The 55,749-nt window shown below is 69.6% G+C and carries 58 protein-coding genes (1 of these 58 only partly in view); 8 read left to right on the top strand and 50 right to left on the bottom strand.

The window, feature by feature from the left end; translation table 11 throughout:
- Nucleotides 1–172 precede the first annotated feature (172 nt).
- From NHL51_RS11595 to rpe, 15 genes are all read right to left on the bottom strand, one after another.
- Nucleotides 173–784 carry a hypothetical protein gene (locus NHL51_RS11595; RefSeq protein WP_434143948.1) on the bottom strand — a complete coding sequence of 204 codons (612 nt, stop codon included), beginning with the start codon at nt 782–784 and terminating at the stop codon, nt 173–175.
- A gap of 201 nt (nt 785–985) precedes the next feature.
- Nucleotides 986–1,276 (bottom strand): DUF4287 domain-containing protein, encoded by a 291-nt coding sequence (locus NHL51_RS11600; RefSeq protein ID WP_434143949.1) that lies wholly within the window; start codon nt 1,274–1,276, stop codon nt 986–988.
- A 161-nt stretch (nt 1,277–1,437) separates the two neighbouring features.
- Nucleotides 1,438–2,910: a pyruvate kinase gene (gene pyk, locus NHL51_RS11605; protein WP_434143950.1), complete on the bottom strand. Its 1,473-nt coding sequence runs from the start codon at nt 2,908–2,910 to the stop codon at nt 1,438–1,440.
- A 28-nt stretch (nt 2,911–2,938) separates the two neighbouring features.
- Nucleotides 2,939–3,925, bottom strand: a complete 987-nt coding sequence (gene lgt, locus NHL51_RS11610) for a prolipoprotein diacylglyceryl transferase (protein ID WP_434143952.1) — start codon at nt 3,923–3,925, stop codon at nt 2,939–2,941.
- Nucleotides 3,926–4,012: 87 nt separating this feature from the next.
- Entirely contained in the window at nt 4,013–4,801 is a 789-nt protein-coding gene (trpA, locus tag NHL51_RS11615) for a tryptophan synthase subunit alpha (protein WP_434143954.1), read from the bottom strand.
- A gap of 2 nt (nt 4,802–4,803) precedes the next feature.
- A complete protein-coding gene (trpB, locus tag NHL51_RS11620) occupies nt 4,804–6,024 on the bottom strand; it encodes a tryptophan synthase subunit beta (RefSeq protein WP_434143956.1) in 1,221 nt (406 codons plus the stop codon).
- A gap of 19 nt (nt 6,025–6,043) precedes the next feature.
- Nucleotides 6,044–6,814 carry an indole-3-glycerol phosphate synthase TrpC gene (gene trpC, locus NHL51_RS11625; protein WP_434143957.1) on the bottom strand — a complete coding sequence of 257 codons (771 nt, stop codon included), beginning with the start codon at nt 6,812–6,814 and terminating at the stop codon, nt 6,044–6,046.
- A gap of 1 nt (nt 6,815) precedes the next feature.
- Nucleotides 6,816–7,049: a DUF6704 family protein gene (locus NHL51_RS11630; RefSeq protein ID WP_434143958.1), complete on the bottom strand. Its 234-nt coding sequence runs from the start codon at nt 7,047–7,049 to the stop codon at nt 6,816–6,818.
- 199 nt (nt 7,050–7,248) lie between these two features.
- Nucleotides 7,249–7,842, bottom strand: a complete 594-nt coding sequence (locus NHL51_RS11635; RefSeq protein ID WP_434144110.1) for a Trp biosynthesis-associated membrane protein — start codon at nt 7,840–7,842, stop codon at nt 7,249–7,251.
- A 1-nt stretch (nt 7,843) separates the two neighbouring features.
- On the bottom strand, nt 7,844–9,388 hold the full coding sequence (locus tag NHL51_RS11640; protein WP_434143960.1) for an anthranilate synthase component I: 1,545 nt from the start codon (nt 9,386–9,388) through the stop codon (nt 7,844–7,846).
- A gap of 59 nt (nt 9,389–9,447) precedes the next feature.
- Nucleotides 9,448–9,825 (bottom strand): phosphoribosyl-AMP cyclohydrolase, encoded by a 378-nt coding sequence (hisI, locus tag NHL51_RS11645; RefSeq protein WP_434143962.1) that lies wholly within the window; start codon nt 9,823–9,825, stop codon nt 9,448–9,450.
- The gene (hisF, locus tag NHL51_RS11650; RefSeq protein ID WP_434143964.1) at nt 9,822–10,604 is read right to left on the bottom strand and encodes an imidazole glycerol phosphate synthase subunit HisF; all 783 of its coding nucleotides are present in this window, start codon (nt 10,602–10,604) and stop codon (nt 9,822–9,824) included. Before hisF ends, hisI begins: the two co-directional genes overlap by 4 nt.
- 31 nt (nt 10,605–10,635) lie before the next feature.
- Nucleotides 10,636–11,478 (bottom strand): ATP phosphoribosyltransferase, encoded by an 843-nt coding sequence (gene hisG, locus NHL51_RS11655; RefSeq protein ID WP_434143966.1) that lies wholly within the window; start codon nt 11,476–11,478, stop codon nt 10,636–10,638.
- A 20-nt stretch (nt 11,479–11,498) separates the two neighbouring features.
- Nucleotides 11,499–11,762, bottom strand: coding sequence for a phosphoribosyl-ATP diphosphatase (locus NHL51_RS11660; protein WP_434143968.1), 264 nt, complete (start codon nt 11,760–11,762; stop codon nt 11,499–11,501).
- Between the two features lie 59 nt (nt 11,763–11,821).
- The gene (gene rpe, locus NHL51_RS11665; protein WP_434143970.1) at nt 11,822–12,484 is read right to left on the bottom strand and encodes a ribulose-phosphate 3-epimerase; all 663 of its coding nucleotides are present in this window, start codon (nt 12,482–12,484) and stop codon (nt 11,822–11,824) included.
- 101 nt (nt 12,485–12,585) lie between these two features.
- Here rpe and NHL51_RS11670 point away from each other — a divergent pair, with 101 nt between their 5' ends.
- Nucleotides 12,586–14,067, top strand: a complete 1,482-nt coding sequence (locus NHL51_RS11670) for a hypothetical protein (protein WP_434143971.1) — start codon at nt 12,586–12,588, stop codon at nt 14,065–14,067.
- Here NHL51_RS11670 and NHL51_RS11675 read toward each other — a convergent pair.
- The 3 genes from NHL51_RS11675 to NHL51_RS11685 are packed head-to-tail and all read right to left on the bottom strand — an operon-like array spanning nt 14,054 to nt 17,576.
- Nucleotides 14,054–15,106 carry a lysostaphin resistance A-like protein gene (locus NHL51_RS11675; protein ID WP_434143973.1) on the bottom strand — a complete coding sequence of 351 codons (1,053 nt, stop codon included), beginning with the start codon at nt 15,104–15,106 and terminating at the stop codon, nt 14,054–14,056. The two genes, NHL51_RS11670 and NHL51_RS11675, sit on opposite strands and share 14 nt — an antisense overlap.
- Nucleotides 15,103–16,629, bottom strand: coding sequence for an RsmB/NOP family class I SAM-dependent RNA methyltransferase (locus tag NHL51_RS11680; RefSeq protein ID WP_434143975.1), 1,527 nt, complete (start codon nt 16,627–16,629; stop codon nt 15,103–15,105). The genes NHL51_RS11675 and NHL51_RS11680 overlap by 4 nt, the downstream gene beginning before the upstream one ends.
- A complete protein-coding gene (locus NHL51_RS11685; protein ID WP_434143977.1) occupies nt 16,626–17,576 on the bottom strand; it encodes a methionyl-tRNA formyltransferase in 951 nt (316 codons plus the stop codon). The genes NHL51_RS11680 and NHL51_RS11685 overlap by 4 nt, the downstream gene beginning before the upstream one ends.
- A gap of 210 nt (nt 17,577–17,786) precedes the next feature.
- Between NHL51_RS11685 and trpB (NHL51_RS11690) the strand changes: the two genes are divergently transcribed.
- Nucleotides 17,787–18,995, top strand: a complete 1,209-nt coding sequence (gene trpB / locus NHL51_RS11690; RefSeq protein WP_434143979.1) for a tryptophan synthase subunit beta — start codon at nt 17,787–17,789, stop codon at nt 18,993–18,995.
- A gap of 284 nt (nt 18,996–19,279) precedes the next feature.
- Here trpB (NHL51_RS11690) and NHL51_RS11695 read toward each other — a convergent pair whose 3' ends face one another.
- The 13 genes from NHL51_RS11695 to NHL51_RS11755 form a co-directional block, all read right to left on the bottom strand.
- Nucleotides 19,280–21,490: a hypothetical protein gene (locus NHL51_RS11695; RefSeq protein WP_434143981.1), complete on the bottom strand. Its 2,211-nt coding sequence runs from the start codon at nt 21,488–21,490 to the stop codon at nt 19,280–19,282.
- Nucleotides 21,491–21,511: 21 nt separating this feature from the next.
- Entirely contained in the window at nt 21,512–22,705 is a 1,194-nt protein-coding gene (gene metK, locus NHL51_RS11700) for a methionine adenosyltransferase (RefSeq protein WP_434143983.1), read from the bottom strand.
- Nucleotides 22,706–22,805: 100 nt separating this feature from the next.
- The gene (gene rpoZ, locus NHL51_RS11705; RefSeq protein ID WP_434143985.1) at nt 22,806–23,060 is read right to left on the bottom strand and encodes a DNA-directed RNA polymerase subunit omega; all 255 of its coding nucleotides are present in this window, start codon (nt 23,058–23,060) and stop codon (nt 22,806–22,808) included.
- Nucleotides 23,061–23,165: 105 nt separating this feature from the next.
- Nucleotides 23,166–24,041 carry a ComEA family DNA-binding protein gene (locus NHL51_RS11710; protein WP_434143987.1) on the bottom strand — a complete coding sequence of 292 codons (876 nt, stop codon included), beginning with the start codon at nt 24,039–24,041 and terminating at the stop codon, nt 23,166–23,168.
- Nucleotides 24,038–24,592: a hypothetical protein gene (locus tag NHL51_RS11715; RefSeq protein WP_434143989.1), complete on the bottom strand. Its 555-nt coding sequence runs from the start codon at nt 24,590–24,592 to the stop codon at nt 24,038–24,040. Before NHL51_RS11715 ends, NHL51_RS11710 begins: the two co-directional genes overlap by 4 nt.
- Nucleotides 24,589–25,401 carry a 4Fe-4S single cluster domain-containing protein gene (locus NHL51_RS11720; RefSeq protein ID WP_434143991.1) on the bottom strand — a complete coding sequence of 271 codons (813 nt, stop codon included), beginning with the start codon at nt 25,399–25,401 and terminating at the stop codon, nt 24,589–24,591. The genes NHL51_RS11715 and NHL51_RS11720 overlap by 4 nt, the downstream gene beginning before the upstream one ends.
- Nucleotides 25,398–25,625, bottom strand: coding sequence for a DUF2997 domain-containing protein (locus NHL51_RS11725; RefSeq protein WP_434143993.1), 228 nt, complete (start codon nt 25,623–25,625; stop codon nt 25,398–25,400). The genes NHL51_RS11720 and NHL51_RS11725 overlap by 4 nt, the downstream gene beginning before the upstream one ends.
- A 42-nt stretch (nt 25,626–25,667) precedes the next feature.
- A complete protein-coding gene (locus tag NHL51_RS11730; protein ID WP_434143995.1) occupies nt 25,668–27,302 on the bottom strand; it encodes an AAA family ATPase in 1,635 nt (544 codons plus the stop codon).
- The gene (locus NHL51_RS11735; protein ID WP_434143997.1) at nt 27,299–28,144 is read right to left on the bottom strand and encodes a hypothetical protein; all 846 of its coding nucleotides are present in this window, start codon (nt 28,142–28,144) and stop codon (nt 27,299–27,301) included. The genes NHL51_RS11730 and NHL51_RS11735 overlap by 4 nt, the downstream gene beginning before the upstream one ends.
- Nucleotides 28,141–28,965, bottom strand: coding sequence for a hypothetical protein (locus tag NHL51_RS11740; protein ID WP_434143998.1), 825 nt, complete (start codon nt 28,963–28,965; stop codon nt 28,141–28,143). The genes NHL51_RS11735 and NHL51_RS11740 overlap by 4 nt, the downstream gene beginning before the upstream one ends.
- A complete protein-coding gene (locus NHL51_RS11745; protein WP_434143999.1) occupies nt 28,962–29,801 on the bottom strand; it encodes a hypothetical protein in 840 nt (279 codons plus the stop codon). The genes NHL51_RS11740 and NHL51_RS11745 overlap by 4 nt, the downstream gene beginning before the upstream one ends.
- Entirely contained in the window at nt 29,798–30,685 is an 888-nt protein-coding gene (locus tag NHL51_RS11750; RefSeq protein WP_434144001.1) for a hypothetical protein, read from the bottom strand. Before NHL51_RS11750 ends, NHL51_RS11745 begins: the two co-directional genes overlap by 4 nt.
- Nucleotides 30,685–31,326, bottom strand: coding sequence for a hypothetical protein (locus NHL51_RS11755; protein WP_434144003.1), 642 nt, complete (start codon nt 31,324–31,326; stop codon nt 30,685–30,687). The genes NHL51_RS11750 and NHL51_RS11755 overlap by 1 nt, the downstream gene beginning before the upstream one ends.
- A gap of 86 nt (nt 31,327–31,412) precedes the next feature.
- On the opposite strand from NHL51_RS11755, the gene NHL51_RS11760 reads away from it, so the two are divergent.
- Nucleotides 31,413–32,303 (top strand): acyl-CoA thioesterase, encoded by an 891-nt coding sequence (locus tag NHL51_RS11760; RefSeq protein WP_434144004.1) that lies wholly within the window; start codon nt 31,413–31,415, stop codon nt 32,301–32,303.
- Nucleotides 32,304–32,367: 64 nt separating this feature from the next.
- Here NHL51_RS11760 and NHL51_RS11765 read toward each other — a convergent pair whose 3' ends face one another.
- From NHL51_RS11765 to NHL51_RS11780, 4 genes are all read right to left on the bottom strand, one after another.
- Nucleotides 32,368–32,835, bottom strand: coding sequence for an acyl-CoA thioesterase (locus NHL51_RS11765; protein WP_434144006.1), 468 nt, complete (start codon nt 32,833–32,835; stop codon nt 32,368–32,370).
- Nucleotides 32,836–32,933: 98 nt separating this feature from the next.
- On the bottom strand, nt 32,934–34,613 hold the full coding sequence (gene ettA / locus NHL51_RS11770) for an energy-dependent translational throttle protein EttA (protein ID WP_434144008.1): 1,680 nt from the start codon (nt 34,611–34,613) through the stop codon (nt 32,934–32,936).
- A gap of 58 nt (nt 34,614–34,671) precedes the next feature.
- Nucleotides 34,672–35,160 (bottom strand): DUF6993 domain-containing protein, encoded by a 489-nt coding sequence (locus NHL51_RS11775; RefSeq protein ID WP_434144009.1) that lies wholly within the window; start codon nt 35,158–35,160, stop codon nt 34,672–34,674.
- Between the two features lie 350 nt (nt 35,161–35,510).
- On the bottom strand, nt 35,511–36,617 hold the full coding sequence (locus NHL51_RS11780) for a GTP pyrophosphokinase (protein WP_434144011.1): 1,107 nt from the start codon (nt 36,615–36,617) through the stop codon (nt 35,511–35,513).
- A gap of 626 nt (nt 36,618–37,243) precedes the next feature.
- Here NHL51_RS11780 and ssb point away from each other — a divergent pair.
- Nucleotides 37,244–37,813, top strand: a complete 570-nt coding sequence (gene ssb / locus NHL51_RS11785; protein ID WP_434144012.1) for a single-stranded DNA-binding protein — start codon at nt 37,244–37,246, stop codon at nt 37,811–37,813.
- 22 nt (nt 37,814–37,835) lie between these two features.
- Here the strand turns inward: ssb and msrA are convergent, their stop codons facing one another.
- From msrA to NHL51_RS11815, 6 genes are all read right to left on the bottom strand, one after another.
- Nucleotides 37,836–38,357 (bottom strand): peptide-methionine (S)-S-oxide reductase MsrA, encoded by a 522-nt coding sequence (msrA, locus tag NHL51_RS11790; RefSeq protein WP_434144014.1) that lies wholly within the window; start codon nt 38,355–38,357, stop codon nt 37,836–37,838.
- Nucleotides 38,354–39,211: an ammonia-dependent NAD(+) synthetase gene (nadE, locus tag NHL51_RS11795; RefSeq protein WP_434144015.1), complete on the bottom strand. Its 858-nt coding sequence runs from the start codon at nt 39,209–39,211 to the stop codon at nt 38,354–38,356. Before nadE ends, msrA begins: the two co-directional genes overlap by 4 nt.
- Nucleotides 39,212–39,257: 46 nt before the next feature.
- On the bottom strand, nt 39,258–42,767 hold the full coding sequence (dnaE, locus tag NHL51_RS11800) for a DNA polymerase III subunit alpha (protein ID WP_434144112.1): 3,510 nt from the start codon (nt 42,765–42,767) through the stop codon (nt 39,258–39,260).
- A 147-nt stretch (nt 42,768–42,914) separates the two neighbouring features.
- Nucleotides 42,915–43,526 (bottom strand): hypothetical protein, encoded by a 612-nt coding sequence (locus NHL51_RS11805; RefSeq protein WP_434144017.1) that lies wholly within the window; start codon nt 43,524–43,526, stop codon nt 42,915–42,917.
- Between the two features lie 5 nt (nt 43,527–43,531).
- Nucleotides 43,532–44,164 (bottom strand): hypothetical protein, encoded by a 633-nt coding sequence (locus NHL51_RS11810; protein WP_434144019.1) that lies wholly within the window; start codon nt 44,162–44,164, stop codon nt 43,532–43,534.
- A 44-nt stretch (nt 44,165–44,208) separates the two neighbouring features.
- On the bottom strand, nt 44,209–44,571 hold the full coding sequence (locus tag NHL51_RS11815) for a hypothetical protein (RefSeq protein ID WP_434144020.1): 363 nt from the start codon (nt 44,569–44,571) through the stop codon (nt 44,209–44,211).
- On the opposite strand from NHL51_RS11815, the gene NHL51_RS11820 reads away from it, so the two are divergent.
- A complete protein-coding gene (locus NHL51_RS11820) occupies nt 44,570–45,088 on the top strand; it encodes a hypothetical protein (RefSeq protein WP_434144021.1) in 519 nt (172 codons plus the stop codon). The two genes, NHL51_RS11815 and NHL51_RS11820, sit on opposite strands and share 2 nt — an antisense overlap.
- A 467-nt stretch (nt 45,089–45,555) precedes the next feature.
- Here the strand turns inward: NHL51_RS11820 and NHL51_RS11825 are convergent, their stop codons facing one another.
- Nucleotides 45,556–45,819: a hypothetical protein gene (locus NHL51_RS11825; RefSeq protein WP_434144023.1), complete on the bottom strand. Its 264-nt coding sequence runs from the start codon at nt 45,817–45,819 to the stop codon at nt 45,556–45,558.
- Nucleotides 45,820–46,504: 685 nt separating this feature from the next.
- Here NHL51_RS11825 and NHL51_RS11830 point away from each other — a divergent pair.
- Nucleotides 46,505–48,052 (top strand): glycosyltransferase family 2 protein, encoded by a 1,548-nt coding sequence (locus NHL51_RS11830; protein ID WP_434144024.1) that lies wholly within the window; start codon nt 46,505–46,507, stop codon nt 48,050–48,052.
- 45 nt (nt 48,053–48,097) lie between these two features.
- On the opposite strand, the gene NHL51_RS11835 is transcribed toward NHL51_RS11830, so the two are convergent.
- Nucleotides 48,098–48,925 carry a hypothetical protein gene (locus NHL51_RS11835; protein WP_434144025.1) on the bottom strand — a complete coding sequence of 276 codons (828 nt, stop codon included), beginning with the start codon at nt 48,923–48,925 and terminating at the stop codon, nt 48,098–48,100.
- 52 nt (nt 48,926–48,977) lie between these two features.
- Nucleotides 48,978–49,778, bottom strand: a complete 801-nt coding sequence (locus NHL51_RS11840) for a DUF4190 domain-containing protein (protein ID WP_434144027.1) — start codon at nt 49,776–49,778, stop codon at nt 48,978–48,980.
- Between the two features lie 567 nt (nt 49,779–50,345).
- Here NHL51_RS11840 and NHL51_RS11845 point away from each other — a divergent pair.
- On the top strand, nt 50,346–51,224 hold the full coding sequence (locus NHL51_RS11845; protein WP_434144029.1) for a DUF2690 domain-containing protein: 879 nt from the start codon (nt 50,346–50,348) through the stop codon (nt 51,222–51,224).
- Nucleotides 51,215–52,045, top strand: coding sequence for a hypothetical protein (locus tag NHL51_RS11850; protein WP_434144031.1), 831 nt, complete (start codon nt 51,215–51,217; stop codon nt 52,043–52,045). Before NHL51_RS11845 ends, NHL51_RS11850 begins: the two co-directional genes overlap by 10 nt.
- An 18-nt stretch (nt 52,046–52,063) precedes the next feature.
- Here NHL51_RS11850 and NHL51_RS11855 read toward each other — a convergent pair whose 3' ends face one another.
- From NHL51_RS11855 to NHL51_RS11880, 6 genes are all read right to left on the bottom strand, one after another.
- Nucleotides 52,064–52,981, bottom strand: a complete 918-nt coding sequence (locus NHL51_RS11855; protein WP_434144033.1) for an RluA family pseudouridine synthase — start codon at nt 52,979–52,981, stop codon at nt 52,064–52,066.
- Nucleotides 52,968–53,552, bottom strand: coding sequence for a signal peptidase II (gene lspA / locus NHL51_RS11860; protein WP_434144035.1), 585 nt, complete (start codon nt 53,550–53,552; stop codon nt 52,968–52,970). Before lspA ends, NHL51_RS11855 begins: the two co-directional genes overlap by 14 nt.
- Nucleotides 53,553–53,599: 47 nt before the next feature.
- Nucleotides 53,600–54,265, bottom strand: coding sequence for a DivIVA domain-containing protein (locus NHL51_RS11865; RefSeq protein ID WP_434144037.1), 666 nt, complete (start codon nt 54,263–54,265; stop codon nt 53,600–53,602).
- Nucleotides 54,266–54,351: 86 nt separating this feature from the next.
- Nucleotides 54,352–54,648 (bottom strand): YggT family protein, encoded by a 297-nt coding sequence (locus NHL51_RS11870; protein WP_434144039.1) that lies wholly within the window; start codon nt 54,646–54,648, stop codon nt 54,352–54,354.
- 3 nt (nt 54,649–54,651) lie between these two features.
- Complete coding sequence (locus NHL51_RS11875; protein WP_434144041.1) at nt 54,652–55,164, bottom strand: cell division protein SepF; 513 nt, start codon at nt 55,162–55,164, stop codon at nt 54,652–54,654.
- A 30-nt stretch (nt 55,165–55,194) separates the two neighbouring features.
- Nucleotides 55,195–55,749, bottom strand: the 3' portion of a protein-coding gene (locus tag NHL51_RS11880; protein ID WP_434144113.1) for a YggS family pyridoxal phosphate-dependent enzyme. It continues 99 nt past the right edge of the window; the window shows 555 of its 654 coding nt (coding positions 100–654); its start codon lies beyond the right edge, outside the window — the gene reads right to left on this strand; it ends in the stop codon at nt 55,195–55,197.

Raw genomic sequence — 55,749 nt, forward strand, 5'->3', positions numbered from 1 at the left:
CGTTGGCGCCCCCACGCGACTCCAACCGCCTCCGCGGCACTCGAAGCGGAACTCTCACCGCGAGACGCGCCCTACGGCGCGAGATGACGGCATGCGTACCGCACGCAAGGGCGTGTCTCGTGCACTCGGGGCGTCTCGTGCCGACGCGGCTTCGGAGATGACTCCGAAACGCTCAGTTCTGGGGCTCGAGGAAAGTTCTCAACTCGGTCGCGTCGCCGTCGGCGCGCACCCAGCTCGAGAAATAGAACGTTCCGGCCGGGCCCGTGAGCAAGGTCACTTCGGCCGCCGCCGCGCAGGCGCCCCGGGGGTTGGTCGTGACGTTCTCGGCCAGGCGAACGCGCACGCTCGCCGGCTGCCCCGCGACACGAGAACCATCCTCGATTCCCACCTGGCTCCAGGCGCCCGAGCACTCGAGCTCCACGTACTCGAACGTCCCACCGACAGTGCAGCCGTCGTCGGTCACCGTCGCACGCAGATCGTACTCCGCGCCGTGCGGTTCGATCACATGGCCGCGATAGTCGCGCACCCCGGAGGGGCCGGCCATCCGCAAGTCGCGGCGCACCGACCCGTCTGCGCAGCTGGAGGTCTCCGAGGCCGACGATGCCCCGGCGCTCTGATCGCCCGACGCCTCGGGTTCGGCCGTCTGCGAAGGCCGCCGGTCCGATTCGGCATCCGAATTCTTGGATCCGCCGACATCGACGGAGAGCTGCGCCGAGCACCCCGTTACCGCGAGCACGCCGAACACAGCCGCTGCCGCCCAGGCGCGAAGCAGCCTGGTTCTCAATGCACCATCGTGCTTCAACACCGACATCACAGCCTCCGCATCGATGCCTCACAGGAGAGGCTTCCCCGCACAGGCTACCGGAGAAGCGAGCAACGGAGCGCGCAGCTCATCGATGGCGCGCACGACCGAGCAGCAGTCGCACTGAGCACCGCTCGCGCTACAGCGCCCGGAGCCATTCCGTCCGCCCTGCCCCGTCGGCCGTCACTGCGGCCGAGTCGCCTTGCCGTCGAGCCAGAGCGTATCGGACTCGTCACGATGGGACCCCGTGCTGCCGACGTGCTTGCCGTCGATCTGCGGCCCCTTCTTGATGACGTGGACGAGTGCCATGCCGTGCCCCCGCCCGAGCCCGTACTCCTCTTTCAACCAGTCGAGGATGACCCCCGCCTTGACGTCGGGCGCATCGTATCCGCGGCTCTGGGCGATGTCGATGAATTCGCGGGGCACGAGGCCGGTCTTGTCCTCGATGGTGTCGAGGTACGCCTGGAATGACATCTGCGGGCTCCTTCGGTCGAGTGATCTCGGCGAACCTGTTCAGAGTACCGGCCAGGGCGATGGCATCGGAAGCCTCAGCACAGCACGAGAGGCGCCCTCCAGACCAGTATTGGAGGGCGCCTCTCGTGAACGCCGCAGGCGCGAGGCGGGGTGAACCCGTTCTACTCGGCGGCCGCGGCCTCGATGACGTGCTTGCGGGGCTGCGCGTCGGGCAGCTCGCCCGTCGTCTCCCCCATTCGGTGGATGCGCAGCGTGTTCGTCGAACCGGTGACCCCGGGAGGGGAACCGGCGATGATGAGCACCTTGTCGCCGAGCTCGGCGAGGCCGTGCGAGAGCAGCACCTCGTCGACCTGGTCGAACATCTCATCGGTCGATCCGACGCGGTCGACCTCGTAGCTGTTGGCGCCCCAGGTGAGCTCCATCTTGCGTCGGATGGCGTAACTGGGGGTGAACCCGATGATCGGGATGGGCTTGCGCAGACGCGACATGCGGCGCACGGTGTCGCCGGACTCGGTGAACACGCAGATGAACTTCGCGCCGATGAAGTCCGCGACCTCGGAGGCCGCAAGTGTCAGCGCGCCGCCCTGCGTACGGGGAGCCGTGCCGATGGGGTCGATGCGGTCGAGCGCGTGATCCTCGGTGGCTTCGATGATGCGCGCCATGGTGGCGACGGCCTCGACGGGGTACGCGCCGACGCTCGTCTCGCCCGAGAGCATCACGGCATCCGCACCGTCGAGCACGGCGTTGGCGCAGTCGGAGGCCTCGGCGCGCGTCGGGCGCGGGTTCTCGATCATCGATTCGAAGACCTGGGTCGCCACGATGACCGGCTTGGCGTTGCGTCGCGCGAGCGCGATCGCCTCGGTCTGCACGAGCGGCACGCGCTCGAGGGGCAGCTCGACGCCCAGATCGCCGCGGGCGACCATGATGCCGTCGAATGCGGCGACGATCTCCTCGAGGTTGTCCACTGCCTGCGGCTTCTCGATCTTGGCGATGACGGGGAGGCGCTTGCCCTCCTCCTCCATGATCTCGTGCACCCGGGTGATGTCCGCCGCGTCGCGCACGAACGAGAGCGCGATGTAGTCGGCCCCCAGCTGCAGCGCCCACCGCAGGTCGGCCTCGTCCTTGTCCGACAGCGCAGGCACGTTCACGGCGACGCCGGGCAGGTTGATGCCCTTGTTGTTCGAGATCGCGCCGGGCACCTCGACGACCGTGTAGACGGTGTCGTCGGTCACTCGGGTGGCGCGCAGCGCGACCTTGCCGTCGTCGATGAGCAGCGGGTCGCCGGGGTTCACGTCGCCGGGAAGCCCCTTGTGGGTGGTGCCGCCGATAGTGCGGTCGCCGACGATGTCGCGCGTCGTGATCGCGAACTCGTCGCCCTCGGCGAGTTCGTACGGCCCGTTCTCGAAGGTGGCGAGGCGGATCTTCGGGCCCTGCAGGTCGGCGAGCACCGCGATGGGGCGCGAGACCTCGGCCTCGGCGCGGCGGATATTGCGGTAGATGCCCTCGTGCACGTTGTACGTGCCGTGCGACATGTTGAGACGGGCGACGTTCACGCCCGCCCGGATCAGGTCGAGGGTGTGGTCATAGCTCGATACGGCCGGTCCCCATGTTGCAACGATCTTCGCGTGACGCAATTGTTCTCCTCGAAGTGCGATGTGTCGATTATTTGGTGGTGGGTTCGGCAGGGGCAGCCGCCAGGTCTTCGACATCGTCATCGGCCGCTGCCGCCGGGGTCGAGTCGCCACGATCGATGACGTGGAAGAACTCGTCGGGGTTCGCGGTATCCGCGAGCACCGAGTCGGCGGGGTTGCGGCGCCCGGGCAGGTAGACGCTGGTCTCGAGCCCGGGATGGCGATGACGCTGTACGAAGATGATGATGAGGCCCAGAAGCACCGCGAGCAGTGCGGTCAGCACGTTGGTGCGGAGGCCGAGAATGATGAGGCTCGGGTCGACGCGCAGCGATTCGGTGAATGCGCGGCCGAGACCGTACCAGATGAGGTAGCAGCCGAAGAACATGCCCCAGCGCGGGCGCCAGCGGCGCTCGATGGCGAGCAGCACGATGATGCCGAGCACGTTCCACAGCGATTCGTAGATGAACGTCGGGTGGAAGAGCGTGTCCGCGGGCAGGCCGACGGGGAAAGCGGAGTTCGAGGGTTCGATCTCGAGGCCCCACGGCAGAGTGGTCGGGCCGCCGAAGAGTTCGTGGTTGAACCAGTTGCCGAACCGGCCGATCGACTGCGCGAGCAGCAGGCCCGGCACGAGGGCGTCGGCGAACGAGCCGAACCGGATGCCGGTGATGCGGGAGGCGATGAGTACGCCGATGCCGCCGCCGAGCAGCGCACCGAAGATGGCGATGCCGCCGTTCCAGAACGCGAAGATCTCGAGCGGGTTCTTCCCGGCGCCGAAGTAGTCGCTCCAGTGCGAGAGCACATGGTAGAGGCGCGCGCCGATGATACCGAGCACGAGGGCCCAGACGATGAAGTCGAGCGTCGCGCCGCGCTCACCGCCGCGACGGCCGAGACGGCTCGCCGTCCAGAAGCCCGCAAGCACGATGCCGAGCAGAATGCAGAGCGCATAGAGGTAGATGCGCAGTGGACCGAGTTCGATGAACTGGATCTCGGGGCTCGGAATACTCGACGGGAGGATCATTCACTCATCTTTCACCGGCGGCCGCTCCGCCGGAACCTGTTGTGCGTACCGCTCGACGCGGTGGACGGGACAATTCTAGCTTGCGCGCTACCGTGCGGTTCCTGAGGCGATGGTGCGCACCGCTTCCGCCAGGCGCTCCACACCGCCGTCCAGCAGCGCGCGCACGAAGACGGTGCCGACGATGGCTCCGTCCGCGTACTCGAGCGCCGACGAGACCTGCTCGGGGGTCGAGAGGCCGATACCGACGCAGGCGACCGACGATCCCTGTTCGCGCAGACGCGCCGTGAGCCCGCGCGCGGCCGCATCGAGCTCGGCGCGCTCGCCCGTGATGCCCATCGTGGAGACGGTGTAGACGAAGCCGGTCGATGCGCCGACGACGAGGCGGAGGCGCTCGTCGCTCGAACTCGGGGCTGCGAGGAAGACGCGATCGAGGCCGAAGCGCTCGCTCGTCTCGATCCAGTCGGCGGCGATGTCGGGCGTGATGTCGGGCGTGATGAGCCCCGCGCCGCCGGCCTCGGCGAGGTCGCGGGCGAAGCGCTCGACGCCGTACTGCATCACCGGGTTCCAATACGTCATGACGAGCACCGGCACGTCGACCGCCTCGCGCACTCGGCGCACGGCCTCGAATACGTCGCGCACGCGGAAGCCCCGGGCGAGCGCGGTCTCGGTCGCCTTCTGGATGACGACGCCGTCCATCACCGGGTCGGAGTACGGGAGGCCGAGCTCGATCACGTCGACGCCGTTTTGCGCCATCGCGATCGCCGCATCGACGCTCGTATCGAGATCGGGGAAACCGACCGGCAAGTAGCCGATCAGCGCGCCCTTGCGATGCCGCTGGGCCGCACGAATGGCGGTTTCGACTTGCGAGGCAGTCACGTTCAACCCTCGATTCCCGAGTGCTCGTCGAGCAGGCCGAAGTAGCGGCCCGCCGTCGCCATATCCTTATCGCCGCGGCCCGACAGGCTCACCGCGATCACGCCTTCGGCGCCGAGCTCGCGGCCGATGCGCAGCGCGCCTGCGAGGGCGTGGGCCGACTCGATCGCCGGAATGATGCCCTCGGTGCGGCTGAGCAGACGCAGCGCCTGCATCGCTTCGTCATCGGTCGCCGGGATGTACTCGGCGCGTCCGATGTCGGCGAGCCACGAGTGCTCGGGGCCGACCCCCGGGTAGTCGAGGCCGGCGGAGATCGAGTGCGATTCGATCGTCTGGCCGTCCTCGTCCTGCAGCACATAGGTCTTCGACCCGTGCAGCACGCCGGGGCGGCCGCGCTCGATCGAGGCGGCATGTCGCTCGGTGTCGACGCCGTCGCCGGCCGCTTCGACGCCGTACAGCTTCACATCGGCGTCGTCGAGGAAGGCGTCGAACATGCCGATCGCGTTCGAGCCGCCGCCGACGCAGGCGACGACCGCATCGGGCAGGCGCCCGGCCTTCTCGAGCAGCTGGGCGCGCGCCTCTTCCGAGATGATCTTCTGGAAGTCGCGCACCATCGCGGGGAACGGATGCGGGCCGGCAGCGGTGCCGAAGATGTAGTTCGTGGTCTCGACGCTCGCCACCCAGTCGCGGTAGGCCTCGTTGATCGCGTCCTTCAACGTGCGCGACCCCGTCTTCACGGGCACCACCTCAGCGCCGAGCAGGCGCATGCGTGCGACGTTGAGCGCCTGGCGTTCGGTGTCGACCTCGCCCATGTAGATGGTGCACTCCAGGCCGAACAGCGCGGCCGCGGTCGCCGTCGCGACGCCGTGCTGACCGGCTCCGGTCTCGGCGATGACGCGCTGCTTGCCGAGGCGGCGGGTCAAGAGCGCCTGGCCGAGCACGTTGTTGATCTTGTGCGAGCCGGTGTGGTTGAGGTCTTCGCGCTTCAGGAAGATGCGCGCCCCGCCGGCGTGCTCCGCGAACCTCGGAGCCTCGGTGATGGGCGACGGCCGGCCGGCGTAATCGCGCAGCAGGTCGAGCAGCTCGGCTTGGAACGCCGGGTCGGCTTTCGCCTCGTCGTAGGCCTCGGTGAGCTCGTCGATGGCGGCGATGAGCGATTCGGGCATGTACCGGCCGCCGTAGTCGCCGAAGAACGGACCGTGCTGATCGCGGAGTTTCGCTGTCATCTCACACCTGCTCGGGGTTTCAGACGCTCAGATACGAGGCGAGCGTCGCAATGGGGTCATTGGTGACGAGGGCTTCGCCCACGAGCACCGCGTCGGCGCCTGCCTCGCGATAGCGCTCGACATCGGAGACATCGAGCACCGCCGACTCGGCGACGCGGATGACCCCGGCGGGAATCTGGTCGGCGACGCGGCCGAACAGTTCCCGGTCGAGCTCGAACGTCTGCAGATTGCGGGCGTTGACGCCGACGAGCTCGGCGCCGAGGTCGACCGCCCGGGCGACCTCGGTGTCGGAATGCGCCTCGACGAGCGGCGTCATGCCGAGTTCGCGGATCATCGTGTACAACTGCGCGAGGCGATCCTGCGGCAGCGCAGCGACGATGAGCAGCACGAGGTCGGCTCCTGCCGCCCGCGCCTCGAGCACCTGGTACTCGTCGCCGATGAAGTCCTTGCGCAGCACCGGGATGCTGACGGCCTTGCGCACGGCCTCGAGGTCGGCGATCGACCCCTTGAACCGGCGCTGCTCGGTGAGCACGCTGACCACGCTGGCGCCGCCGGCCTCGTACTGCGAGGCGAGGGCCTGCGGTTCGGCGATCTCGGCGAGGTCGCCGCGCGACGGGCTCGCCCGTTTCACCTCGGCGATCACCTTGATGTGATCGGCGGGCGACAGGGCCGCCAGCGCGTCGAGCGCGGGGGTCTTCGCGAGCGCGTCGGCCTCGACCTGCGCGTACGGCCGAAGCTCCCTGCGGGCCTGCGCGTCTTCCAGCGACCCTGCGAGCAGTTCGTCTAACACTCTAGTCGTGCGATTTGGGGGTGAAACGGGGGCCGTTCACGCCGAAACCGGCCTTGGCGAGGATGAAGCCGAGCAATGCGCCGACCAGCACCACACCGGCGCAGACCCACACCATGGCTGCCATGTGCAGGAAGAAGAAGACGGTGCCGGCTGCGATGCCGATCAGCATCACTACAACTGCGGTCCATGCCGCGGGTGAATCGCCGTGACCGGGCTCTTCGTGCTGGGTACTCATGAATCTCCTCTGAACAGATTTGAATGCTTCGATCCTACCTGAAATCGTCGGCCGGGTTGTCATCCGCCGGGCCCGGGTCGTCCGACGGGTTCGGCCCGTCCGAATCCGTCGGGTCACCGCCCGGCCGGGCGCACCGAAGAAACGCACCGCGTTTCGCGCCCACGCCGCGGCTCGCGCCTCGCGAGCCGTTCAGGATGACTCACGCCGACGGGTTCGGCCCGTCCGAATCCGTCGGGTCACCGCCTTCGGACAGCGCGTCCCAGTCCGAGATGCGGTCGGGCGCCCCGCCCGAGCGCTTCGGCGCCTCGGCGCCGTCGTACTTGCGCCCCGCCGCCGCCCAGCGCCCCGAGGTGATGAGGACGACGAGGCCGAGCACGACCGCCGCGGCGCCCGCTGCGGCGCTCAGATAGCCCCAGAAGGCGACTTCGAGCGCCGAGACGGCCGCGGTGCTCCGGTCGCCGCTGATGCCGGTCAGCTCGGTGATGCGGCCCGAGAGAGCCGCGAGCGGGTTCGCGAGCACGCCGATGGTGAGCGCGGTCGCTCCGGCCCCGAGCAGCGCGACGAGGGCGCCGAGGATGCGCCGGAACACGGGCCCCGCGATCGTGAGGGCGAGGGCGGCCGCGATCAGGGCGATGAAGATCGGGGTGAGGGCCGCGTTCACCTCGTGGCCGGTGACGGTCTCGGTCGCGGACGCGCCGTCGAGCGCGAACGACACCCACGTCTGCGAGCCGGCCAGGAGCCCCGCGGCCCCGACGACCGCGGTACCGAGGAGCACGAGCGGCTTCATGCGCATCTCAGGCACCGCCCAGTTCGTGCAGAGTATTGGCGATGGCGACGGCCCGGAGCGGAGCGGCCGCCTTGCTCTGGCACTCCGCGTCCTCGGTCTCGGGCACGGAGTCGGCGACGATTCCCGCACCGGCCTGGATCATCGCGACGCCGTCCTTGATGGTCGCGGTGCGGATCGCGATCGCGAGATCGGCTGCGCCGCCGAGACCGAAGTAACCGACGACTCCCCCGTACACGCCGCGCTGCACGGGCTCGAGATCGCCGATGATCTGCAGGGCGCGCGGTTTCGGGGCGCCCGAGAGGGTGCCTGCCGGGAAGGTGGCTCGGAAGACGTCGACCGGGTTGCATTCGCCCCGTACCCGGCCCTCGACCGACGACACGATGTGCATGATGTGGCTGAAGCGCTCGACCGTCATGAACTCGGTCACCTCGACCGAGTTCGGTTCGCATACCCGCAGCAGGTCGTTGCGGGCGAGGTCGACGAGCATGAGGTGCTCGGCCCGCTCCTTCTCGTCGGCCAGCAGGTCGCGCTCGTGCTGCTGGTCGGCGTCGACGGTGGCGCCGCGGGGGCGGGAGCCGGCGATCGGGTGTGTCATCACGTGACCCGACTCCTGCACCGTGACGAGCGCCTCCGGGCTCGACCCGACGACCGCGAAGGGCGCGCCCGAGGCGTCCTCGAGCTGCAGCAGGTAGAGGTAGGGGCTCGGGTTGAGGTGCCGCAGCACCCGGTAGACGTCGAGGGGGTCGGCCTCGCAGGGCTGGTCGAAGCGCTGCGACGGCACGACCTGGAAGATGTCGCCGTCGACGATGTGGCGCTTGGCGATCTCGACGGCGGCCATGAACTCCGGGGTCGAGGTGAGGCGCGCGGCGTCGGGCATGGCGGTGCGGTCCAGGGATCCGAGCGGCGACGGCACGGGGGCCGCGAGCGCGGCCTCGAGCACATCCAGGCGCGCCTGGGCGTCGGCCCACTGCGCGTCGGCCGGTTCGCTGTCTGCCCGGTCGCAGAGCACGTTCGCGAGCAGCACGACCGAGCCCTCGCGGTGGTCGATCACGACGAGCTCGGAGACGAAGCCGAGACCCTGCGTCGGGAGCCCCGGGCCCTCGGCGGGCCCGCCCTCGAGGCGCTCGAACTGATGCACGGTCTCCCACCCGAGGTAGCCGACGAAGCCGCTCGCGAGCGGCGGCAGGCCCTCGACCTGCGGCGACCGCCACCGCTCGTAGACCGCGCGCAGCGCCTCGACCGGGGCGAGCGATGCGACGCCTCCGGGCAGCAGGCGCTCCTCGTCGAGAGCATCCGAGACGGCTTTCCAGTGCGCACGGCCGTCGCGCTCGCCGAGCACGCCGAAGCTGCCGGCTCCGACGAAGCTGAAGCGGGTCCAGACGCCGCCCTGCTCCGCCGATTCGAGCAGGAAGGTACCGGGACGGGACGCGGCGACCTTGCGGTAGATGCTCACCGGAGTATCCGCATCGGCGAAGATCTCGCGGCAGACGGGAACGACCGGGTGGGCGGCGCGCGCGGCTTCGAAGTCGCTGCGTGAGGTAGTGAGGGTCACTCCTCCAGCCTATCGCGGCGGCTCAGGGCCGCCGCCGCGGTCGGACGTCCGCGCTGCGGTCAGGCGTCGGCCGCGTCGTCCTGCGCCGGGTCGCCGATGAGGGCCGCGATCTCCCTGCCGGTGAAGCAGGTGCGGGTGCCGGTGTGGCAGGCGGCGCCGAGCTGGATCACGCGCACGAGCAGCGTGTCGCCGTCGCAGTCCATCGAGACGCCGCGCACGTACTGCCGGTGCCCGGAGGTGTCGCCTTTGCGCCAGTACTGCTGCCGCGACCGCGACCAGAAGGTCACGCGCCCGGTGGTGAGCGTGCGGCGCACCGATTCGCGGTTCATCCAGGCGAGCATCAGCACCTCGCCCGAATCGTCGTCCTGGATGATCGCGGGCAGCAGGCCGTCGGCGTTGAAGACGAGGCCGGCGGGCACGGGGTCGACGGCGCTCATGCGCGCTCCCCCGCGGTCAGCCGCACCTCGTGCCCGGACTCGTGGAGGGCGCGCTTCACTTCGCCGATCGTGAGCTTGCCGTAGTGGAACACGGAGGCCGCGAGCACCGCGTCGGCGCCGGCGTCGACGGCGGGCGCGAAGTGCTCCAGCTCCCCGGCGCCGCCCGACGCGATCACGGGAACGTGCGAGAGCGCGCGCACGTCGCGCGTGAGCTCCAGGTCGAAGCCGTCCTGGGTGCCGTCGGCGTCCATCGAGTTCACGAGCAGTTCGCCGACGCCGCGGTCGACCGCTTCGCGGCACCATGCGAGCGCGTCGAGGTCGGTCTCCTGCTTACCGCCGTGCGTGGTGACGACGAAGCCCGAGGGCATACGATCGCTGCGCTTCACGTCGAGCGAGAGCACGAGCACCTGCGCGCCGAAGCGGTCGGCGATCTCGCCGATCACGTCCGGGCGCGCGATCGCACCGCTGTTGATGCCGACCTTGTCGGCGCCGACCTCGAGCAGTCTCGCCACATCGTCGACCTCGCGCACTCCGCCGCCGACGGTGAGCGGGATGAACACCTGCTCGGCGGTGCGGCGCACGACGTCGTAGGTCGTCGAGCGGCCGTCGACCGTGGCGGTGACGTCGAGGAAGGTGAGCTCGTCAGCCCCCTGCTCGGCGTACTTCGCGGCGAGTTCGACGGGGTCGCCCGCATCCTGCAGGTTCAAGAAGTTGACGCCTTTGACGACGCGGCCGCCCGCGACGTCGAGGCACGGGATCACGCGGACCGCGACGCTCATGCTGCTCTCCTGCTCATCGGGTGCTCGGCCGCTACAGGCGCGCCGCGTGGATCGGCGTCACGAGGATGGCCCGTGCGCCGAGGTCGTAGAGCTCGTCCATGATGGTGTTCGCCTCGTCGGCGCTCACCATGACGCGCACGGCCACCCATTCCTCGTCCTTCAGCGGCGAGACGGTGGGAGATTCGATTCCCGTCGCGACCGCGGTGGCGGCCTCGAGGCGCGCGACGGGGAGGTCGTAGTCCATGATCACGTACTTGCGGGCGACGAGCACGCCGCGCAGGCGGCGCAGCAGGCGCTCGATGCCAGCATGCTCGTTCGGGCCGCCGATGAGCACGGCGGTCGATTCGAGGATCACGGGGCCGAAGATCTCGAGGCCCGCGGCCTTCAGCGTGGCGCCGGTGGACACGACGTCGGCGACCGCGTCGGCGACGCCGAGCTGCACCGCCGACTCCACGGCGCCGTCGAGCTTGACGAGCACCGACTCGACACCGCGGGCGCGCAGGAAGTCGTCGACGAGCTTGGGGTAGCTGGTCGCGATGCGCAGGCCGGCGAGCTGCGAGATGTCGGTGATGCCGTCGCCCGCGGGCGAGGCGAAGCGGAAGGTGGAATCGGCGAACGCGAGCTGTTCGATCTCGGTCGCATCCGAACCCGAGTCGAGCAGCAGGTCGCGGCCCGTGATGCCGACGTCGAGTGCGCCCGAACCGACATAGGTCGCGATGTCGCGCGGGCGCAGGTAGAAGAACTCGACGTCGTTGCGAGTGTCGGCGTGCACGAGCTTGCGGCTATCGCGTCGACCGGAGTACCCGGCCTCCGTGAGCATCTCGGCGGCGACTTCCGACAGGGATCCCTTGTTGGGGACTGCGATACGCAGCATGCGCGATGTTTCCTTACGGTTCAGAGGTAGCGATAGACGTCTTCGAGCTTCAGGCCCTTGGCGAGCATGAGCACCTGCAGGTGGTAGAGCAGCTGGCTGATCTCTTCGGCGCAGGCGTCGTCGCCCTCGTGCTCCGCGGCCATCCAGACCTCGGCCGCCTCCTCGACGATCTTCTTCCCGATCGCATGCACGCCGGCGTCGAGGCGCGCGACCGTGTCGCTGCCCTCCGGGCGAGTCTCCGCCTTGCGGCTGAGTTCCGAGAAGAGATCATCGAAAGTTTTCACCCGTCCAGCCTACCGGGTTCTCCCGGCGTCGCCCCGCGTGCGCGGAACAGGTCGCGGGTTCAATGCGCGTGGGCAGCGGCGGCGAGACGGAGCTCGGCGATCCGGTCCTCGGGCACTCCGCCGTAGACGGCGGATCCGGCGACGAAGGTGTCGGCTCCCGCCTCCGCGGCGATCGCGATCGTATCCTTCGAGATGCCGCCGTCGACCTGCAGCCACACATCGAGGCCGAGCCGCTCGCGCGCCTCGGCGAAGCGGCGCAGCTTCGGCATCATGTCGTGCATGAACGACTGCCCGCCGAAGCCGGGCTCGACGGTCATGACGAGCACCTGATCGAACTCGGGCAGCAGCTCGAGGTAGGGTTCGGGGTCGGTGCCGGGCTTGAGCGCGATGCCGGCGCGCGCTCCGATATCGCGCAGGCGGCGCGCGAGCTTCACCGGCTCCTCGGCCGCCTCGGCATGGAAGGTCACCGAGTAGGCTCCGAGCTCGGCGTACCCGGGCGCCCAGCGGTCGGCGTCGGAGATCATGAGGTGCACGTCGAGCGGCACGGGCGACACGGCCTGGATGCGTTCGACGATCGGCGGGCCCATCGTGAGATTCGGCACGAAGTGGTTGTCCATCACATCGACGTGCACGAGGTCGGCGGTGCTGATCGCCTCGAGTTCGGCCTGCAGGTTCACGAAGTCGGCGGAGAGGATGCTCGGGTTGATGCGCTGTGCGGTCACGATGCCAGCCTATTCGATGCGGACGCCGCGCCGCCGGACCGGGCGGAATCGCGACGGCCCGATGCGCCACGACCCGCCGCACGGCTCGTATAGTGTCTGCCATGGATGCGCAACGCGACCGACCGGATCAGTCGGCACCGCCGGCCGGTCTGCAGCCTCCCGCCGGGATGCGGCCGCCGCAGGGGCTGCCGGCGCCGGAAGGGCTGGATGCACCAGCGGGCCTCCAGGCGCCCGCCGGGATGCCGGCCCCGGTGGGCATGCAGCCGCCCACGGGCCTCCGGGCGCCGACGGACGCGGCGCCCGCCGACCGATCCGCCGCGCCCGCGGCGCCCGAGATCCCGATCCCCGCGGCCGTCGCGGCGCCCGCCGCTGCTCCCGTGCCCGCCGCAGCCGCGCCCGCGCCCGCCGCGGTGCCGTCTGCATCTGCGCCGCCACCCCGCTCGGCGCCTCGCAGCACCCCGGCGCCGGCCGCTCCTGCGCAGCCCGTCTCGGCACCGTCGCCGACCCGCCCGCGGACCGCGGCGCCCGCACAGACCAGGATCCCGGCGTCGAGCGGAGGCGGAAGCCGGGGCGGCGCGGGCGGCCGGGCCCGCCGGGCCATCTCGTTCATCGGCGGAGGCGTCGGCATCCTCGCGATCGTGCTGATCGGCATCGTCTTCATCGGCCCGAAGTTCTCGGCCCCGCCGGGAAGCCCCGGATCCTCCGAAGCCGCCGAGGCCGAGCAGACCGTCGAGCAGTTCCTGACGGCGCTCGCCGACGGGGATGCCGAGACGGCGCGGAGCCTTTCGGGCGGCGATCTCTCCGACCCGCTGCTGACCGATCAGGTGCTCGACGCGTCGAATGGGCTCGCCCCGCTCGGCGGCATCGAGATCGACTCCGAAGCGACGTACCGGGGCGAGTACGACGAGACGATCGTGAGCGCCGCGTTCGACATCGGCGACCGCACCGTCGAGCGCGAGTTCGAGGTGTGGCAGTACGGCGAGGACTGGGAGATCTCGAACGCGATGTTCACCTTCTCCCTGTCGCAGTTCTCGGGGCTCGAACCGATGGTGAACGGCGTGTCCGTGACCGACGACTCGTTCAGCCTGTTCCCGGGGGCGTACGAGGTCGAGCTCGGCAATACGGCCTTCGAGACGTCGGGCGGCAGCGATCCGCTCGTCATCGCCGACGAAGCAGACGACATGGCCTTCTACGACCTCGAACCCGCGCTGACCGATCGGTCCGTGACGATCTTCCGCATGCTCGTCACGGAGTCGCTCACGCAGTGCGTCGCGCGGACCTCGCTGACGACGCCCTGCGGCATGGATGTCGACGGCACCTTCGACGGCGGCGAGGTCGCGATCGACGGTACCGTGCAGCGGTCGCTGACCTCCGAGACCGATGCGGCGATCGCCGCGCTCGAACCGCGCTTCGACTTCGACCGGCCGACCGTCGTCGTCGCATACGACTTCATTCCGGTGAAGATCGTCGTGGAGGTCGAGCTGGACGGCGAACGGAGTACCGGCGAGGTGGGGTACGGCGCCGACCCGCTGACCCCGACGGTCGACTTCTCGTCCGCGCGGCCGACGGTCAGCTGGGAGTGACCGGGCCGGGCGGCGCCCACTTCGGCTTCGCCGGAGCCAGCTGCGGCTCCCGCGAGAACTGTCCGGTGACGAGCAGCGCCGAGACGACGACTGCGAGCAGGATCCAGCCGGGCACCCCGAGGGGGTTCACGAACAGCATGTCGGGCGGCGTGTCGGTCGCCGCCATGCCGATGACCAGCAGCCCGCCCGCGGCGTTGAACGAGGCGTGGGCGATCGCCGACGGCCAGATCGAGGCGGTGCGCAGCCGCAACCAGCCGAAGAACACGCCCCAAGCCGTGCAGCCCGCGATCATGAGCACGACACCCACCCAGTCGGTGCGGTTGAAGTTGTAGCCAAGCAGGATCACCGGCGCATGCCAGAGGCCCCAGATGGCGCCCGACACGAGCAGGGCGGGCCAGGCGCCGAGCGGTCGGAGGGCCGGCAGCAGCCAGCCGCGCCAGCCGATCTCCTCGCCGAGCGCGGGAATCATGTTGAGCACGCCGCCGAGCAGGATGACGCCGATCTGCACGGCGACGAGCATGCCGATGGGCGGCATCGCCGCCCGCGCCGCGGCAGTGGCCGCAGGGTCGAGGCCGAGGCCATCGATCTGCGCGTCGACGGCCTGCCGGAAGCCGGAGAAGCCCGACAGGTCGAGCTGCAGCCAGCCGAACATCGCAGAGATGCCGAGGCAGGCCGCGACGAGCAGCACCGGCACGAAGTTCATCACGACCGAGAACCAGACGACGCGCTTCGCCGGGCGCAGCGGCCAGATGCCGAGCAGGCGCATGCGCTCGCGTCCGGGCCGCTTCATGAGGAAGACCACGACGAGAGCGGCGAGCGTCGGCGTGAACATCATCGCGCCGGCGAGCACTCCGAAGAGCGTCGCATAGGCCGAGGGCTCGAAGTCGACGAACCAGAGCGGCAGGGCGACGAGCCAGGCGAGCGCATAGGCGACCGCCACGAATACGGCGACCGCGGGCCACGGCACTTCATCGAACCGGTCGGGCCGCGCTCCCGCGGAGTGCATCTCGGGTGACTGCTCGCGCAGGTCGTCGGTCATGCGGAATCGGCCTCCTGCCGTTCGATGAGCGCGATGAACATGGCATCGGTGTCGTGCCGGTGCGGCCACAACTGCGCGCTGAGCGCATCGCCGGCGAGGTCGACGCCGTAACGGGTGATCGAGTCCACGGCCCGCTTCGCGTCGAGCTCGACGAGCCCGGGATGGGTGCGCAGCAGGCGGTCGACCACGACGCGGGTCTCGGCGAGGTGGGGCGAGCAGGTGACGTAGGCGAGCGTGCCGCCGACCGCGAGATGGGCGACCGCGGCCTCGAGCAGCTCCTCCTGCAGCGCCGTCAGCTCGGGCAGATCGGACGGCTGCTTGCGCCAGCGGGCCTCGGGCCGACGGCGCAGTGCGCCGAGCCCCGAGCACGGCGCGTCGACCAGGATGCGGTCGAACATCGCGCGCTGCGGGCCGCGGTCACCGAACGCCCCGGGGCCGCGGCCGTCGAACGCGACGACCTCGACCGCATCCGCCACCGGCTCGACGGAGCGCCGCACGAGAGTGGCGCGATGCTGCGACACCTCGTTCGCGCGCAGCGTCGCGCCGCCCCGCAGCGCCTCGGCGCCGAGCACGGCCGATTTGCCGCCCGGCCCCGCGCACAGATCGAGCCAGCGTTCCCCCGGCCGCACCGGGCGCAGCCGGGTCAGCGCGAGGGCCGCGAGCTGCGACCCCTGATCCTGCACGCGCACGAACCCCTCGGGGGCGCCGATGGCCTCGATGGCTCGGCCGGGGTCGCCGCCGGCGAGCTCGAGGCCCATCGGCGACGGCCCTTCGGCGGTGACCTCGAAGCCCGCCTCCCGCCCGCGTTCCTCGGCCGTGAGCGGCACGACGCCGACGCCCGGCAGCATCGCGAGCTGCACCGACGGGGCGGCGTTGTCGGCCGCGAGCAGCTCCTCGAGCTCGTGCTCGCGCCCCTCCGATCGGAGCGCTGCGCGCAGCGCCCGCACGATCCATGCGGGGTGCGAGGTGCGGGCGCTCAGCGCGCCGTCCGCGGTGTCGGCGGCGTCGTCGATACGCTCGTCCCACTGCTCGTTGGTGCTGCGGCCCACGGTGCGCAGCACGCCGTTCACGAAGCCGGCCGCGTTCTCGTTCGCGACGCGGCGCTGCAGCTCGACGCTCTCGTTCACGGCCGCGTGCGATGCGGTGCGCATGCCGAGCAGCTGGTGCACTCCGAGGCGCAGCACGTTGCGCGTGCGCGCATCGATCTCGTCGATCGGGCGGTCTGCCGCGAGCTCGATGATGCGGTCGTAGCGGCCGCGGCCGCGCAGCGCCCCGGCGGCGAGCTCGGTCGCGAGGGCCGCATCGCGGCCGTCGAGCCGGGCCTCGCGGATGCGCGACGGCAGCGCGAGGTTCGCGTAGGCGTCCCGCTCCTCGACGTCGCGCAGCACGTCGTAGGCGACGAGGCGCGCGGGCGAGATCGCCACCCGCGACGCATGGCGCCGCGGCGCCGAGCCCCGCTCCGGACGATGCGACCGGCCCGACCGGTTGCCCGGCCCCCGCCGCTCCCCTCGGTTCTCGCTCATGACAGCACCGCCTCTCCACTGCGGCCGCGCAACCAGGCGGCCCCGTCCATCGCCGGCTTCCCCGCCGGCTGCACCCGCACCAGTTCGAGGTCGCCGCCGTCGAGCCGCAGCACGGCCCGCCCCGCGACGAGGCGCACCGTGCCCGCGCTCGGCGATCCCTGGCGAGCATCGCCCCCGGTCGCCGCAGCAGCGTCGGCGGCCGCACCGAATCTGCGCAGCTCGTGCAGCTTGAGCGGCTGCCCGTCGAACATCGCGAACGCCCCCGGCTCGGGGGTCATGCCCGCCCAGTGCGCCAGCACCTCGGTCGCATCGCGCGCGAGATCGAGCCTGCCGTCGTCGCGGCTCAGCTTGTGCGCGGTGCTCGCCCCGCCCGTCTGCTCCTCGCCCGCACCCGGGTCGGCCTCGAGCGCCGAGATCGCCGCGAGCACCGCGTCGGTGCCGTACTCCGACAGCGCCGTGAGCGCCTCTCCCGCGGAGGTGCCCTCCGCGAACGTCAGCGCGTCGCGCGTGACGACGGCGCCCGCGTCGAGCGCCTCGACCAACCGGAACACCGTGACGCCGAGGCGCTGCTCCCCCGCCGCGAGCGCCCGCTGCACCGGCGCGGCTCCCCGCCAGCGCGGCAGCTCCGAGAAGTGCAGATTGACCCAACCGTGCAGCGGTAGCGACAGCAGCGGCTCGCGCACGAGCCCGCCGTACGCGACGATGACTCCCAGTTCTGCGTCGAGGCCGCGCACCCAGTCGGTGGCGGCGTCATCGAGCCGGTTCGCCTTCAGCACCGGCAGACCGAGCTGCTCTGCCGCCACGGCGACCGGCGACGGCGTCAGCACTCGCTTGCGGCCGAACGGCGCGTCCTCGCGCGTGATGACGCCGACGAGCTCGTGCGTCTTCGCGAGGGCGTGCAGACTCGGGACCGCGAATTCCGGAGTTCCGGCGAAGACGATGCGCATGGCCCCCATTCTTGCAGTTGCCGATGCCCGGTCGCGAGGGCGCGAGCCCGTGTCGCCGGCGATCCTGATATGATTCCCGGCATGCATATCGTGAATCAGTGGTGGCTCGTCTGAGGGCGAGCTGTCACGTATGCATGAACACGACACCGCCTGCCGCAGGCGGTTTTTTTGTCCTCCTCGGTGGGCGCAATGAAGCAAAGGATCTCCACCATGAGCGAATCTCACAACTCCATCTACCGCGCCGATGCGGGCGGCTACTTCGGCGAGTTCGGCGGAGCCGTGCTGCCGCCGTTCCTCGTCGGCCCCATGGCCGAGGTCGCCGAGGCGTACGAGGCGGCGAAGCAGGATCCGGCGTTCACCGACGAGCTGCAGTCGTTGCTGTCGAAGTACGTCGGCCGCCCGTCGCTGCTCTACTTCGCGGAGAATCTGACCGAGAAGCTCGGCGGCGCGAAGGTCTATCTGAAGCGCGAGGACCTCAACCACACGGGCGCGCATAAGATCAACCACTGCCTCGGCGAGGCACTGCTCGCCAAGCGCATGGGCAAGAAGAAGGTCATCGCCGAGACCGGCGCCGGTCAGCACGGCGTCGCCCTCGCGACCGCGGCGGCGCTCGTGGGCCTCGAATGCGAGATCCACATGGGCGCGATCGACGTCGAGAAGCAGCACCCGAACGTCGTGCGCATGGAGCTGCTCGGCGCGAAGGTCGTCGCCGTCGAGGAGGGCGGCCGGTCGCTGAAGGAGGCCGTCGACTCGGCCTTCGGCGTGTACGCCGCGAACCCCGAGGAGTATCTGTTCGCGATCGGTTCCGTCGTCGGCCCGCACCCCTTCCCCTCGATGGTGCGCGACTTCCAGTCGGTCGTGGGCCGCGAAGCGCGCGCCCAGATCCTCGAGGCCGAGGGGCGCCTGCCCGACGCGCTCGTGGCGTGCGTCGGCGGCGGTTCGAACGCGATGGGGCTCTTCGACGCGTTCCTCGAGGACGAGTCGGTGCGCGTGATCGGCGTGGAGCCCGCCGGCGAGGGCCTCGACACCGAGCGCCACGCCGCGACCATGACGCTCGGCGTCATCGGCGATATCCACGGCATGCACACGAAGGTGCTGCTCGACGAGGCGGGCGATCCGGCCCCCGTGCACTCGATCGGCTCGGGCATCGACTACCCCGGCGTCGGGCCGCAGCACGCGCACCTCGAGCAGATCGGCCGCGGCGAGTATGTGACCGTGACCGACGCCGAGGCGCTCGACGCGTTCCAGCTGCTCACCCGCACCGAGGGCATCATCCCCGCGCTCGAGTCGTCGCATGCGCTCGCCCACGTCGTGAAGCTCGCACCCGAGCTCGGCCCCGATCAGATCATCATCGCGAACCTGTCGGGCCGCGGCGACAAGGACGTCGACTTCGTAGCGGAGCGGCTGAAGAACGCGTAGCGTTCTGAACCCGCTCCGCAGGCGCCACAGCGCCTGCCCACGGAGCGCAGCGCGGGGCGGGAGCGGCTGAAGAACGCGGTGCGTTCAGCGGGCTGCTCCGCGTGCGCCACAGCGCACGTCCACTGCAGTGTGCCGTGAGCTCGTTCGGAGATGCGAGTTCGTTCGGACGATTCGAGGCGTTTTCGTCCGAACGACCGCTCTGATCCGAACGAGCTCACGCACTGCGCGCGTTGCACGCGCTCACACGCGGTTCGAGCGAACAGGCCGCCGGCGATGACGACGCCCTACCCGTCGAAGACGCCGCGGTCGTCGAAGCGCAGCCGCAGCGCCTCGGGACGGGCGCGGCCGGTCGGCTTGCCGCGCGCCGACGATCCGGCGGCGTCGGCGACGAGCGCGCCTCGGAGCCTGCGCGCGACTTCGGCGCCGCGAGCGTAGTCGAAGCGCACGATCGCGCGCACCAGACCGCGCGGCACGTTCGCACTGCCGCCGGGCGGCACGGGCGCGGGCCCGACGTGGTCGACGCCCGCGAGCCCCTCGAGCTGTGCGAGCGCGCGCTCGACCTCGTTCGGGCCGCCGCTCACGCTGGCGACCCGCACCGCCGGCGGATACCGCAGCGCGGTCCGGTCGCGCAGCTCCTGCTGCAGCCACTGCTCGGTGCGGCCCGTGACGAACGCCTGCACGACCGGGCCGCCGCCCGCCGCCATCAGACAGCGCCCCTCGGGGGCGGTGAGGGCGGCGGCGTTCTCCCACCATCTCAGGCAGTCCTCCCCCGCGCGCAGGCTCTCGAGACCGAGCAGGCGCTCGGCGTCGAGCAGCACGACGGCCCGGTATCCGCCGGCGGCGAGCGGCTCCGCGCCACGGGTGGCGACCACGAGCGCGGGGCGCGCGTCGACGCTCTCGCGCGGGTGCTCGCCGTCGCTCAGCAGCACGCGCACGCCCGGGAACTGCTGCTCGAACTGCTCGACGGTGCGGCCGGCGCCCATGCCGCGCTCCTGGAACGCGCGGCCGTCGCAGGTGGCGCAGTGCCACTGGTTCGCGAACTCGCCGCACCAGCGGCACGATGCGCGCCCGACGACGCGGAAGCCGATCGGCCCGGTGCAGGAGTTGCAGCGGGCGAGATCGCCGCAGTCGACACACACCGCGATGGGCGCATACCCCGGTGTCGCCACCTGCGCGAGCACCGGCCCGCGCTTGAGCCCCTCGCGAATGGTGCGCGCCGCGATCTCGGGCACGCGCCCGGCGAAAGCGTCGGGAGTCATGGAGGCGTCGGCGTGGATGATGCGGGCGCGCTTCGGCGGATTCTGCTGCGCCCGCACGTAGCCGATCTCGACGAGGCGCTGCACCTCGGCGCTGCGCGCGTGCGAGGCGAAGAGCAGCCCGGTGGATTCGGACCCGCGTGCACCCTCTGCATGCGCTGCATTCTCTACATGCTCTGCGCTCTCAGAGGCCTCCGCGCTGCGCGCAACCTCTACCGGGAGCGAGGCGCGCACGAGCGCAGCATCCCGCGCGTGCACGTACGGCGTCAGCAGTTCTGCGAGCAGCGGGTCGCCGTCGTCCCAGACGATGATCGCGCCGAGGCGGTGGGCTGGCGCGTAGACGGCTGAGCGGTTGCCGAGGATGATGCGCGGCTCGGCGTCGAGCGCGCGCAGGAAGCCGGCGTAGCGCTCGGCGTTCGACTGCCGGGAGTCGACGCGCACGAACTCGGTATGCCCGAGGGCCTGCAGTGCGTCGCGCAGCTGATCGAGGTCGCGGTAATCGGGGGCGACGAGGATCGCGCTGCGGCCGCGGCCGTGCACCTCGACGGCGACGCGCGCGAGCTGCGCCGCCCAGCCGCCCACCCATTCGCCGGTCGGCAGGCGTTCGGGGCCGTGCGACGCCGTGTGCGCGAGCCTGCCGCCGGTAAGCAGCTCGTCGACGAGCGCGGACTCCCCGGCAGCCGGCTCGGGAGCGGAATCTCCTGCGGCAGCCGTCGCAGACACCGGAGCCTCAGCAGTAATAGCGGTACCGGAGGCGGTACTGGATGCGGTACCGGCGTCAGGCTCGGCGGCGGGAGCGCCGTCCGGCTCGGCTTCGGTTTGGCCGACCGCAGCGGCCGCGGCGAGGTGCTTCTTCTCGACGCGCACCTGCCGGGTCGGGATGGCGAGGCGGAGGATGTCGCCGGCCGACCCGCCGGCACGGTCGGCGACGGCGCGCGCGAGCCGCCATACCTCGGGGGCCAGCACGGGCACCGGGCCGACGATGTCGGCGATCGGCGAGAGCGACCCCGAGAACTCGCTGCGCTCGGCGAAGCCGATGACGTAGCCGAAGTTCTTGCGCTGCTGCGACCGGAACGGCACGCGCACGCGCTGCCCGACGCGCAGCTCTTCGGCGAGCTCGGGCGGCACGGCGTAGTCGAAGAGGTGGTCGAGCTGCGGCAGCGCCGAATCGAGCAGCACTCGCGCGACCGGGCGGCCGTTCGCAGCCTCCGCCCGGTCGAAGGCGCTCGCCGGGCTCATCGTTTGCCCTGTCTGGAGCGCCTAGAGCCCCGCTGCGGCGCGCAGCTCGGCGACCCGCGGGGTCGCCTCCCAGGTGAAGTCGGCGAGCTCGCGGCCGAAGTGACCGTATGCGCTCGTCTGGGCGTAGACCGGGCGCAGCAGGTCGAGATCGCGGATGATCGCGAGCGGACGCAGGTCGAAGACCTCGCGCACGGCGGCCTCGATGCGCTCGAGCGGCACGGTCTCGGTGCCGAAGGTCTCGACGTAGAGGCCGACGGGCGCCGCGACGCCGATGGCGTACGCCACCTGCAGCTCGGCGCGCTTCGCAAGCCCAGCGGCGACGACGTGCTTCGCGACCCAGCGCATGGCGTAGGCGGCCGAACGGTCGACCTTCGACGGGTCTTTGCCGCTGAACGCACCGCCGCCGTGCCGGCTCGCGCCGCCGTAGGTGTCGATGATGATCTTGCGGCCGGTGAGGCCCGCATCGCCCATCGGCCCGCCGACGACGAAGGGGCCCGCGGGGTTGATGAAGAGCTCGGCGTTCGTGCTGTCGAGCTCGACGCGGCCGAGCACGGGGCGGATCACCTCGCGCTCGATGGCGTCGCGCAGCGCCGGCTGCGAGATGTCGGCCGAGTGCTGGGTCGAGACGACGACGGCCTCGATCGATGCGGCGCGGTCGCCGTCGTAGCCGATGGTGACCTGGGTCTTGCCGTCGGGGCGCAGTTCGGGCAGCACGCCGCTCTTGCGCACCTCGGTGAGGCGCTCGGCGAGGCGGTGCGACAGCCAGCTCGGCAGCGGGTGCAGCTCGGGGGTCTCATCGGTGGCGTAGCCGAACATGATGCCCTGATCGCCGGCGCCCTGGCGGTCGAGGTCGTCGATGCCCGCAGCGCCGGAGCGCTCTTCGAGCGACGAGTCGACGCCGCCCGCGATGTCGGGCGACTGCTGGCCGATCGAGACCGAGACGCCGCACGATGAGGCGTCGAAGCCCATGTCGGAGTTGACGTAGCCGATGTCGCGGATGACGCCGCGCACGATCTGCGGGATCTCGACGTAGCCGCTCGTGCGCACCTCGCCGGCGACATGCACCAGGCCGGTCGTCACGAGCGTTTCGACGGCCACGCGCGCACCCGGATCCTGCTCGAGCATGGCGTCGAGGATCGAGTCGGAGATGCGGTCGCAGATCTTGTCGGGATGCCCCTCGGTGACGGACTCGGAGGTGAACTGGCGCAGTGTCACGGTACTCCCTGCTGGATTCGGTGGTTGGTGCATAAAACGTCGGTGGCGTCGGACCCTCATCAGGGTATCCGACGCCACCGACAACGCTGACGGCGCGCGGTTATTCGGCGCGCTTCGTCATCGTGAGCTTGCCCTCGACGATCTCGTGCAGGGCGATCGACAGCGGCTTGTCGTCGACGGACGAGTCAACGAGCGGTCCGACGTTGTCGAAGAGGTTGCCGTCGTGCAGATCGGTGTAGTAGTCGTTGATCTGACGGGCGCGCTGCGACGCGAAGGTCACGAGAGCGTACTTCGAATCCACCTTCTCGAGCAGGTCGTCGATGGGCGGGTCGATGATGCCGTTCACATTGGCCATGAAAACTCTCCTCCGGTTGACCTGGCTATTCTAGCCGACCCGGGTGTGTCTGGGTAATCGTCGCCGCCATGCGTGCTCGGAGGAGACCCTGCGGGTGCGCCCGGCTCAGTAGTCGACCCGGCGGCCGAACGAGCGCGGCCCGCGGGGCGGCGGAGCGCAGCTGAGGCCGGGGCGCAGGCGCACGAGCTCGTGCGGCTGCAGCTCGAGACGGGCTGCGAAGTCTTCGAGGGAGGTGTAGCGGCCGTCGCGGCGCAGCCGCACGGCGCGCTGCGCCCGGCTGCGGGTGAGGCCCGGCAGCTTCGCGAACTGCGCGGCCGTGGCTTCATTGACGTCGATGGGCTCCCCGGCGTCGGTACGGGGGTTCCCGGCGTCGGTACGGGGGTTCCCGGCCAGCAGTCCCTCGGTCGAGGCGCCGGCGCGTTCGGCGAGGCGCTGCGGCTCCGATTCGGCGGCGACCTTCGGGGGTGCTGCGGCGGGCGCCGCGGCCGTCGTCCGCGAGCGCGGTCGTTCGGCTTCGGCGTCTTCGCGCTTCCGCTTCGCGGTCTGCGCAGCGGCCGTGCGCCGTTTCGCCGCACGGTTCTGCCTCTGCCGGGATGCTGCGGCATCGGTCGTCGCGGTTCTCGAGGAGCTCGGCGCGCTCGCGGAGGAGTTCGCGGCGCGCGACGCGCGACGCTCCCACATGAGGCGCAACCATGCGGGATTCACCCAGAGCGCTGCGAGCATGCCGGCGAGATACACGACGAGCACCGCGACGGGGCCGAACTGCCCCCAGATCGGCAGGTGGGCGAGGATCGCGAGCGCTCCGGCGGCGACGCCGAGCACGCCCCAGGAGAAGCGTCTGGCGACGATGCCGATGATGAGGAACCCGAGCCATGCCGTCGCCGAGTTCGGGACGGCGGTGCAGAGGATCCAGGAGCTCATCCCGAGCAGCCAGCCGTAGCCGGGCACCATGCCGTCGCGGGTCCGAGCCTTCGCGCTCATTCGGCGCCTCCGCGCACTTCGAGCACCATGGTCAGCGACCGATCCTCCTGCCGCGTCTCCGAGAGCAGCGAGAAGCCCGCGGCGCCCGCCCGCTGCCGGATGCGCTCGGCGACCGTCTGCTGCACCCGCAACGCGTACGCCGCATCGAGCGAAGCGATCAGTTCGCCGGCCTCGGCCTCGTTCGCGCCGGTGACGTGCGCCTCCCAGATGCCGTCGGCGCCGCGCTGCATCTCGAGCCGGCGCTCGCCGAGGGTCGCCGAGACCTCGTCGTCGGCGACGGCGAGGTCGGCCGCTCCGAGATCCGCGAGCGCGGCCGCGAGGAGGGTCGCATCCTTCATGCGCGTGCGCACCTGCACCGGCACCGGCACCGGCGCGGCTGCCCGCTCGTCGCCGCCCCGGGCGCCGTGTTCGGCAGCGCTCGCGTCGACCGGCTCGTGCTCGTCGGCGCGGCGGGCGTCGCGCGCCTGCACGGCGGCTCCGAGCGCGCCGACTCCGCCGACGGCCCCCGCGATCGCGAGGGCTCCGGGTATCAGCAGCAGTGTCACGCTCATGCGGCGCGCTCCTCTCGGGTCGATCGGCCGGGGCGCGCGGGGGCCGGCCGGCCGGGCAGCGGGCGATCGGCGCGGCGACCGAGGCCGTGCAGCAGCGCCTCGAGCGCTGCGGCGTCGGCCCAGCCGTTGACCGAGACGAGGCCGTCGGCGTCGATGCGCACCTCGAGCCGGTCGGTGCCGCTGCCCGTGCGGGCGATGGCCCGCACGTCGTCGGCGTAGCGTGCGCCGAGGGCGCGGATGCTCTGGTTCGTGGAGCCGATCCAGGGCCGCTCGGCGTCGGGATGGTCGCGCAGGAACGGCCCGTCGCAGAGCAGATCGGTCTCGCCGAGCAGGCGGGCGATGTCATCGCGCCCGCGCCCCCAGTCGAGCAGCTGCTCGTAGCGGTAGCCGCTGAAGCTCATGACGCCGAGGCCCGCCTCGCGGAAGGCGCGGGCGACGACGGAGAGCGGTGCGGCCTGGTCGAAGGGCTCGCCGCCGAGCAGCGTGATGCCGGTGCTGCCTGCGGCGAGCGCCTCGGCGACCCAGCGAGCGGCGAGCGCTTCGGGGTCGGAGGTCTGCGCGCCCGCGGCCGCCCACAGCTGCGGGTTGAAGCATCCCGGGCAGCGCACGGAGCAGCCCTGCACCCAGAGGGCCGCCCGGCGTCCGGGCCCTTCGGCTTCGGTGGCGGGCAGGAAGCGCGACCAGCGCAGGCGTGCGGCGTCGACGGGCTCGGGGCGCGAGCGGCCGAGCGCGCTCTGCTCGGGGGTGCCGAGCGACGCCGCGACGACGCCGCGCGCGGCGGGGGCACCGGTCGCGGAAGCGCCGGTCATCGCTCCGCCCCGCTCCACTGCTGCGCCGACGTGCGACTCCCCTGGTGCTGCGCTGCGGTGTAGTCGGCGGTGAACGCCGATTCGGCGGTCTCGGCGTCGAGCAGGTCTTCGAGCCGCGCGATGTAGTCGAGGCAGGCGCTCCCGGTGATGCCGACGGTCTCGGCTTCGACGCCGCCGTCGGGCCGCAGCGTGATGATGAGCTGCTGCTGGGTTCGGTTCGCCATGCGCCCGTGCCTTTCTTCTCGTGGGCCCGCGGTGCGGGCGGTTCAGTAGTCGACCGTGCGGCCGCCGCGGCGGCCGGCGATGCGTTCTCCCGCGGCGTCGACTGCGGCGGCGACCGCCGTCGAGGCGTCGAGGTGCTCGCTTCCGGTGGCGCCGACGGCGCGCTTCTCGGCCCAGTCGCGCAGGCGCGCGATCTCTTCGGCCTGGGTCACCGAGAGCGGCACCATGGTGGCGATGGCGTGCAGCAGCCCGTCGAGTTCGACGGGGCGGCCGCTGCCGAAGCCGTCGTAGAGCGCTGCGGCGACGGCTTGCTCGATCTCGGCGCCAGAGAGCTCGTCGCTCTCGGCGACGAGGCGGGCGATCGCGCTGTCGGTTTCGGCGATCGCGGCGAGGCCGTTGGCGGGCGAAGCGTGCGAGCGCAGCTGGATGCGCCAGATCGCATCGCGTTCGGTCGCGGTCGGCAGGTCGACGAAGAAGATCTCGTCGAAGCGGCCCTTGCGCAGGAACTCGGGAGGGAGCGACGCGATCGTGTTCGCGGTCGCGACGACGAACACCGGCTTCTGCTTCTCCTGCAGCCAGGTCAGGAAGGTGCCGAAGACGCGGGCGGAGGTGCCGGAGTCGCCCTGGCCGGTCACGTTCGAGAAGCCCTTCTCGATCTCATCGACCCAGAGCACGCTCGGCGCGACGGCCTCGGCGACGGCGATGGCATTGCGCAGGTTCTGCTCGCTCGAGCCGACGAGTCCCGAGAAGACGCGGCCGATGTCGAGGCGGAGCAGCGGCAGGCCCCACGAGGCGGCCGTGGCCTTCGCGGTGAGGGACTTGCCGCAGCCGGGCACGCCGGTGATGAGCACGCCCTTCGGCGCCGGCAGCCCGTAGGCCCGGGCCCCGTCGAGCCACGATCCCTCGCGGCGCGACAGCCAGCGCTTCAGGTTGTCGAGGCCGCCCACGTCGTCGAGGTCGATGCCGGCGTCGACGAAGTCGAGCAGGCCCGAGCGTCGCACGACCTGGCTCTTCTCGTCGAGGATGACCTTCACGTCGTCGGGGCCGAGGGCGCCGTCGTTCACCATCGCCCGGGCGAAGGCGTTCTCGGCCTCCGCCATCGAGAGCCCGAGGGCGGCGTTCACGAGCTGCTCGCGCACGCCGTCGTCGGCGCTGCCCGTGTCGATGCGGCCGCGGCCGCTCGAGTTGTTGTCGATCATGAGGTCGAGCAGTTCGCGGATCTCGGCGGCGGCGGGGAGCGGGAATCGGAACGCGTGCGCGACTTCGTCGAGTTCGGGCGGGATGCTGTTCGCGGGCGAGACGAGCACGAGCATGCGCGAGGCCTCGCCGTGGCGGAAGTCCATGGCGGTCTCGCGGGTCTGCCGCACGATGGTCGGGTCGCCCGGCCGGGTCTCGCTGCCGAGGTAGGGCTGCAGATCGCAGAAGACGAACACGCCGTGCTCGGCGACTCCTGCGGCGTGCTCGAGGGCGCGACCGGAAGCCGCGGTGTTCGGGACGGCCTTACCGTCGGGGCCGACGAGCCCGGTCGACGAGCTCCACACCCAGACCTGGCGCGGGTTGCGCTGGGCGGCAGCGCCCGCGACGATGGCTTCGAGCGCGCGCACCTCTTCGCCGGTCTCGAGCGCGACGAGGGGCAGGCGCGCCTTCAGCGCCTCATCGAACTGCTTCTCGAATGTCATGCGCCGCCCTCATTCCGGTCATCCGTACCCGTACCACCGTAACGGTTCCGGTGCTCCTCATCCTGCAGCCACAGAGACCAGGCGTCGTCGGGCCGGGCCGTGGCGATGACGACGACCGCCCCGCCCGGGCCGGGGTCGGGCCAGGAGACGGTGCGCTCGCCGCGCCCCTCGGGAAACTCGACGACGGTCTCGGCGCCTGCCCCAAACACCCTGATCTCGTTGCCCTCGCCGGGAGCGAGCGTCGCACGGGCGACGGTGGCATCGCCGCGGTAGCGGAACGCGGAGGGCCCCGATCCCTGGATGTCGCCGCTGCGCTCGGGCAGCCGGGCCTCGGCGATCTCGAGCTCCCAGCGGCGGGTCGTGCTGGGGGCGACCCACAGCTCGGCGGTCGCGGCTGCAGGGATCAGGTAGTTCTCGTCGCGGAAGAGGCGCAGGTTCACGGGGTCGTCCCCGGGTTCGCCGGGGGTCTCGGTGCCCGTGAACACCCAGGCGCGGGTCGGCCGCAGCAGTTCGTTCGGCGAGGCGATACGCAGCGGTTCGCCCGGCGTCAGCCCGTCGAGCCGGATGCGGGCGGCTCCGGAGGCGTGCCAGACGCCCGCCTCGAGCACGGCGTCCGGCGCGCCTGCGCCCTCCCACGGCATCCCGTCGGGCAGTGCGACGTCGAGGTCGGCCGACCATTCGGGCTGCTGCACGATGATCTCGTCGGTGGCGGGGTCGACCCAGATCGCAGGGGCCGCGGCGAGCGCGAGCACGAGCACGCCGGCGCCGGCGACAAGCCACATGAGGCGCGAGAAGCGGGCGACTCTGCCGGCCGCCGATTCGGGCCGCGGATCCCCGGTCACGGCTGCTCCTCCTCGGCTGCGATTCCCACCGGCTCGACCGGGAAGACGCAGGAGGGTCCGGCGTCGCCCGCCGCGGAGCCGTGCTCGTCGAAGACCAGGCTCCACTCGGTGCTCCAGTCGGCGCGCCCCTCGGCGATGACGAACACGGCGTACGGGGTGTCGTCCCAGGCGACCGACATGTCGTACGGCCCCTGGTAGGGGTACTCGGTGCCGAGGTAGTCGGTGCCGAGCTCTGTCGTGACCGTCGAGTAGGTGAGCTGGTCGTCGGCGACGAAGCGCGCCGAGGTCGCGTCGCCCCGGTACACGAACACCGCGCCGCCCGATCCCTCGACGCGGCCTCCGCAGTCGGGCAGCTCGGGGGCCGTCACCGTCACCGACCACGGCCCGGTCTCGTCGCGGTAGCTCCAGAGGTCGATATCCGACCTCCACGGCACCAGATAGTGGTACGAGTGGTAGTGGCTGAGGTCGATGCGGTCGCCCGTCGGCGCTGGGGCGCCTCCGGGCGCCGTGGCGACGAGCGGCAGATAGCGACCGTCTTCGCGCACGGGGTCGATCTGCAGGGGGCGGGAGGTGTCGAGGTCTCTGAGCTCGATCAGGGCCGCGTCTGCTCCGACCCAGGTGTCGCCATTGCGCTCGGCGACCGCGGGGTCGGCGCGCTCCCACGGCCACCCGTCGAAACCGCCGCCGTACGGCGGCTGCGAGCCCCCGAGCAGTGGGAAGACGAACGGCAGCACGAGCAGCATGACACCGGCCGCGGCGAGCGAGAAAGCGCGCGAGAAGCCGCGGATGCGGGCTCGGGCCGGGTCTGCGGTGGAACTCATTCGTTCACCGTGGCGGTCCATTCGCCCTCGCCGGTATCCGATTCGATGACGAAGAGCACGCTGCCCGGCGCATCCCACGAGACGCGCTGCACGAAGTCGTCGGCTCCGACGACGGGGTCGAGGGAGCGCTCGCCCGGCACGAACATGCGCACGTTGAGGATGCCGGTGCCCGTGTGCTCGAGCTTCGCGCTCAGCCCCTCGCCGCGGTACTCGAGCACGGCGTTGCCGCTCCCCGTGACCGAGCCGTCGAGCGGCGTCGCATCCACTTCCTCCGCACGGATGCTCCAGTCGCCGAGCTCGCCGGTGAACCAGACCTGGGTGCGCTCGTCCGTCGGCACGACGTAGAGCACCGAATCGTCGTCGTCCTCGAGCGGACCGACCTGCGCGATGCCGTCGGCCCGCTCCCACGGGTCCGCTTGCTCGCCGGTGCCCGACTCGTCGTCGCCCGGAAGGTCGGCGAAGAAGTCGTCGCGGCCCTGGTAGACGGTCACCCAGGAGCCGCCGTACTGCGGAGTCACGTTCTCGATCGATTCAGCGGTGAGGCGCAGCGGTTTCGAACCGGGCTTGAGCGTGAAGTAGCCGCCCTCCGCTCCCCCGGCGATGACGCCGTCGACGAGTTCGAGTTCGACGGGGTCGTCGTGCAGCCACGGGCGGTCGTATTCCGCCTCGCCGGTCCAGCCCCGATCGACGACGAAGACGCGCCCCGAACCCGGGTCGACGCCGATGCCCGGCATGAGCACGATGCCGACGATCGCGACCGCCGCGATACCGGCGCCCCAGGTGAGGCGCGAGAAGCGGCGCAGCCGGGCCTCGGCCGGGTGATCGGCGCCGCTCATCCCGCGGCCCCGCCCGCTGCATCGCCCTCGTCCGCAGACGCCGGTTCCTGAGGCGCCTCGGTCGCGGTCTCGGTCCCGTTCGCGGTCTCGGACTGCTCGCTCTCGTGGAATTTGATGGTCCACGGGGTCTCGGAGCCGTACGCCTCGACGATGAACACGGACGACGGCGAATCGGGCCACGCGATCGTGCGGTCGCGCTGCTCGTGGCTGTCGAAGAGGTCTGCGCGCCCCGCCGCGGTCACCTGCTCGATGCGCACCGTGCTGGAGCCGCGGGCGCTCGCCCGTGCCGAGGTCGCGTCGCCCGTGTAGAGGAAGGAGGCGGAGCCCACGCCGCTCACGGTGCCGCCGCGGGTCTCCATATCCTCGTCGACCGTGACGCGCAGCCGCCACGGCGCATCGTCGTAGGTGCCGACCCACAGTTCAATGCTCGCGGCGCCGGGTATCGCGTAGTAGGGCGCCGAGATCAGGTCGACGTCGACCGGCCGATCCGAGAACGGCAGCGGCTTCGCGTCCGGGCCGGTGAGCGAGACGTCCAGATACGGGCTGTCGGCCTCGAACTCGTCGAGTTGCTCGATCAGCAGCGGCCGTTCGGGGTCGAGGCCGTCGAGGCGGATGACCGCCTGACCGGCACCCGAGTACACGCCGTCGTCGAGTTCGGCGGCGCGCGGGTCGGGGTTCTCCCACGGGGAGCTGTAGTCGTCATCGGTCACGACGCGCTGCGTCTGACCGCCCGCCGATCCCTCGGGCAGCGTCAGCACCCCGAAGACCACCGCCGCGGCCGCGAGCAGCACGCCGACCACGACCGAGAACACCCGGATGCGGCGCTGCGAGGCCACGACGGCCTCACCCGCCGTGAGGCGCTCCCCGCGATGCGAGCCGCTCATCAGCCGCGCCCCCGCACGAGCACGCTGCCGCGCGCCGTCGTCAGGCGGGTCCACGAGCGCGAGGTCGCAAGACGCACCGGCTCATCGCCGAGAAACCCCATCGCCTCAGCCGCGAACGCCGCCCCCGCGGGTACGCCGTCGGCGACCGGGGCGCCCCACACCTCCGAGCGCACCCGGTGCACGACCGGATCGCCCGGCTGCTCGGGCAGCGCCGCCGCAACACGCGCGATGCCCTCGGAAGCGACCGCGCGCAGCGATGCCGCGTCGAGCGCCCCCGCCGCCGACCACCCCGACATCGGGGGCAGCACCCCGGCCCACGCCGCGAACGCGGGCGCATCGGGCAGCTCCAGCTCGCGGCCCGCGATGCCGAGCCGTGCCAGCCGGTCGAGCAGCGCGCGCCCCGGCACCGTCGCATCGACCGCGGCGCCGGGCTCCTCCGCGAGACCGAAGGCCCGCATCACCAGCACGACCTGCAGCGCATCGAGCAGGCCGCGCGGCGCCTGCGTGCACCCGAACACCGCGAGCGCCCGGCCGCGCGACACCAGACGCACCTCGGGTTCGCCCATCCGCAGCAGTCGTTGCAGGAAGATCTTCAGGTCGTCGCGGGTCGCGGCATCGGCGAGCATAAGAGGGGCGGACATCGCAATCAGCCTACCGCGCGGCGACGGCGGGGCCAGTAGGGTGGATGAGGAGGGGCCGCGTCGCGCGGCCCACCGAGGGAGGCACCATGACCGAAGCACCGGACCTCGTCTCGATGCTCTCCGTGATCGACTCGGGGGCGCGCACCCGGTACGACGTGCTCACCGGGCCGGCGCTGCCCACCCCGCACGGCCGCGCCTTCGGCGGCCAGGTCATGGGTCAGGCGCTCGCCGCCGCCGCGACGACGGTGCCCGAGGAGCGACGTCTGCACTCGATGCACGGCTACTTCCTGCGGCCCGGCGACAGCGAGACGCGCATGACCTTCGAGGTGTCGCGCCTGTACGACGGCCGTTCGTTCTCGACTCGGCGCACGCAGGCCTTCCAGGAGGGCGCGCCGCTGATGTCGATGATCGCGTCGTACCAGGTCGCGGATACGGGCGTCGAGCATCAGGACGCGCTCGACATGTCGACGGTGCCCGAGCCCGAGGGCCTGCCGAGCGTGTGGGAGAAGTACGGTCACCTCGCCGACGGCGGGCGCGCCTCGTGGGTGCTGAACCGCCCCTTCGACTTCCGCTACGTCGAATCCGACATCATCCTGTCGGTCGCCGAGCGCACGAGCCGCCAGCGGGTGTGGATGCGCTCGCGCGACACCCTGCCCGACGACTACGCGCTGCACACGGCCGCGCTGGCGTTCGCGAGCGACTACCTGCTGCTCGAGCCCGTACTGCGCCGCCACGGAGTCCCGTGGGCGACTCCCGGCTTCCGCGGGGCGAGCCTCGACCACTCCATGTGGTTCCACCGCCCCTTCCGCGTCGACGAGTGGCTGCTCTACGAGCTCGAATCGCCGACCGCGCAGGGTGCTCGGGGCCTCACCCACGGCCGCTTCTACGATGCGCGGGGCACGCTCGTCGCGAGCGTCGCGCAGGAGTCGATGGTGCACTTGCCCGGCGATGGCGGCGACGCCGGGGGCGAGGGGTAGCGCCGCTCGCCCGGCGGCACCCGGTACAGGGATCGGCGATCCCTCGCCCCGCCCGCCGGGTTCGCTAGGCGCGCCGCAGCCGCAGCGGCTCGTCCGTCCACGGCTCGATCGCTGCTCGGCCCTCGTCCGAGATGCGCGTGATCTCGAGCGTGCTGCCGTCGACCATCACCACGGTCGTCACGGCGCGCGCGACGACCGTGCGCTCGGCGGCCGCGCCGTCGAGGATCTCGTAGTGGATCTCGAGGCTCGAACCGCCGAGCCCCCCGATCCACAGCTCGACCGTGATCGGCCGCGCCGAATAGGCGAGCACGCGCAAGAACTCGATCTGCTGGCTCGCGACGAGCATCTTCGGCGAACCGGGCTCGCGCTCGTTGAAGTACGCGTCCATCCCCGTACGCTCATGGCCCGCATCGAGCCAGAAGGTGCGCGCGCGGGCCTCTTCGACGAACCGGGCGAACGCCACGTTGTTGACGTGGCCGTACGCGTCCTGATCGCCCCAGCGCAGCTCGATCTCGACGCTCGTGCGGGCCATACGGTGCTCCAATCGCCCTTACCGGGCAGGGGTCTCCGAAACCGGCCTGCGGGCAGGCCGGGGACCGATCGGGCGAAGCCGCGGCTTCGCCGCTGCGATCAGTCCCTCGTCAGCTTGCGGTAGGTCACGCGCGAGGGCTTCGCGGCCTCGGCGCCCAGGCGCTCGACCTTGTTCGCCTCGTACGCCTCGAAGTTGCCCTCGAACCAGTACCAGTTCGACGGGTTCTCGTCGGTGCCCTCGTAGGCGAGGATGTGGGTGGCGATGCGGTCGAGGAACCAGCGGTCGTGTGTGATGACGACGGCGCAGCCGGGGAACTCGAGCAGCGCGTTCTCGAGCGACTGCAGGGTCTCGACGTCGAGGTCGTTCGTGGGCTCATCGAGCAGCAGCAGGTTGCCGCCCTGCTTCAGCGTGAGCGCGAGGTTCAGACGGTTGCGCTCACCGCCCGAGAGCACGCCGGCCTTCTTCTGCTGGTCGGGCCCCTTGAACCCGAACTTCGACACGTAGGCGCGCGACGGGATCTCGGTCTTGCCGACCGTGATGATGTCGAGCCCCTCCGACACGACCTCCCAGAGGTTCTTGTCGGGGTCGATGTTGGCGCGGTTCTGGTCGACGTAGCTGATCTTCACGGTCTCGCCGACCTTCAGATCGCCGCCGTCGAGCGGCTCGAGACCCACGATCGTCTTGAAGAGCGTGGTCTTGCCGACGCCGTTCGGGCCGATGACGCCGACGATGCCGTTCGGCGGCAGCGAGAACGACAGCCCGTCGATGAGCGTGCGACCGTCGAAGCCCTTGACGAGATCCTTCGCCTCGATGACCACGTTGCCGAGGCGCGGGCCCGCGGGGATCTGGATCTCCTCGAAGTCGAGCTTCCGAGTGCGCTCGGCCTCCGCCGCCATCTCCTCGTAGCGGGCGAGACGCGCCTTCGACTTCGTCTGGCGGCCCTTCGCGCTGGAGCGGACCCACTCGAGCTCCTCCTTGAGGCGCTTCTGCAGCTTCTGGTCCTTCTTGCCCTGCACCTCGAGGCGCGCGGCCTTCTGCTCGAGGTAAGTCGAGTAGTTGCCTTCGTAGCCGATGAGGCGGCCGCGGTCGACCTCGGCGATCCACTCGGCGACGTTATCGAGGAAGTACCGGTCGTGCGTGATCGCGATGACGGCGCCGGGGTACTTCTGGAGGTGCTGCTCAAGCCAGAGCACGCTCTCGGCGTCCAGGTGGTTCGTGGGCTCGTCGAGCAGCAGCAGGTCGGGCTTCTGGAGCAGCAGCTTCGCGAGCGCGACGCGGCGCTTCTCGCCGCCCGAGAGGTGCTGGATCTCGGCGTCCCCGGGCGGGGTGCGCAGCGCGTCCATGGCCTGCTCGAGCTGGTTGTCGAGGTCCCAGCCGTCTGCCGCGTCGATCTCTTCCTGCAGCGTGCCCATCTCGGCGAGCAGCGCGTCGAAGTCGGCGTCGGGCTCGGCCATCAGCGCCGAGATCTCGTTGAAGCGGTCGAGCTTGCCCTTGATCGCAACGCCGTCCTGGATGTTCTCGAGCACCGTCTTCGACTCGTCGAGCTCGGGCTCCTGCATCAGGATGCCGACGGAGTAGCCGGGCGCGAGCGCGGCCTCGCCGTTCGAAGGCGTGTCGAGGCCCGCCATGATCTTCAGGATCGTCGACTTGCCGGCGCCGTTCGGGCCGACCATGCCGATCTTCGCGCCGGGCAGGAACGCCATGGTCACGTCGTCGAGAATGAGCTTTTCGCCGACCGCCTTGCGGGCGCGGACCATCTGGTAAATGTACTCAGCCATGGTTCCCAAGCCTACCAATGTTCCGCTGGCCGCTCGATGCGGTGCGGCGCGAGCGGCATCACCAGTCGATGGGTCGCGTATTCCCGATCAGACATATGTCGGCGTTCGGGCCGACCGCGGGCTCCACGACCGCGACGGTGCTGCGGTCGCCGGCGACCACCTGGCCGATGAGGCACTCGGCGCCGATGCGCACCGAGACGTAGATGCTGTCGGCCTCGAGGTTCGTCTTCGTCCGGTCGTAGGTGACCTGCATCGCGGCGCGGTCGAAGCCGGCGGCGGTCACGGCGTTCACGATGGGCTCCCCCATCACCGGCTCGGCTCCGGCGCCGTATCCGCGCAGCACTTCGGTGAAGTACGGCAGGTTGTCCTGCGCCGTGCCGTCGGGGAAGAACTGCGGCGCCTCGGCCGGTGCCGCGGGGGCCTCGCGCTTCGGCGTCTCGGGTGTCGGCCCCTCGAGCAGCGCGCAGCCCGAGAGCAGCCCGGCGACCGCGCTGAGCGCGACGATGGGGCCGACCAGACGGGCGCGGAGGCGAGGGGTCGTGAGCACGAGCGCTATGTTACCCGGCGGCTCCTGCACCTTCCTCCACAATTGCCGATTGCCGCGTTCTTAAACGTATATGCATAACGCCGTGATAGTGGACCCGAGACTCCGTCCCCAAGCTCGACCATATTAGCTTCACTCAAATTAAAGTAGATTGCAGCGACACAATGAATTGTCTGTTGTGCTATCAGTGCGGCTGTATTCGGCGGTCACAGTTAGTTCACGCAGGGAAGAACTAGCATTCAACGTCCAAAGCATGAAGTAGCCAGACCCCTCCACAAGTGACAGAAACCGAGTTTCGGGGTTTCACGCCTGCACCTCACAGAGGTAATGAGTTTGGTAGCGCTCAGGAGTTGTTACCGTGTGATCTTGGGATTGTCAGTCCGCATGAGACCTGAGTCATCATGAACAGCCAGCAATGCACCAAATATTTGATCCACGCTTAAGTCCCGAACACTTCCGCGAAGGTTCTCGATCCCTGCCTCCGTCTGCAAAGACGAGTGCACCCAAAGGTAGAACAGCGAAATACCCCGGGACAGCCCTTCACTACTTGGTGCAATGCCTTCAGGCTCCCACGTAAGCCAAGCAGCGGCGAACTCGACAAGCTGCGATTCGATCTCGACTAAGTCACTGCGTACTAGGTCAACGGATGCATAACCCACGCCAAGTAGTTCCGCAGCGCGTATGTCGGAGTAATTCAGTTTAATGGGCTCAAGCAGCCGTCCTGTCTTCTTCGCGATCGCGCTGTCGAGTCGGTACACCACATCATCCTCAGAGATGAATTCATGTATTGAGTCACGATCGACGGGCACGTCATTGCCTCTCCGAAGCGCCTCTTGAGTGGACTCGATATGTTCATGAATTTGACTGGTGATGGACTCAAACTCCGCATCAGCGAGCTCCAAAAGTCCAGCAACCCGCGCAAATCGCCGCTTCAACTTCGATGGCACTGTTACTGAAGATTTATATCCAAGATCATGTTCAATTTCCGCCCATGTGTGCTGCAACAGTGAACGTACCTGGATCTCAAAATATCTCTCGCTGAATGGCGCCCATTCCGGCAATCGCGCTCGCCCCTCATTGAGGCGCAGTATTAGGTGCGATGAAAGATACCCGAATTCCTCCGGCGCAAGTTCTTCAAGACGGTCCTTTGAACGCCCCTCATCCACGTCGAACTCAAGTCGAAGTAGTTCAACGACGCGTGAAACATCATTCGAAAGGAAGGTGATTACCCTCAACCCGAGGAGGTCGTGAATGTCACTGAGCTCGGGATAGCGCTCGGGAGTTCTCTGCATCTTTCCGGAGGCACTTGCTAGCGTCTTTACCCTGTGGCTCACCCCGTGAACTCGAATGGAATGAGTGCCAAGCAGCTCCTCAATTAACCGCTCGACCTTTTGCCCCATGATCGCTAGCGGCCCGCTGAGCTGGTCATAAGACTCGACAAGCTTCCCGATCTGACCCAATCTCGCTCCTCGTCTCAATGTTTCCTCAGTCGAAAAGCTACCATTCACCTAATGAATTGCTAATTACTCTGAAATTCAATTCCACTTTGATCGCCCAGGAAGTGGATCGCACAAGTGCCGCCTTGTTCGAAACGCACTCAGCCCACGTAAACTGCCGCTGAACGCCTCAATGTGGTGATGATCTTGCTCAGATGACGGCCCAGGCTCCGGATAACGGGAAACTACTAGGACCTTTGATCCATGTAGAGTCAGGGGTACCGATCGAGCCGCACAAGGTCCGCTTTCTAACCTTAAGATTTGGGCTCAGTTGTTCAACAACATCACGGTGATAGCTGCTCTCGGAGCTGAGCTTCTTCGCTCTACAGCGTCTTCAGTGGCTACCGCAGATTCTGCAATTCGTGAGCACGAGCGCTATGTTACCGGGCGGCCCTCGCACCTTCCTCCACAATTGCCGATTGCCGGAATCTCCCGGCGAGATCTCCACAATCGCCGTTCTGCCGTGGCGGATGCCGCCCGCGGAGCCGAAGCTGGTGGCGAGGAGCGCGGCGAACCCGGCACGGCGCGCCGCGCCCCTCGCCCGATTCCAGGGACACGAGACCCGAGAGCAACCGAACGAGGAGCCCATCATGTCGAACCAGATCACCGTCGTCGGCACCATCGCCACCGACCCGAAGCGCATCACCACCAGCACTGCCGCGAAGTTCTGCAGTTTCCGGCTCGCGAGCAACGAGCGCCGCTACGACCGCGAGAAGAACGAGTGGACGGACGGGCCGACCAACTGGTTCACCGTGCTCGCCTTCCGCAGCCTCGGCGAGCACGCGATGCACTCGTTCGCGAAGGGCGATCGCGTTGTGCTCTCGGGCCGGCTGCGCGTGCGCAACTGGGAGAAGAACGACAGATCGGGCACCTCCGTCGAGATCGACGCGGACGCGCTCGGCCACGACCTGCGCTGGGGGACGTCGCGGTTCACGAGGACGACCGACGCCGGCGCAGCCCCCGCGCCGGCGGGCGAAGGCGCCGAGCGGCGCGAGCTCTGGGCCGACCCCGCGCCCGCGGCGGGCGATGGTGCCGGGTCGAACGGTGGCGCGGGCGACGCCGACGGCGAGCACGGCTCCGGCACCGAGCAGAACGGCTTCGCAGACCCGAACGCGGGCATCGGCGGGTTTGCGCAGACCGCACGGGCCGAGGCCGCATGAGTAGCGGCTGCGCGGGCGGCCTCTATTTCAAGTATTCCGCGAAGCGCGCCCGCACCTTGTTGGCCTTCGGCACGGCGACGGCGAGGCAGTAGCCCTGCGTCGGGTTCTTCGCGAAGAAATCCTGATGGTAGTCCTCGGCCGGGTACAGCTCACCGAGCGGTTCGATGGTCGTCACGAGCGGCGCGCTGAACCACTCCGAAGCGCGCTCGATGGCGGCCTCGAACTGCGCGCGCTGCGCGGCATCGGCCGGGAACATCGCGGAGCGGTACTGCGTACCCACGTCGCCCCCCTGGCGGTTCAGCTGGGTCGGGTCGTGCATGGTGAAGAAGGCGTCGAGAATGACCTCCGCAGGGATCACGGCCTCGTCGAAGGTGACCGCTACGGCCTCGGCGTGGCCGGTCGCGCCGGTGCACACCGCCTCGTAGCTCGGGTGCGGCACACTGCCGCCCGTATACGCGGAGAGCACCTCCGTCACTCCGTCGAGCGGCCGGTACGCGGCGTCGAGGCACCAGAAGCAGCCCCCGGCGAGCACGAAAGTCGTCATGAGCGCTCCCCCTGTCCGTGAGTGTTCGCGTCGCGCCAGAAATCGTCGTCGGGCCCGACCGGCTGGCGCCGCTTGTGCGCGCTCATGCGGAAGCGGCGCTCGAGGTTGACGGAAGCCGCCTCCGAGACCTCTTCCCCGCTGAGATACGCATCGATCTCGGGATAGCTCACCCCGAGACTCGCCTCATCGCTCTGGCCGGGCTCGCCGTCGAGCAGATCCGCCGTCGGCACCTTCTCCCAGAGCCGGTCGGGGGCGCCGAGCCCGCGCAGGAGCGCGGCGCCCTGCGACTTGTTGAGCCCCGCGAGCGGCACGACGTCGGCGGCGCCGTCGCCGAACTTCGTGAAGAAGCCGGTGATGGCCTCGGCAGCATGATCGGTGCCGAGCACGAGCAGCGCACGGTCGCCCGCGATCGCGTACTGCGCGACCATTCTCACGCGCGCCTTCACATTGCCCTTGTTGAAATCGGTGACGGGCTCCCCCATCGCCGCAGAGACCTGCTCCGCGAGCGCATCGACACCGGGAGCGATATCGACGGCGACCACGCGGTCGGCGCCGATGAACGAGAGCGCGAGCTGCGCGTCGTCCTCGTCGCGCTGCGTGCCGTAGGGCAGCCGCACCGCGACGAACTCCGCCTCCCGGCCCTCGGCGCGCAGGCGCTCGACCGCGAGCTGTGCAAGGCGCCCGGCGAGCGACGAATCCTGGCCGCCCGAAATGCCGAGCACGTAGCCGCGCACCCCGGGGATCGATCGGGCGTAGTCGGCGAGGAAGGCGACGCGGCGCTCGATCTCCTCCGACACGTCGATCTCGGGCTTCGAACCGAGTTCTTCGATGATCCGCTGCTGCATCTCGCTCACGCCCCCAGCCTACTCCGGCCTCCCGGCCCCAGCATTCGACAAGCGCTCAGGCGAGCACTTCTTCGACGGACAGCAGGCAGCGCGGCCCGAGCATGCCCTTCAGCTCGCCGAACAGGTCTGCCGAGATGCGCACCTGCTCGCGCAGCTCGAATATGCGCACGGCGTGCGGCGTGATGAGGCTCAGGTGCACCTCGCTCTCCCCCGGATGGCGCTTCAACGTGGAGCGCAGCTCCTCCATCAGCGGTTCGGTGGCCCGCGATTCCGAGATCGTGAGCTCGAGCGTCGCGATGTCGTCCTGCGCCCCCACGTCGATGGGGCGCACGCCGTACGCGTGCATCGACATGCCGTCGTCGCGCGCATTCATCTTGCCGCGCAGCGCCACGATCGCGTCGGACTGGAGCAGGCTGCCGAACTCCTGGTACGACTTGCCCATGAAGAGCGCCTGCACCTCGCCGGTGAAGTCTTCGAGGGTCACCATGCCGTAGAGGTTGCCTGATTTCGCGGTACGGTGCTGCACGCTGGTGAGCAGACCCGCGAGGGTGACGATCTCGCCGTCGAGGTTCGGGCTGGCCTCCGTGTTCGTCGCCTGTTCGACCGATACCGACGCCTCCTTCGCGAGCACGCTCTCGAGTCCGCGCAGCGGGTGGTCCGACACGTAGAGGCCGAGCATCTCGCGTTCGAACGCCAGCTTGTCCTTCTTCGTCCACTCCGGCCGGTCCGGTACCTGCGACACCGCCTCGGCGGATTCGCCCGATGCCTCGGCCGCCTCGGCGAAGAGGCTGTCGAAATCGAACCCGACGTCGCCCTTCTCCTCGGCCCGCTTCTCCTTCACGACGCTTTCGATCGACTGCTCGTGGATCTCGACGAGCGCCCGGCGCGTGCCGCCGAGGCCGTCGAATGCGCCCGCCTTGATGAGCGACTCCACGGTGCGCTTGTTCAGCGCCGTGAGCGGCACCTTCTTGAGGAAATCGTGGAAGGACTCGAATCGGCCCTGGCCCTCGCGCGCCTCGCGGATCGCCTCGACGACGTGCGCGCCGACGTTGCGCACCGCACCGAGACCGAAGCGGATATCGCTGCCGACCGCCGAGAAGTTCACGAACGATTCGTTCACGGCGGGCGGCAGCACCTTGATGCCCATACGGCGGCACTCGTTGAGGTACAGCGCGAGCTTGTCCTTCGAATCGCCGACGCTCGTGAGCAGGGCGGCCATGTACTCGGCCGGGTAGTGCTCCTTCAAGTAGGCGGTCCAGTAGCTCACGACACCGTACGCCGCAGAATGCGCTTTATTGAACGCGTAGTCCGAGAACGGCAGCAGGATGTCCCACAGCGCCTTGATCGCGGCCTCCGAGTAGCCGCGCTCCTTCATGCCGCCCGAGAATCCCTCGTACTGCTTGTCGAGCTCGGACTTCTTCTTCTTGCCCATGGCGCGACGCAGAATATCGGCCTGGCCGAGCGAGAAGCCCGCCACCTTCTGCGCGATCGACATCACCTGCTCCTGATAGATGATGAGGCCGTAGGTGGTGTTGAGGATCTCCTTCAGCGGTTCCTCGAGCTCCGGGTGGATCGGCGTGATCTCCTGCAGCCCGTTCTTGCGCAGCGCGTAGTTCGTGTGGGAGTCGGCGCCCATGGGGCCGGGGCGGTAGAGCGCGAGCACGGCCGAGATGTCCTCGAAGTTGTCGGGCTTCATCAGCCTGAGCAGGCCGCGCATCGGCCCGCCGTCGAGCTGGAAGACGCCGAGCGTGTCACCGCGGGCGAGCAGTTCGTACGAGGCGTGATCGTCGAGAGCGAGGTGCTCGAGATCGAGCGTCTCGCCGCGGTTGAGTTCGATGTTCTCGAGCGCGTCCGAGATGATCGTGAGGTTGCGCAGTCCGAGGAAGTCCATCTTGATGAGCCCGAGGCCCTCGCAGGTCGGGTAGTCGAACTGCGTGACGATCTGCCCGTCCTGCTCCCGCTTCTGCAGCGGGATGATGTCGATCAGCGGGTCGCTCGACATGATGACGCCGGCGGCGTGCACGCCCCACTGGCGCTTCAGGCCCTCGAGGCCGAGCGCGGTCTCGTACACCTGCTTCGCCTCCGAGTCGACCTCGAGCACGGCGCGGAACTCGGAGGCCTCCTTGTAGCGCGGGTGCTTCGGGTCGGTGATGCCCGAGAGCGGGATGTCCTTCGCCATCACCGCGGGCGGCATCGCCTTCGTCAGCTTCTCGCCCATGCCGAACGGGAAGCCGAGCACGCGCGAGGCGTCCTTCAACGCCTGCTTCGACTTGATCGTGCCGTAGGTGACGATCTGCGCGACGCGCGCGTCGCCGTACTTCTCGGTGACGTAATGGATCACCTCGGAGCGGCGGCGATCATCGAAGTCGACGTCGAAGTCGGGCATGGAGACGCGGTCGGGGTTCAGGAAGCGCTCGAAGATGAGGCCGTGCTGCAACGGGTCGAGGTCGGTGATGCGCATGGCGTAGGCGACCATCGAACCCGCGCCCGAGCCGCGGCCGGGGCCGACGCGGATGCCGTTGTCCTTCGACCAGTTGATGAAGTCGGCCACCACGAGGAAGTAGCCGGGGAAGCCCATCTGGATGATGATGCCGATCTCGTACTCGGCCTGCTTGCGCACCGCGTCGGGGATGCCGTTCGGGTAGCGGTAGTGCAGCCCCTTCTCGACCTCCTTCACGAACCAGCTGTCCTCGCTCTCCCCCTCGGGCACCGGGAAGCGGGGCATGTAGTTGGCGGAGGTGTTGAACTCGACGGAGCACCGCTCGGCGATCGCGAGCGTGTTGTCGCAGGCCTCGGGGAGGTCGCGGAAGATGTGCCGCATCTCGGCGGCGGACTTCAGATAGTAGCCGGAGCCGCTGAACTGGAAGCGGTTCGGGTCGTCGAGCCGCGATCCCGACTGCACGCACAGGAGCGCCGAATGCGCCTCCGCGTCCCGCTCGTGCACGTAGTGGAGGTCGTTCGTCGCGACGAGCGGAATGCCGAGATCCTTCGCGATCTTCAAGAGGTCGGTCTTCACGCGGCGCTCGATCTCGAGGCCGTGGTCCATCAGCTCGCAGAAGAAGTTCTCCTTGCCGAACAGATCCTGGAACTCCGCCGCCGCCTGGCGCGCCTCGTTGTACTGCCCGAGCCGCAGGCGGGTATGGATCTCGCCCGACGGGCAGCCCGTCGTGGCGATGAGGCCCTTCGAATAGGTCTGCAGCAGCTCGCGGTCCATGCGCGGCTTGAAGTAGTAGCCCTCCATCGAGGCGTAGCTCGAGAGGCGGAAGAGGTTGTGCATGCCCTCGGTCGATTCCGAGAGCATCGTCATGTGCGTGTACGCGCCGGCGCCCGACACGTCATCGCCGCCGCCGTCGCCCCAGCGCACGCGCGTCTTGTCGCTGCGATGCGTGCCGGGCGTGAGGTAGGCCTCGATACCGATGATCGGGTTCAGGCCGCGATCCCTGCCCTGCTTCCAGAAATCGAAGGCGCCGAAAGTGTTGCCGTGATCGGTCACCGCGATCGCGTTCATACCCTGGCCGGCGACCGCGTCCATGAGCTGGCCGACGCGAGCCGCGCCGTCGAGCATCGAGTACTCGCTGTGCACGTGCAGATGCACGAACCCGTCTTTTTCGGACACCCGAACCATCCCTCCATCGACGCCCTCCAGGGTACCGCGCCCGACCGGGAGATGCCGCAGCGTCTCTCCGGCTCGGGCATCGCGCCTGGAGAGGCCCTACCCGGCCGGTTCTGCGCCCCTCGGGTCGTCCTCCGCGGCGATGCCGAAGGAGATCGCGAGGCGGGCTGCGTCTTCGTGCAGCTCCGCCATCTTCGCCTCGTACTCGTCCCGGTCGGCGATCGCCTCCTGCCAGAAGTACGCCTGCACGGTCACGAGCACCGGCCCCAGCCGGCTCAGCGACTCGAGGGAGTCCTGGGTGGCCTCCCCCGGTTCGGCGCATGTCACGAATACGACGTCGCCGATCGACTGGCACTCGTCGTCCTGCATCGCCGACATCACCGCGGCGGCATCCTGCGAGCTGCTCTTCTCAGCGATCGAGACTTCGACGCGATGCGACGACCCGTACGAGAACGTGCACCCGACCGACGAGAGCGCGTCGCCGTACGTGTCGCCCGACGAGACGTCGATCTGCCACTCGAGTCCCTCCGAGTAGGGTCGCACGAGCGTGTCGAGCAGCTCCGCGTCGACTCCCCTGCACACGGTCAGCGGCTTGCTCCAATCGGCTTCCACGCCGCCACTCGCGCGCGTCGGCCCGTCCGACCCGCCGCCGGCGCATCCGCTCAGCAGCATTGCGGCGGCCACGGCGATCCCTATGAGAGCTTTTCTCATCCTGCTCAATCCCCCTGCATCTCGACCGGCGGGTCCGCCATGAGCTTCTTCAGCGTGCCGTCTTCCCAGCTGTCGACCATCAGCCGCGCGAGCGGATCGGTCGTGGCCTCGAGGCTGTCGAAGGGTCCGGTGATCGACAGCACGGTCCGATCGGAGAGCGTCACGATGACCTCGTTGAAGTCCGTGCGGAGCTCGGCCCCGCGGTACTCCTCGGCCTCGCTGCTTCGGCGATCCAGGTCTTCGGAGCTGACCACGAGCTCGACATCGATATCGGCGTCGATGATGTCGCCGTATCTGAGGTCGGTCGCGTAGCCGGTGCCGCCGCATTCGAGCGTCGTCCGGCTCCCCTCCACCGAGTACTGCTCGGAGCCGTACGGGTCGATCACGATCTGGTCCGTGAGAATCGGATCGTCCAATGCGTAGATCTGCTCCGCCATGAGGCGCAGCGGCTCCTCGCTCGCATCGGCACTCGCGAAGATCCATGCGCAGAGCGGGAACTCTTGGTTCTCGACGCTGCTCAGCACATCGTCGTCGCTGATCCCGCCCAGCGAGAGTCCGGGCACGCCGCCCGAGCATCCGGTGGTCGCGAGCATTGCGGCGAGCGCCGCGGCCCCCGCGATTCTCAGTGTCTGCGCCATCGTGTTCGGCCTTCCTGTTCGTAGGTTCTGGTGTTCGCCAGGGATCATCTGGTGGTCTGCGGGATGTCCGCGAGTTCGATACCGCCCGCGGGGTCTCGGTAGATACCGGTGACGCTGAGACCGCCGTACGGGTCGACATCGCCTATGAGCACCCAGGTCTCTCCCGCGGCGAGCGGAATGTTGCGGGCGCCACCGGGCTCGTCGGTGCGCGCGGGCGCGAGCGGATCCTGGGCTCCGGTGCGGATGTCGACGATGTCGAGGCCGTCGCCGCCCCAGAACCACAGGCGCTGGTCGAACGTCCCGAGCAGCTCGACCTCGCCGAGCCTCTCGAGCTCCGCCGCCGGCACCTCGAACACGATTTCGCCGGTGTCGAGGTCGATGACGTGCAGCCCGCCAGGGGTCGACATGCCGTTCTCCGTCCTCGTGCCGACGATGGCCGAGAGCAGACCGGTGACGGGGTCGAACACCATCTCGCCCAGAGGCCCCGGCAGCCGCTGCTCGCCGGTCGCCGCATCGAAGATGCCGTCTATCCCCGTACCAGGTGAAGAAGTCGCCGGTGCTCGGCAGCCGCATGACGTCGCGGTCGCTGTGCTCGGCGGTCGAGCGCTCCCATTTCACAGCCCCGTCGCGCAGGCCGAGGCCTTGATAGTTCTGACCGCATTTGATCACGTAGGTGCCGTCGGCACCAATCACCGAGTCGTTGGCGTAGAAGCGGCCATCGCAGGCGCGTTGCCAGAGCAGTTCGCCCGTTTCGAGGTCGATCGCCAGGTACAGATCCTGATCCGTATCCTCATCATGCGCGTCGAGCACGGCCACGCCCCCGAACAGCGAGGTCGACCCCATGTACCCGCGCTCGGGCCCGGGCACCTCGACTTCATGGGTCATGGTGCCGGAGTCGTCGTAGCTGCGCGCCACGAAGACTGACGCGCCCGCCTGCAGGCCGGATGAGCGCTTGCGCTCGAGCGAAGCGGCGATCAGAGCGGAGTCAAACGATGCATCCTGCTGCACGCCGATCGAGCGTCCGTTGATCTCGCGGTCCGGGTCGTTCGGAGGCGTCACTACCCCGGGCATCTCGCTCTCCGCACCGAGGACCGTCGTGCTCACGCCATCTTCGTCGAAGGCGACCGTGCGCGGGCCGAATCGCAGTTCGGCGGGCTGCAGGTAGCCGACGACCCATTCATGGATTCGGAGTTCGTCGAGCCGCCCGTCGAAGCCCTGCGGCTCGGCTTCGACTTCGGAGGCCGCCGGGCGTTCCGCCGGTTTCGCCGGCGGCTCCGCTGCTTCCAGCTCGGACGGTGCGGCGCATGCGGTGAGCAGCAGCGCCTCGATCGCGAGCAGCGATGCTCCGATCGCCGCCACAGGCTTCCTTCGCCGGCCTCTCCGTCCGGCGGTCATGGGTTTGCGGCCCGCTGCATGACTGCCTCCGCCATCGCAAGCATGTCACTCTGAGCGGCGGCGATCTCCGGATCCGCGTACACGCGGATCATGGCGTTCCCTGCGCTCCCATTCACACGAAGCTCGTCGGGGGCAGTGGCGCAGCCGCCGAGCGATTCGAACACTTCGGAAGAGAGCACCTCCGCGGTGCCCGATTCCTCGAATTGGGCGCAGTACTCGGATGCGTCGTACGAGTCGCCGTGAACGATCTGGATCTGCATGCTCGGGCCGCCGTGAGCGGCTTCCCAGCCCCAGAAGCAGTCTTCGGTCCCGTCACCGTATTCGAGCAGTTCGGGCTCGAGCACCAGCCCGTCCAGATATTCGGAGACCAAGCTCTCGATCTCGCCGCATCCGAGAAGATCAATTCGCCCTCATCGAAGCGAGGGGCTGGTCCGTTCGCCGACTCAAGTTCCCCGGTGTGTTCGACGCTTGAGGCGCCGTTGCCAGAGCTCTGCCCCGTGCCAGTACCGCTGCACGCCGCCAAGCCCAGTGATGCGACGCTCGCAACGACGACGGCGAGAACACGCGAGCATCTTCTCCCGGCAGTGCTAGTGCTGTTCCTCGTGAACACGGCCATATGCGAGTTCCCTCCTGAAGGCGGCGCCGATCGTGACGGCTCGACCTCAGGAAACCATCCGCAAGCGCCCGTACGAGCGGGTTCCGATCGCTTCCGAACAATCCGGAAAACCCGGAACCCGAGCCCTTGCCCCGAGAGCCCGGCAGCCGGGTCGAGATCGTCGGCTTCCGTTCGATGGGCCGCCACAGCGACGTTTCCGGGCGGGCTCACAGCGAACCTCATGCCGGCGCCCAGCCGGGCCGCTCCGCACGGCGCTACTGTGTCGCTTGCGGAATCCCTCCGCGACGAGAGCGGCTCCGAGACAGGCGCCGCGCGTGAGGAGGCCGCAGTTGAACGATCCGAGAACCCCGCGGGTCAGTGTCATCATCCCCGTCTACAACTCGATGCCGTACCTCACGGGCACGCTCGAGTCGGTGCTCGCGCAGGATCTCGCGGCACTCGAGGTCATCGCGGTGGACGACGGCTCCACCGACGGCTCGGGCGCGGAGCTCGACCGTTTCGCGGCCCTCGATGCGCGCTTGACCGTCGTGCATCAGCCGAACAGCGGCTGGCCGGGTTCGCCGCGCAATCGCGGTCTCGAACGCGCCTCTGGCGAGTTCGTGTTCTTCATGGACTCGGACGACACGATGCCCTCGCAGGCGTTGCGCAGCATGGTCGAGATGGTCGATGAGGCTGACGACGAGCCGATCGATGTCGTCGTGCCCCGCTTCGTCGGCACCGGAGGGCGCGACGTGCAGTCGGTCTTCAAGACGCACCCGCACGGCACGATGCGGCTCGAACGGGCGATGGAGACGATCTCGCCGCAGAAGCTGTTCCGCCGCGAGATCATCGAACGCGACGGCCTGCGCTTCCCCGAGGAGAAGGTGCGCCTCGAAGACGGCATCTTCGTCGCGAGGGCCTACGTGCTGGCGCGACGCATCGCGTTCTGCGGTCGGGAGCCGCTGTACTGCATCGCGCGCCGCGACGACGGCGGCAACATCTCGTCGAGCGCGATCGACCCGCGGAACTACGTGGAATCCTGTAGGCGCATCGCCGGCATCCTGAGAGCCGGAGTCGCTGACCCGGCGCGCGCCGACGCGCTCGTGCATCAGTTCTTCCTGCGCAAGGGGCTGCGCTTCTACGCGCCGCGCAAGTGGTCGCGCATGTCGCCGAAGCGACGTGCGGTCTGGATCGACCTGCATCGCGAGTTCCTCGACGATCTCGTGCCGGTCGCCCTCGACGCGCACACGACCGACCCGGGCAAGCGGCGCCTCCTCGGGCTCATCCGTGCGGGCGATCTCGCAGGGTTGAACGCGTTCATCGAGGCGGGGCCACGTCTCGCGCACGAGTCGGTCTGCGCTCGCGCGGTCGAGGCGGGGCGCGGCATCGAGCTCGAGGTGCTGGTGCGGGCTCCGGGCCAGGGATCGCCGCTCGTCGACGACCGTCCGAGCCGTGCGCGGCTGCGCATGCTCCGGGCGAACGCGGCCGCCGTGCCGCAGCTGTCGCGCCACGGATCCGTGCGGCGGGCCGGGCGCGCACTGTCGGCCGCGCTCTCGGGCCCGACCCCGAGGTTCTCGCTGCTGCTCGGCGGCCGCCGCGACGGGCGACTGCGCACGGTGCCGGGCACGGTCGTCGGCTACGAGAGCGGCGGCGCCCCGGCGTACCGGGTGCGCTTCTCGCTCTCGCAGGGGCTCTTGCGCACGCTCGGGCGGCAGCGCATCGATCTCTGGACCGCGGTCGAGACGCGGGCGGGGTTCATCGGCGAGCGCACCCGCGTGGGCGCGGGCGGCACGACCGCTGCGGCGTCGACCCCGCGGGTCTACGCGACCGATGCCGGCAATCTCAGCCTGGACCTGCGGCGGCATGTCGATCAGCGGGCGAGCTCGTCGAGGGCGTAGTGCGGCGCGCCGCCCCCGGCTCGAACGCCTCGGGCCCGCGCAGCATCACAGCAGATCCTGTTCCGAGAACAGCGCCTCGCATCGGTCCGCATACTCGGCGAGCACGAGCCCTTCCGCATGGATCTGCTCGATCGGCGGCACGGGATATCTCGGAATCGTGAGGCGCAGGAACACCTTGTCGCCGACGGCTTCGAACTCGTAGCGCCCCGTATCCTGGCCGCGCAAGAACTCGGGCACGGTCTCGCCGTCGTTCTGCAGTATCGGCGAGTAGAGCGCGCAGCTGTCCGCATCCGCGGTTCCGAAGTAGAGCACCTGCGTGCGCGTCGCGACGCCGGGAACGATCGATTTGAGCAGCACATCGCTGACCGCTTCCCACCCCGCCTGCAGCATTTCGGCGCGGAGCGCCACCGGGAAGGCGATCGGTGCGGCATTCCTGAACGGTGCGATCTCCCACACCGGCACCGTGAGGGCGGCCGAATGCAGCCTCGCGAATGCCTCCTGCGCCTCCCCGAGCTGCACCGTATCGCGGGTCACCCCGCCCTCCAGCCGATCGGTCGGCATCACCAGCCGGTCGATGAGCATGTGGCTATCGGCGTCGGGCATGCAGTGCACGGCGACGTAGCTGCCCAGCGGGCCCTCGCCCGCGGTCCAGAGCAGACCCGCGAGCTCCTCGAAGCGACCGATGCCGCTCGCGAGCACCCGCGTCTCCGCGAAGAGCCGGGTCTTCGCAGCCAGATGCGCATAGGTATGCTCCAGCGGCCCCGCGCTCGTATACACCCAGGTCAACCCGCACATGGTGAACAGATCGTCGGCGAGGTTGTCGAGTGACCCCTCGACGACGCCTTTCTTCACCAGCATCATCGATTCCGTCATGGCCCCGCCTCTTCTCCCGGCAGCCGTATCGCCGCCTGTCGTCCTTCGCGCGTCACTCGAATCGTGTGCTCCACAGCATCGGCTCGGCGACGATCGCTTCGCCCGTCTGCCGATCGACCGCGAGGAGCACCGCGTCGCTGACGCTGTACTCGACGGCGGAGTTCGCCGCGACCCAGCCGCCGTTCCGCGCCACGGCGGGCACGGCGATGTAGCCGAACTCGGCGTTCCCGCCGGCGTAGGTGTAGCCCGACGTCCCCGCGCAGACGACGACCGCGAACGACGTCGATTCGCCTTCGAACGCGATGCTGTCGCCCGCGGGGCAGTACTCCTGCGCCACCCGGCTCAGCTGGGGGGCCGCGGGCACCGGTTCTTCGTTCGCGGTCGTCCCCTCGTCTTCGGAGGGCGCTTCGGCGACGCCGTCCGTCGCCGACCCGATGCCGGTCGAGCCGCCCTCGTCGGCCTCGTACGGGATCGACGCCGTCGGGGCGGAGCCGAGCTGCGCGAGCCCGACCGCGGTCACCGCGATCGCGATGACTCCGCCGACCAGACCGACGTATCCGAGCACGAGACCGGCGATGGCGAGTCCCCGTCCGCGCTCCCCGGTGCGCTTCACACGACTGAGCCCGATATGGCCGAGGACGATGCCGAGCGGAGCGAAGAGGAACCCGAAGACCAGCGCCAGCACCGCGGGAGTCGCGATCGGTGCGCTCGGGCCGACACCCGGAGACGGCGTGCGCGGAGGCGGGCTTTGCGCGGAAGCCGCGGCGGGCAGCGGCGGCGCTTGGAAGCGGCCGGCCGCCGGCGCTCGCCATTCGGGGGCCGGCGGCGGGGGCGGCAGGGGCGGGTAGGCCACGAGGCGTCCTCCGACCGACTCAGTTCTCGCGCGTGCAGTGCGGGCAGTTCCATCGCCCGGCAGCGCTCGCGAAATGCGGGTCGATGTAGAACGCCCCACCGCAGTGCCGGCAGGTCACCCGACTCTGCATTCCACCCGACGGGCCGATACTCCCGGTGTACATCGCCATGTGCGCTTCCTCTCTCGTCGCGGCCGCCGCCGACGCCGCATCCGGCGGTCTCCGCATCGATGACCGGGCCTCAGTCAAGCACGCGACCGGCGGGTTCGAGGCCGTTCGGGAGCGCATCGGGAAAGTCGGGAACTTCGAACGCCAGGCTGCCCGGGGACTCGGGCTCGCGGGCGGTGCGCAGCGGAATCGTCCTCGGTTTTCGGACCGTTCGAACACCGTTCGGAAAATTCGAATCCGCATGATTCCGCGGTTTCCCGGGGCATATCCAGCGAGATCGCGGCCGACGCGCATTGCGGCCGCACAGGGGTGGATACGCTATCACCAAGGTTGCGATGATCGTTTCCGCAGGCCGAACAGCGGCGTTCGGCCAACCGTACCTCCACGGCATGAAGGTGAGTATGTCCAGCTCCAGCACCCACGACGCTCCACGGATCCCAGGAGTCGACACCGAGCGCCTCCGTCATCCGGGCCCGGTCGGTTCCGACGGCGGCGCGGACTCGATCACGGCGTTCGCCGCAGGACTGCGCGATCTGCGCTCCGCGGCGGGCGATCCGACGCTCACCGCCCTCAGTTTCGAGACCGACATCTCGAAGAGCGTGCTCTCCGTCGCATTCTCGGGGCGAGCTCTGCCGACTGAACGCACGGTGCTGAAGGTCGTCGCCGCGCTCGGCGGTGATCAGCAGGTCTGGCGTGCCCGACGCGATGCGCTCGATCCGAAGAAGACCCTCCCCGCGACGGCATCCGAGAGCACGCCGGAGCCGCCGGGGCGCCGGTTCTCGCTCCCCCAGACCATCGGCATCGCAGCGGGCGCCGCGATCGTCGCCGCCGTCGTCACCAGCCTCGTCTGGGGTGCGCTGGCGTCGCCCGCGGCCTCCGGGGTCCCGACGCCGGAGAACGCGGAAGGCCCGTACCTCGCGGCCGCGAACGGCGTCGACCCCATGCGCACCGAATGCAAGGACGATGCCGTGATCGCGGCGAGCGAGGCGAAGCTCGACAACCAGGTGCACGTGCAGATGATGTACTCCAACAACTGCCTCGCGGTCTGGGGCCGGGTCACGCGCTACGACAACCAGGCCGAGGGCAATTCGATGACGATGCGCATCTGGCCGATGGACGACCCGCAGAGCGGGCGCAGCCAGTCGCGCTCCGACGTGAATCTGCAGTCGCTCTACACGCCGATGATCGTCGAGCCCGACGTCACGGCGCGCGTCTGCGGGCAGGCCACCATCACCGTGGACGGCCGCACCGAAGACCTCGGGCCGATGCTGTGCATCTGACCGGGAGCCCCGGGAAGGGATCGCCGCCGCCCGCGTTCCGCGTGCTCGGAGTCGGCGTGTGCGCCGCACTGATCGTCGGCGCCGTCGTCGGATGCGTCCCCGCCGGCGACAGCGCCGGAGCGGCATCCGGCGCGCCGGAGTGGGCGGAGTTCGGCCCCTTCGAACGACCGGCCGGCGACACCGCCGAACCGTATCTGACGGGTCCGGGGACGATCCGCCTCCCCGACGGCACTGCCGCCGAGCTCGATGCGAGCGAGCTGCTCGGAGGCGGGATCGCGCTGCCCGCGCGCGACGACTACGAGATCGTCGCCGAGAGCTACTCCTACACGCAGGATGCGGACGGCGACAGCCCCGTCATCGTCGGCATCGTCCAGACCTCCCACGAGATGGTCTATCGGGGGTACTCCGAGTTCGAGCACGTCACCTTCGTGCTCGGCATCAGCGCCGAAGCGCAGCCCCGCGAGGTCTCGCGTACGCGCGTACTCCGGGGCGGGCCGCACGCGGCGGCCTTCGCCGGCCGCTCCGATCTGGGCGTCGTGGCCGTGCATCTCGACGGCGAACTCGTTCCCGGCGGTACGCCCGAGAGCCGAGTGATCGGCGTCGACGCGGTCCGCGGTACGGAGGTCTGGGTCAAGGAGCCCGGATACCCGGTGTACGGCGACGGCACGGCGACGTTCCTCCGCGCACCGGCGCCCGATCGGTGCGTCTCGGATGCTCTCGAATACGATGTCGCGAGCGGCAACGACGAGCAGCGCCGGGAGTACCCGCCTGCGTCTCCCGGCGATCCTGACTGCCTCACACCGGGTGGAGCGGCCGGCTAGCGCGATCGCCGGATCCGATCAGCGCGCGAGCTCGTCGAGCGCGTACTGCAGGTCGGCCGGGTAGACGCTCTCGAACTCGACGGCGTCGCCGGTGCCGGGGTGGCGGAAGCCGAGGCGTTTCGCGTGCAGCCACTGCCGGGTCAACTGCAACCGCTCCGAGAGCGTCGGGTCGGCGCCGTACATGGCGTCGCCGACGCAGGGGTGCCGCTGCGCGGACATGTGCACGCGGATCTGGTGGGTGCGCCCCGTCTCGAGGTGGATCTCGAGCAGGCTCGCGAACGGGAACGCCTCGAGCGTCTCGTAGTGCGTGATGGAGGGTTTGCCGTCCCGGGTGACGGCGAATTTCCATTCGTGGCCGGGATGCCGGCCGATGGGGCCCTCGATGGTGCCTGCAAGGGGGTCGGGGTGGCCCTGCACGACGGCGTGGTAGATCTTGTCGACCTCGCGCTCCTTGAAGGCGCGCTTGAGCCCGCTGTACGCGCGCTCGCTCTTCGCGACCACCATCAGCCCGCTCGTGCCGGCGTCGAGGCGGTGCACGACGCCCTGCCGCTCGGGAGGCCCGGAGGTCGCGATGCGGAAGCCGGCGCCGGCGAGCGCGCCGAGCACGGTCGGGCCCTGCCAGCCGAGCGACGGATGCGCTGCGACGCCCGCGGGCTTGTCGACGACGACGATATCGTCGTCGTCGTGGATGATGCCGAGCTCCGGCACGTGCACGGGCACGATCTCGGGCCCGGTCTTCTCTTCCCACGCGACCTCGAGCCAGCCGTCGGCCGTCAGCCGGTCGGACTTGCCGAGTTCGCGGCCGTCGAGCACGACGCCGCCGGCCTGCGCGATCTCGGCGGCGAAGCTGCGCGAGAAGCCGAGCATCTTCGCGAGGGCCGCGTCGACGCGCTCGCCGACGAGCCCGTCGGGCACCGGGAGGCTACGCTGCTCCATCGCGCTCGCCGTCCTCATCGTCGTTCGGGGCGTCGTCGGCGGCGGCGTCATCGGCGGCGGCGCTCGAGCTGCGAGGGCTGCCGTCGATGGGGATCCCGCGCAGGGTCACGATCATGAAGACCGCCATCCCCGTGACGATGCCGATGTCGGCCACATTGTAGATCGCCGGGTTGAACCCGAGCCACATCCACGGGGTGAGGATGAAGTCGACGACGTGACCCTCGGGAAACCCCGGGGGCCGCATGAGCCGATCGGTCAGGTTGCCGAGCACTCCGCCGAGCAGCAGACCGAGGAAGAGCGCCCAGGCGAACGATGCGAGGCGCTTGAACTGCCAGAGGATCACGACGACCACCGCGGCCGCGAGGATCGTGAAGATCCACGTGGAGCCGCTCGCCATCGAGAATGCTGCGCCGGGGTTCCTGACGAAGTGCCACTGCAGGAAGTCGCCGAACACCGGGACGGTCTCGCCCTCGGTGAGGTGCGAGACGACCCAGTTCTTGGAGAGCTGGTCGCCGGCGTAGACGACCGCCGCGGCGCACAAGAGGAGCAGCGGAGCGAATCGTCGGGTCACCCGACGTCCGACCGCTGCTCCCTCGAGGAGGTCGTCCGCGCGCTCGCTCAGCTCAGGCCTTCAGGAGCGCCCGAGGGCTCGGGCGAGCCGTCGAGGCCGCGCAGCTGCGACTGGATGTACGAGCGCAGCGTCGAACGGTACTCGCCTTCGAAGGAGCGCAGATCCTTGATGCGGCTCTGCAGGTCGGTGCGCTCCTCGCCGAGCAGGCGCAGCTCTTCGGCGCGCTTGCCCTGGGCCTCTTCGACCATCTGCTTCGCGGTGCGCTCGGCATCAGAGATCATCTCGTCGCGCTTGTTCTCGGCCTCGTTGATGAGGCGGTCGCGAGTGGTCTCGCCTTCGCTGACGTGCTTGTCGTGGAGTTCGAGCGCGAGCTGCAGCATCGCGCTCGACTTGACGGCGTCGGGCTGCGCCGCGGTCGCGGGTGCCGGAGCCGCCGCCTGCGCCTGAACGGGCACCGGTGCGGGAGTGTCGACGACGATCGTCTGCTCGGAGGCGGCCACGGTGGGAGCGTCGTCCGAGCTGGCCTCGGCGGCTTCGAGCTTCGCGGTGAGGTCTTCGATCTGCGCACGCAGCTCGGCCTTCTCCTGCTCGTGCTGACGCAACTCCTCGACGATCGAATCGAGGAAGTCGTCGACCTGATCGAGGTCGTAACCGTCACGGAACTTCGTGATCGTAAACTTCTGGTTCACGACGTCTTCAGGGGTCAGTGCCATCGTTCAGTCTCTTTCGCTTTCGGGAGACCACTGCCGTGGTCGAATATCTACGCTAGCAAATAACGGCGGTTCCGCGCAGTGCGGAATCACCACCAGCCGGGAATGATCGCGATCAGCAACCAGCACGCGACCATCGTGAGCATCCAGCCGAGGTCGAGTGAGATGTTGCCGAGCCGGATCGGGGGAAGCACCTTCCGGAACATGCGGATCGGCGGATCCGTGACGGTGTAGATCGATTCGACGAGCACCGCGAGCGCGCCCCGCGGGCGGAATCTGCGGTTCAGCACGGTGACCCAGTCGAAGACGAGACGCCCCCACAGCACAAGGGTGTAGAGCCGGAGCAGCGCTTGGATCGCTGTTCCGACGATGAGCACGATCTCCACGTGCTACGCGGTGGGTGCGACGAAGAATGAGCCGCTCTCGTTCCGTCGATCCTCATCGCTCGACGCCTCGATGTGCTCGGGCGAGAGCAGGAAGACCTTGCTCGTCACGCGTTCGATACGGCCGTTCAGGCCCATCGTCAGGCCGCTCGCGAAATCGATCAGACGCTTCGCGTCGTGCTCCTCCATGCGCGAGAGGTTGATGATGACGGGCACGCCCTCGCGGAAGCTCTCCGCGATGACCTTGGCGTCCTTGTACTCCGACGGGTGCACCGTCAGGATCTCGTTCATCGCCTGCACGGGCGCGGCTTTCGTCGGCGTGACCCGGCGCAGCGGCGTGACCTGTGCGCGCTGGGGTGCGGGTCGCTGTGCGGGGGCCGACGACTTCGCCGCCGGTGCCGGGCTCGCCGCACGGGCAGCGGGCGTCTCCTTCTGCGCGACGGGCTGCGCGCCCTGCTCCTCGAGATCCTCCTCGGCGAGGCCCAGGAACACCATGGTCTTCTTCAGCGGATTGCTCATTTTCTCTCCCAACGGTGAGTTCTTCCGAGACTATCGGGGTTCCGGCCGTTTGCCGGTGATTGCACTGCCGATACGCAGGTGTGTCGCGCCGGCCGCGATCGCCTCCGCGTAGTCGTGGGTCATGCCCGCGGAGATCGCTGTGGCCTCGGGATCGATCGCGCGGAGGCGCTCCGAGTAGCCGGCGAGACGCGCGAACGCGCGGGCCGCGGCCTCCTCCTCGGGCAGCGGGGCGACCGCCATGACGCCGCGCAGGCGCAGCGTCGAAGTGCCCAGGATCTGCTCGGCGAGCGGCTCGAGCGCCTCGGGGGCGGCTCCCCCGCGGCCCGGATCGTTCGTGAGGTTGACCTGGATGAAGGCGTCGATGGGCTCGGCGACCTCCGCCGTCGACAGGGCGTCGACGAGCCGGTCCCGATCGATCGAGTGGATCGATCGCGCGTATTGCGCGGCCTGGCGCGCCTTCTTCGTCTGCAGCTGGCCGATGAAGTGCCAGTGCAGGTCGAGGTCCTGGAGCTCGGCGGCCTTCGCCTGGGCCTCCTGGTGCCGGTTCTCGCCGACATCGCGGACCCCGAGCGCCGAGAGCCCGGC

This window comes from Leucobacter sp. gxy201 (assembly GCF_051043335.1).
Lineage (GTDB): Bacteria > Actinomycetota > Actinomycetes > Actinomycetales > Microbacteriaceae > Leucobacter.

Bases quoted from the DNA above. Each gene is read 5' to 3' on its own strand.
- NHL51_RS11825 (WP_434144023.1), bottom strand. From the start codon at position 45,819: ATGCAGATCCAGATCGTTCACGGCGACTCGTACGACGCATCCGAGTAC.
- ettA (WP_434144008.1), bottom strand. From the start codon at position 34,613: ATGGCTGAGTACATTTACCAGATGGTCCGCGCCCGCAAGGCGGTCGGC.
- dnaE (WP_434144112.1), bottom strand. From the start codon at position 42,767: ATGCTCGACGGCGCGGCTCGCGTCGGCCAGCTCATGGACGCGGTCGCC.
- NHL51_RS11725 (WP_434143993.1), bottom strand. From the start codon at position 25,625: ATGGCGAACCGAACCCAGCAGCAGCTCATCATCACGCTGCGGCCCGAC.
- NHL51_RS11755 (WP_434144003.1), bottom strand. From the start codon at position 31,326: ATGTCCGCCCCTCTTATGCTCGCCGATGCCGCGACCCGCGACGACCTG.
- hisI (WP_434143962.1), bottom strand. From the start codon at position 9,825: ATGAGCGCCGTCGACCCCGTGCCCGCCGGCCTCGTCTTCAACGCCGAC.
- NHL51_RS11865 (WP_434144037.1), bottom strand. From the start codon at position 54,265: ATGGCACTGACCCCTGAAGACGTCGTGAACCAGAAGTTTACGATCACG.
- lgt (WP_434143952.1), bottom strand. From the start codon at position 3,925: ATGATCCTCCCGTCGAGTATTCCGAGCCCCGAGATCCAGTTCATCGAA.
- NHL51_RS11715 (WP_434143989.1), bottom strand. From the start codon at position 24,592: ATGAGCGTGACACTGCTGCTGATACCCGGAGCCCTCGCGATCGCGGGG.
- trpB (WP_434143956.1), bottom strand. From the start codon at position 6,024: ATGACAGCGAAACTCCGCGATCAGCACGGTCCGTTCTTCGGCGACTAC.
- NHL51_RS11670 (WP_434143971.1), top strand. From the start codon at position 12,586: ATGGATGCGCAACGCGACCGACCGGATCAGTCGGCACCGCCGGCCGGT.
- NHL51_RS11820 (WP_434144021.1), top strand. From the start codon at position 44,570: ATGCCGTTCTCCGTCCTCGTGCCGACGATGGCCGAGAGCAGACCGGTG.
- NHL51_RS11675 (WP_434143973.1), bottom strand. From the start codon at position 15,106: ATGACCGACGACCTGCGCGAGCAGTCACCCGAGATGCACTCCGCGGGA.
- NHL51_RS11720 (WP_434143991.1), bottom strand. From the start codon at position 25,401: ATGACCGGCGCTTCCGCGACCGGTGCCCCCGCCGCGCGCGGCGTCGTC.
- NHL51_RS11740 (WP_434143998.1), bottom strand. From the start codon at position 28,965: ATGAGTTCCACCGCAGACCCGGCCCGAGCCCGCATCCGCGGCTTCTCG.
- NHL51_RS11710 (WP_434143987.1), bottom strand. From the start codon at position 24,041: ATGAGCGCGAAGGCTCGGACCCGCGACGGCATGGTGCCCGGCTACGGC.
- NHL51_RS11760 (WP_434144004.1), top strand. From the start codon at position 31,413: ATGACCGAAGCACCGGACCTCGTCTCGATGCTCTCCGTGATCGACTCG.
- NHL51_RS11765 (WP_434144006.1), bottom strand. From the start codon at position 32,835: ATGGCCCGCACGAGCGTCGAGATCGAGCTGCGCTGGGGCGATCAGGAC.
- NHL51_RS11630 (WP_434143958.1), bottom strand. From the start codon at position 7,049: ATGAGTACCCAGCACGAAGAGCCCGGTCACGGCGATTCACCCGCGGCA.
- NHL51_RS11750 (WP_434144001.1), bottom strand. From the start codon at position 30,685: ATGAGCGGCTCGCATCGCGGGGAGCGCCTCACGGCGGGTGAGGCCGTC.
- NHL51_RS11805 (WP_434144017.1), bottom strand. From the start codon at position 43,526: ATGAGAAAAGCTCTCATAGGGATCGCCGTGGCCGCCGCAATGCTGCTG.
- ssb (WP_434144012.1), top strand. From the start codon at position 37,244: ATGTCGAACCAGATCACCGTCGTCGGCACCATCGCCACCGACCCGAAG.
- NHL51_RS11680 (WP_434143975.1), bottom strand. From the start codon at position 16,629: ATGAGCGAGAACCGAGGGGAGCGGCGGGGGCCGGGCAACCGGTCGGGC.
- NHL51_RS11845 (WP_434144029.1), top strand. From the start codon at position 50,346: ATGTCCAGCTCCAGCACCCACGACGCTCCACGGATCCCAGGAGTCGAC.
- NHL51_RS11815 (WP_434144020.1), bottom strand. From the start codon at position 44,571: ATGTCGACCCCTGGCGGGCTGCACGTCATCGACCTCGACACCGGCGAA.
- NHL51_RS11835 (WP_434144025.1), bottom strand. From the start codon at position 48,925: ATGACGGAATCGATGATGCTGGTGAAGAAAGGCGTCGTCGAGGGGTCA.
- hisG (WP_434143966.1), bottom strand. From the start codon at position 11,478: ATGCTGCGTATCGCAGTCCCCAACAAGGGATCCCTGTCGGAAGTCGCC.
- NHL51_RS11810 (WP_434144019.1), bottom strand. From the start codon at position 44,164: ATGGCGCAGACACTGAGAATCGCGGGGGCCGCGGCGCTCGCCGCAATG.
- NHL51_RS11695 (WP_434143981.1), bottom strand. From the start codon at position 21,490: ATGAGCCCGGCGAGCGCCTTCGACCGGGCGGAGGCTGCGAACGGCCGC.
- NHL51_RS11875 (WP_434144041.1), bottom strand. From the start codon at position 55,164: ATGAGCAATCCGCTGAAGAAGACCATGGTGTTCCTGGGCCTCGCCGAG.
- NHL51_RS11745 (WP_434143999.1), bottom strand. From the start codon at position 29,801: ATGAGCGGCGCCGATCACCCGGCCGAGGCCCGGCTGCGCCGCTTCTCG.
- NHL51_RS11635 (WP_434144110.1), bottom strand. From the start codon at position 7,842: ATGCGCATGAAGCCGCTCGTGCTCCTCGGTACCGCGGTCGTCGGGGCC.
- hisF (WP_434143964.1), bottom strand. From the start codon at position 10,604: ATGAGCGTCGCGGTCCGCGTGATCCCGTGCCTCGACGTCGCGGGCGGC.
- NHL51_RS11855 (WP_434144033.1), bottom strand. From the start codon at position 52,981: ATGGAGCAGCGTAGCCTCCCGGTGCCCGACGGGCTCGTCGGCGAGCGC.
- NHL51_RS11600 (WP_434143949.1), bottom strand. From the start codon at position 1,276: ATGTCATTCCAGGCGTACCTCGACACCATCGAGGACAAGACCGGCCTC.
- trpB (WP_434143979.1), top strand. From the start codon at position 17,787: ATGAGCGAATCTCACAACTCCATCTACCGCGCCGATGCGGGCGGCTAC.
- NHL51_RS11730 (WP_434143995.1), bottom strand. From the start codon at position 27,302: ATGACATTCGAGAAGCAGTTCGATGAGGCGCTGAAGGCGCGCCTGCCC.
- msrA (WP_434144014.1), bottom strand. From the start codon at position 38,357: ATGACGACTTTCGTGCTCGCCGGGGGCTGCTTCTGGTGCCTCGACGCC.
- NHL51_RS11685 (WP_434143977.1), bottom strand. From the start codon at position 17,576: ATGCGCATCGTCTTCGCCGGAACTCCGGAATTCGCGGTCCCGAGTCTG.
- rpoZ (WP_434143985.1), bottom strand. From the start codon at position 23,060: ATGGCCAATGTGAACGGCATCATCGACCCGCCCATCGACGACCTGCTC.